This window comes from Synechococcus sp. RC10B2, from assembly GCF_047502635.1.
On sequence record NZ_JANSHO010000053.1, the window covers coordinates 56,131 to 97,429 of the forward strand.

Annotated in this window: 36 protein-coding genes and 1 tRNA gene (1 of these 37 cut by a window edge); 14 read left to right on the top strand and 23 right to left on the bottom strand. The window is 63.8% G+C overall.

Annotation, left to right across the window (positions count from 1 at the left end):
• The 4 genes in view from NW855_RS06710 to sucC are tightly spaced (at most 48 nt apart) and all read right to left on the bottom strand, a layout consistent with a single transcriptional unit that may run on beyond the window.
• Nucleotides 1-1,310 carry the 5' portion of a hypothetical protein gene (locus tag NW855_RS06710; protein WP_414508589.1) on the bottom strand. 694 nt of this gene lie to the left of the window's left edge, so only the first 1,310 of its 2,004 coding nucleotides appear in the window; the start codon lies at nucleotides 1,308-1,310; its stop codon lies beyond the left edge, outside the window.
• Between the two features lie 48 nt (nucleotides 1,311-1,358).
• Nucleotides 1,359-2,165, bottom strand: a complete 807-nt coding sequence (locus NW855_RS06715) for an S-methyl-5'-thioadenosine phosphorylase (RefSeq protein ID WP_414508590.1) — start codon at nucleotides 2,163-2,165, stop codon at nucleotides 1,359-1,361.
• Nucleotides 2,149-2,865: a ribonuclease III gene (gene rnc, locus NW855_RS06720; protein ID WP_414508591.1), complete on the bottom strand. Its 717-nt coding sequence runs from the start codon at nucleotides 2,863-2,865 to the stop codon at nucleotides 2,149-2,151. The genes NW855_RS06715 and rnc overlap by 17 nt, the downstream gene beginning before the upstream one ends.
• A gap of 8 nt (nucleotides 2,866-2,873) precedes the next feature.
• On the bottom strand, nucleotides 2,874-4,028 hold the full coding sequence (gene sucC / locus NW855_RS06725; protein WP_414508592.1) for an ADP-forming succinate--CoA ligase subunit beta: 1,155 nt from the start codon (nucleotides 4,026-4,028) through the stop codon (nucleotides 2,874-2,876).
• Nucleotides 4,029-4,040: 12 nt separating this feature from the next.
• Here sucC and NW855_RS06730 point away from each other — a divergent pair, with 12 nt between their 5' ends.
• The 3 genes from NW855_RS06730 (at nucleotide 4,041) to NW855_RS06740 (ending at nucleotide 7,678) form a co-directional block, all read left to right on the top strand.
• Nucleotides 4,041-5,138, top strand: a complete 1,098-nt coding sequence (locus tag NW855_RS06730; RefSeq protein ID WP_414508593.1) for a hypothetical protein — start codon at nucleotides 4,041-4,043, stop codon at nucleotides 5,136-5,138.
• An 82-nt stretch (nucleotides 5,139-5,220) separates the two neighbouring features.
• On the top strand, nucleotides 5,221-6,585 hold the full coding sequence (locus tag NW855_RS06735; protein ID WP_414508594.1) for a hypothetical protein: 1,365 nt from the start codon (nucleotides 5,221-5,223) through the stop codon (nucleotides 6,583-6,585).
• Nucleotides 6,586-6,694: 109 nt separating this feature from the next.
• The gene (locus tag NW855_RS06740; RefSeq protein ID WP_414508595.1) at nucleotides 6,695-7,678 is read left to right on the top strand and encodes a type II secretion system protein; all 984 of its coding nucleotides are present in this window, start codon (nucleotides 6,695-6,697) and stop codon (nucleotides 7,676-7,678) included.
• A gap of 268 nt (nucleotides 7,679-7,946) precedes the next feature.
• Here NW855_RS06740 and NW855_RS06745 read toward each other — a convergent pair whose 3' ends face one another.
• Nucleotides 7,947-8,936 carry a hypothetical protein gene (locus NW855_RS06745; RefSeq protein ID WP_414508596.1) on the bottom strand — a complete coding sequence of 330 codons (990 nt, stop codon included), beginning with the start codon at nucleotides 8,934-8,936 and terminating at the stop codon, nucleotides 7,947-7,949.
• A 77-nt stretch (nucleotides 8,937-9,013) separates the two neighbouring features.
• On the opposite strand from NW855_RS06745, the gene NW855_RS06750 reads away from it, so the two are divergent.
• Nucleotides 9,014-10,135, top strand: coding sequence for a PmoA family protein (locus tag NW855_RS06750; protein WP_414508597.1), 1,122 nt, complete (start codon nucleotides 9,014-9,016; stop codon nucleotides 10,133-10,135).
• A gap of 2 nt (nucleotides 10,136-10,137) precedes the next feature.
• A complete protein-coding gene (locus NW855_RS06755) occupies nucleotides 10,138-10,605 on the top strand; it encodes a dTDP-4-dehydrorhamnose 3,5-epimerase family protein (protein WP_414508598.1) in 468 nt (155 codons plus the stop codon).
• Nucleotides 10,606-10,608: 3 nt separating this feature from the next.
• On the opposite strand, the gene NW855_RS06760 is transcribed toward NW855_RS06755, so the two are convergent.
• Nucleotides 10,609-11,835: a Gfo/Idh/MocA family protein gene (locus NW855_RS06760; RefSeq protein ID WP_414508599.1), complete on the bottom strand. Its 1,227-nt coding sequence runs from the start codon at nucleotides 11,833-11,835 to the stop codon at nucleotides 10,609-10,611.
• 63 nt (nucleotides 11,836-11,898) lie between these two features.
• Complete coding sequence (locus NW855_RS06765; RefSeq protein WP_414508600.1) at nucleotides 11,899-12,783, bottom strand: alpha/beta hydrolase; 885 nt, start codon at nucleotides 12,781-12,783, stop codon at nucleotides 11,899-11,901.
• A 77-nt stretch (nucleotides 12,784-12,860) separates the two neighbouring features.
• Between NW855_RS06765 and NW855_RS06770 the strand changes: the two genes are divergently transcribed.
• Together NW855_RS06770 and mfd are read left to right on the top strand one after the other, a co-directional pair.
• Nucleotides 12,861-12,937, top strand: a tRNA-Met gene (locus NW855_RS06770).
• 39 nt (nucleotides 12,938-12,976) lie between these two features.
• Nucleotides 12,977-16,441 (top strand): transcription-repair coupling factor, encoded by a 3,465-nt coding sequence (gene mfd, locus NW855_RS06775; RefSeq protein WP_414508601.1) that lies wholly within the window; start codon nucleotides 12,977-12,979, stop codon nucleotides 16,439-16,441.
• Nucleotides 16,442-16,585: 144 nt separating this feature from the next.
• Here mfd and dnaN read toward each other — a convergent pair whose 3' ends face one another.
• Nucleotides 16,586-17,677 (bottom strand): DNA polymerase III subunit beta, encoded by a 1,092-nt coding sequence (gene dnaN, locus NW855_RS06780; RefSeq protein ID WP_414508602.1) that lies wholly within the window; start codon nucleotides 17,675-17,677, stop codon nucleotides 16,586-16,588.
• Nucleotides 17,678-17,761: 84 nt separating this feature from the next.
• On the opposite strand from dnaN, the gene NW855_RS06785 reads away from it, so the two are divergent.
• Nucleotides 17,762-18,604, top strand: coding sequence for a Uma2 family endonuclease (locus NW855_RS06785; RefSeq protein WP_414508603.1), 843 nt, complete (start codon nucleotides 17,762-17,764; stop codon nucleotides 18,602-18,604).
• 3 nt (nucleotides 18,605-18,607) lie between these two features.
• Here NW855_RS06785 and NW855_RS06790 read toward each other — a convergent pair whose 3' ends face one another.
• The 5 genes from NW855_RS06790 to NW855_RS06810 all read right to left on the bottom strand — a co-directional run bounded on the left by NW855_RS06790 (nucleotide 18,608) and on the right by NW855_RS06810 (nucleotide 23,861).
• Entirely contained in the window at nucleotides 18,608-18,868 is a 261-nt protein-coding gene (locus NW855_RS06790) for an RHS repeat domain-containing protein (protein WP_414508604.1), read from the bottom strand.
• A gap of 91 nt (nucleotides 18,869-18,959) precedes the next feature.
• Nucleotides 18,960-19,451: a hypothetical protein gene (locus NW855_RS06795; protein ID WP_414508605.1), complete on the bottom strand. Its 492-nt coding sequence runs from the start codon at nucleotides 19,449-19,451 to the stop codon at nucleotides 18,960-18,962.
• Nucleotides 19,452-20,133: 682 nt separating this feature from the next.
• Complete coding sequence (gene pheT, locus NW855_RS06800) at nucleotides 20,134-22,230, bottom strand: phenylalanine--tRNA ligase subunit beta (RefSeq protein ID WP_414508606.1); 2,097 nt, start codon at nucleotides 22,228-22,230, stop codon at nucleotides 20,134-20,136.
• A 60-nt stretch (nucleotides 22,231-22,290) separates the two neighbouring features.
• Nucleotides 22,291-22,515 (bottom strand): antitoxin family protein, encoded by a 225-nt coding sequence (locus tag NW855_RS06805; RefSeq protein ID WP_414508607.1) that lies wholly within the window; start codon nucleotides 22,513-22,515, stop codon nucleotides 22,291-22,293.
• 107 nt (nucleotides 22,516-22,622) lie between these two features.
• On the bottom strand, nucleotides 22,623-23,861 hold the full coding sequence (locus NW855_RS06810) for a hypothetical protein (RefSeq protein WP_414508608.1): 1,239 nt from the start codon (nucleotides 23,859-23,861) through the stop codon (nucleotides 22,623-22,625).
• A 90-nt stretch (nucleotides 23,862-23,951) separates the two neighbouring features.
• Between NW855_RS06810 and NW855_RS06815 the strand changes: the two genes are divergently transcribed.
• Nucleotides 23,952-25,466 carry a DUF3084 domain-containing protein gene (locus NW855_RS06815; RefSeq protein WP_414508609.1) on the top strand — a complete coding sequence of 505 codons (1,515 nt, stop codon included), beginning with the start codon at nucleotides 23,952-23,954 and terminating at the stop codon, nucleotides 25,464-25,466.
• Nucleotides 25,467-25,488: 22 nt separating this feature from the next.
• Nucleotides 25,489-26,325, top strand: a complete 837-nt coding sequence (locus tag NW855_RS06820; RefSeq protein WP_414508610.1) for a deoxyribonuclease IV — start codon at nucleotides 25,489-25,491, stop codon at nucleotides 26,323-26,325.
• Here the strand turns inward: NW855_RS06820 and rimM are convergent.
• The 4 genes from rimM to NW855_RS06840 are packed head-to-tail and all read right to left on the bottom strand — an operon-like array spanning nucleotide 26,322 to nucleotide 29,279.
• Nucleotides 26,322-26,900 carry a ribosome maturation factor RimM gene (gene rimM, locus NW855_RS06825; protein ID WP_414508611.1) on the bottom strand — a complete coding sequence of 193 codons (579 nt, stop codon included), beginning with the start codon at nucleotides 26,898-26,900 and terminating at the stop codon, nucleotides 26,322-26,324. The genes NW855_RS06820 and rimM overlap by 4 nt on opposite strands.
• 3 nt (nucleotides 26,901-26,903) lie before the next feature.
• Entirely contained in the window at nucleotides 26,904-27,188 is a 285-nt protein-coding gene (locus NW855_RS06830) for a KH domain-containing protein (protein WP_414508612.1), read from the bottom strand.
• Between the two features lie 12 nt (nucleotides 27,189-27,200).
• Nucleotides 27,201-27,485, bottom strand: coding sequence for a 30S ribosomal protein S16 (rpsP, locus tag NW855_RS06835; RefSeq protein ID WP_414508613.1), 285 nt, complete (start codon nucleotides 27,483-27,485; stop codon nucleotides 27,201-27,203).
• 33 nt (nucleotides 27,486-27,518) lie between these two features.
• Nucleotides 27,519-29,279: an AMP-dependent synthetase/ligase gene (locus NW855_RS06840; protein WP_414508614.1), complete on the bottom strand. Its 1,761-nt coding sequence runs from the start codon at nucleotides 29,277-29,279 to the stop codon at nucleotides 27,519-27,521.
• Nucleotides 29,280-29,387: 108 nt separating this feature from the next.
• Between NW855_RS06840 and NW855_RS06845 the strand changes: the two genes are divergently transcribed.
• Complete coding sequence (locus NW855_RS06845) at nucleotides 29,388-30,977, top strand: M28 family peptidase (protein WP_414508615.1); 1,590 nt, start codon at nucleotides 29,388-29,390, stop codon at nucleotides 30,975-30,977.
• A complete protein-coding gene (locus NW855_RS06850; protein ID WP_414508616.1) occupies nucleotides 30,974-31,492 on the top strand; it encodes a cupin domain-containing protein in 519 nt (172 codons plus the stop codon). Before NW855_RS06845 ends, NW855_RS06850 begins: the two co-directional genes overlap by 4 nt.
• On the opposite strand, the gene NW855_RS06855 is transcribed toward NW855_RS06850, so the two are convergent.
• Nucleotides 31,489-31,779, bottom strand: coding sequence for an FtsB family cell division protein (locus NW855_RS06855; protein WP_414508617.1), 291 nt, complete (start codon nucleotides 31,777-31,779; stop codon nucleotides 31,489-31,491). The two genes, NW855_RS06850 and NW855_RS06855, sit on opposite strands and share 4 nt — an antisense overlap.
• A gap of 158 nt (nucleotides 31,780-31,937) precedes the next feature.
• Between NW855_RS06855 and NW855_RS06860 the strand changes: the two genes are divergently transcribed.
• Nucleotides 31,938-32,816, top strand: coding sequence for a hypothetical protein (locus NW855_RS06860; RefSeq protein ID WP_414508618.1), 879 nt, complete (start codon nucleotides 31,938-31,940; stop codon nucleotides 32,814-32,816).
• 7 nt (nucleotides 32,817-32,823) lie between these two features.
• Here NW855_RS06860 and NW855_RS06865 read toward each other — a convergent pair whose 3' ends face one another.
• Genes NW855_RS06865 through NW855_RS06875 form a run of 3 tightly spaced genes read right to left on the bottom strand, consistent with a single transcriptional unit; the run spans nucleotide 32,824 to nucleotide 36,262 of the window.
• Nucleotides 32,824-33,588: a RecB family exonuclease gene (locus NW855_RS06865; RefSeq protein ID WP_414508619.1), complete on the bottom strand. Its 765-nt coding sequence runs from the start codon at nucleotides 33,586-33,588 to the stop codon at nucleotides 32,824-32,826.
• Nucleotides 33,581-34,972 (bottom strand): GAF domain-containing protein, encoded by a 1,392-nt coding sequence (locus tag NW855_RS06870; RefSeq protein ID WP_414508620.1) that lies wholly within the window; start codon nucleotides 34,970-34,972, stop codon nucleotides 33,581-33,583. The genes NW855_RS06865 and NW855_RS06870 overlap by 8 nt, the downstream gene beginning before the upstream one ends.
• Nucleotides 34,973-35,032: 60 nt before the next feature.
• A complete protein-coding gene (locus NW855_RS06875; RefSeq protein WP_414508621.1) occupies nucleotides 35,033-36,262 on the bottom strand; it encodes an ATP-binding protein in 1,230 nt (409 codons plus the stop codon).
• 147 nt (nucleotides 36,263-36,409) lie between these two features.
• Here NW855_RS06875 and NW855_RS06880 point away from each other — a divergent pair, with 147 nt between their 5' ends.
• Nucleotides 36,410-39,187: a UPF0182 family protein gene (locus NW855_RS06880; RefSeq protein WP_414508622.1), complete on the top strand. Its 2,778-nt coding sequence runs from the start codon at nucleotides 36,410-36,412 to the stop codon at nucleotides 39,185-39,187.
• Between the two features lie 152 nt (nucleotides 39,188-39,339).
• Here the strand turns inward: NW855_RS06880 and NW855_RS06885 are convergent, their stop codons facing one another.
• Nucleotides 39,340-39,945 carry a 5'-nucleotidase C-terminal domain-containing protein gene (locus NW855_RS06885; protein WP_414508623.1) on the bottom strand — a complete coding sequence of 202 codons (606 nt, stop codon included), beginning with the start codon at nucleotides 39,943-39,945 and terminating at the stop codon, nucleotides 39,340-39,342.
• A 29-nt stretch (nucleotides 39,946-39,974) separates the two neighbouring features.
• Nucleotides 39,975-41,054, bottom strand: a complete 1,080-nt coding sequence (gene prfB, locus NW855_RS06890) for a peptide chain release factor 2 (RefSeq protein ID WP_414508624.1) — start codon at nucleotides 41,052-41,054, stop codon at nucleotides 39,975-39,977.
• Nucleotides 41,055-41,299 lie beyond the last annotated feature (245 nt).

The window sequence follows — 41,299 nt, forward strand, 5'->3', positions numbered from 1 at the left end:
TTCGGCTCCAGCGTCTCCAGTTGCGCGTCGCCCCCATACGCGCCGTCCAAGTAGACCGTGACGGGACCCTCCATCAGCGTTAGGTCGGTGGTGTTGGTCAGTTTGACGCCGAAGAAGGGGTGGCGCGGGTGGTTGGCGGGGTTATACAGGGAAACTGCCTGCGCCTCCACCGTGCGGTTGACTACAGGCACAAGCGCGGACTGCTGACGCAGGATCGTGACGGGCTGCTGGATGCGGTAATCGAACAGCGCGCCGCGCTCCTGTCCTTGCGCCATCTCGATGACGCTCTCGCGCATGGCGCGTGGGGCAGCCATTGGCGGCGCGCCGCCAAAGCCAGGCGCACGCTCACGCGCCAGCCGTGCGTCAAGCGCCTCCGCCATCGCCTCGCGCTTCGCCAGCTCGTCGGGCGCGAGGTCCATCGCCATCTCCGCCGTGTCGGGCAGCAGCGCTTGGTCGGTCTGCGTGCGCACCGTCGGGCGCTTCGGGTATATCGGCTCGTACAGGTTCTGGATAAAGCTCACGGGTCGCCCCGACACCAGCTCCAAGCGCACATTGCGCCAGTCCTCGTCGGTGGTGTTCTCGACGATTGCCCAGCCTTGCAGCAGGGGCGGTTCGTCCGCGCTGAGCGCGAGGCGATAGGTCATCTTCCACAGGGGCATCTCGGTCAGGTAGCCGACCAGCACGCGCCGCGTGCCCTGCCCTGCAAAGCGCAGCTCGACGGTCTTGCGCGTGTTGTCCAGCCGCGTGCCAATCGCCGCCAGCGCGTTCTGAATCTCCTGTTGCAGCCGTTCGTCGCGCACGCGCAGGTTTGTAATTGTGTCCAGCGGCACGGAGCGCATCGCGGGGTTCGTCATCAGGTTCACATAGGCGCGCTTGACAACCACCTCGCTGGCGGCTTCCTCGCGCGTCTCGATGCTCAGCACCGTGCCCTGCAGCGTCTCCTTGTCGGTCTGAATCTCCACAGGCGCGCCGCGCAGACGGGTCAGCAGCGTGCTCATCGACGGGTTGTCCGACAGTTGCACGGCGAACGCGCTGAGGGTGCGCTCCAGCGGGTCGCGCGGGGTGTATTGCGCGGGCAGAATCTGCCCCCCGTCGAAGTCCACCAGAATCAGCGACTTGAGCAGGTCGTTCATCTGGCTCTCGCGCATCGACATGGTGAGCGTCGCGTCGCCGCTGATGCGTCCGAGCCGTTCGATGTATCCGACGCCGCTACGGTACAGCACCACGCGCGTCACGGGCAGTAGGTCTTGTGCGCCTGCGCCGCACAGCACGCCAAACGCCAGCCATCCCAAAAGCGTTTTGTATCGCATCGTAGCACCTCCGCGTATATTATGACGCTTGAGAGGCGCGATTGGGTATTACACCGTCACCTTCGCGTAGTCCAGCGCGTGGCGGATCGGGCTTTCGAAGTTCGGCGGGATTTTGGCAATCATCCCGAAGATGACCTTGCGGATGCGCTCGGCGTTCTGGTGGAACACATGCATCACCTCTTCTGCCGTGACGGGCTTGACCTCGCCTTCCGCCACCAGCCCGCTATCGTAGTCGGTAATCAGCGAGATGTTCACGACGGGAATCGCCAACTCCAGCGCGAGGTACGCTTCGGGATACTGCGTCATGTTGATGACTTCCCAGCCCATCGAGGTGAACCACTTGCTCTCGGCTTTGGTGGAGAAGCGGGGTCCGTTGATGACGACAATCGTGCCGCGCTCGTGAACGGGGATGCCGTGCGCGCGGATCTCCTCGATAGCGATTTGGCGCAGCACGGGGCAGTACGGGTCAGCGGGCGAGACATGGTGTACGGTGGGACCCTCGTAGAAGGTGTCGGCGCGCCCGTGCGTGCGATCGACATACTGGTCTGCCACGACAAAATCGCCGGGCTTGACATGCCGTTGCAGGCTGCCTGCCGCGCAGGGGCTGATAATCGCCTGCACGCCGAGTTCCTTCATCGCCCACAGGTTCGCGCGATAGTTGATTTTGTGCGGGGGTATAGTGTGCTTGCGTCCGTGTCGGGGCAAAAACGCCACGCGCCGCCCGTTCACCTCGCCAATCGACACGGTGTCGCTGGGCGCGCCGTAGGGGGTGTCGACCTTGACCTCCTCCACTTTGTCCAGAAACGAGTAGAAGCCAGAGCCGCCAAAAACGCCGATTTCAGCCAAAGGTTTCATCTAAGTGCCTCCTGTTGTGTTCAGTGAACTGCATCGCTTGGGCGGCGGCGTTCTGCTCCGCTTGCTTTTTGCTGGAGCCAGTGCCTTGTCCCGCCACGATGTCGCGCAGTTTGACCTGCACGACGAAGGTTTTGTTGTGCGGAGTGCCCGATTCTTCCACGACATGGTAGGTCGGGGTGATGCGCCACCACGCTTGCGTGCGCTCTTGGAGTTGCGACTTGTAGTCTTGGACGGGCATTTCGCCTGCGTGCAGGGCGTCCAGTTCGGGCTTGAGGTGTTTCAGGGCGTAGTCGCGCGCGGCGCGGTAGCCCGAATCGAGGTAGATTGCGCCCAGCACGGCTTCGAAGGCGTCGCTGAGAATGGAGGGTCGCTCGCGTCCGCCCGCCGATTCTTCCGCCGGGCTGAGGCGGAGCATCTTGGGCAGTCCCGCGCGTTTGGCAGCCTCGCATAGCACGCTCGCCCGCACGATGCTCGCCCGCGCTTTGGAGAGTTGCCCCTGATCCCAGTGCGGGAAGTGCTGATACAGGTACTCAGCAACGATCAAGCCCAGCACCGCATCGCCCAGCAGTTCGAGCCGCTCGTTGCTGGCGAGCAGTTCGCCTTCGGTATGTGAGCGATGGGTGAGGGCTTGCGCCGCTAAGTGCTTGTTCCGTATGGGCAGGCGTGTGCCTGCCCTGCGCAGCAGTTGCCAGAAGCGCACGGCGTGTATTATACCCCGCGTGCCAGCTCGACAATCTTACGCGCCGCCTCTTGCATCGTTTCGGCGGGTATGAGCAGTGTGCCCTGCAGCATGGCGCGCCCCTCTTCGGCATGCGTGCCCGCCAAGCGCACCACGACAGGGATGTTCACCTGCAGCGTTTCGAACGCCTCCAGCATGCCGCGCGCCACCTCGTCGCCGCGCGTGATGCCCCCGAAGATGTTGAACAGCAGCCCCTTGACATTCGGGTCCATCAGCACGAGTTCGACGGCTTGTCGCACGCGGTCGGCTTTCGCGCCGCCGCCGATGTCCAAAAAGTTCGCCGCGCGCCCGCCTGCCCGCGCGACCTCGTCGACGGTACACATCACCAGCCCCGCGCCGTTGCCAATCACGCCGATGTCGCCGCCCAAGCGCACATAGGCGATCCCGCGTCGGCTCGCCTCCGCCTCGATGGGGTCGTCGAGGCTTTCGTCGTGCAGTGCAGCGAGCGACTTCTGGCGATAGAGCGCGTTCTCGTCGATGGTGATTTTCGCGTCGGCGGCGATAATCCGCCCGTCGGCAAGCACGGCGCAGGGGTTGATCTCGGCGAGGTTCGCGTCGACAGCGATGTAGGCGCGGTACAGCCCGTGCAGCAGCGCGCTCAGCGGGCGGATTTGCTCCTGAGGGATGCCCGCTGCGTACAGCACTTCGCGTGCAGCGTAGTCGGTCAGCCCCAGCAGCGGGTCGATTGCGACGGTCGCAATCGCGTCGGGGTTTTGCGCGGCGACCTCTTCGATGTCCATCCCGCCCTGCGTGCTGACCATCAGCACATTGCGCTGCAGCGCGCGGTCGATGGTGATCCCGATGTAGTATTCGCGGGCGATTTCGACAGCTTCCTCGATCAGCACCTGCTCGGCGACCAGCCCTTGAGGGTTCTGGGGCGAGACGAGTCGCTTGCCGAGGATGCTTTCGGCGGCGTTGGCGGCTTCGTCGGGGGTGTTGGCGAGTTTGATGCCGCCTGCCTTGCCGCGTCCGCCCATCAGCACCTGCGCCTTGACCACCACAGGCTTGCCCAGTCGCTCGGCGACCGCCTTCGCGTCGGCGGGCGTGCTGACCACCTCTCCTTGCGGCGTCGGAACGCCAAATTCGCGTAGGATCTGCTTCGCTTGATACTCGTGTAGTTTCATCGTCGGCTCCTGATGCGCCGAGAGTATACCCTGTGTGAGGTACACTCTGGGGTGGTGAACGGTTCAGGGTACATCGTGCCGCAGGTGGGCTGCTCGGTGTGTGGGGCGGGGTGCGACCCGATGCAAGACCGCTGCGCACGATGCCAACGCGACCCCTACGCAGCGATTGGCGTGCGCTGGGGTCCGCTGACGGGGCGTCAGTTCTGGCGCAACATCGGCTGGCGGCTGCTGATTGCACTGCCGTTTGTGGGCTGGGCGCTGTGGCGCGAGCCTGAGGGGCTGCTGCGCCTGATGCAGCTTTCGGGGTGGGCGCAGGTGCTGCTGGGCGCGCTGGTTGCCATCGGCGGCTTGGTGGTTGGCTATCATCTGTGGCTGACTTGGCGAGCGGCGCATGTCGCGCTGGTGCTGACCCCTGCGGAGGCGTGGCTGCTGCAACGGCGGGGCGGCAGGGTCTACTTCGAGCGCATGGCGTGGCAGGAGTGCCTGCCGCCCGAACCTGTGCGTGGGCAGCGCGTGTTGGAAGCGCTGGGCGCGTTCGCGCACCTGGTGATGCACGCGGGGCTGCATGCGTTGGCGTTTCTCGTCCCCGACCAGGTCTACGAGATACGCATGTGCAGTCGGCTGGACGCGGGCAAGCGGTGGCGCGTGGCATTGGCGGGCGCGCAGTATCAGCCGCGCTTCGCGCTGAGTGAACTCGCAGCGTTCGCGTTGCCCCACTGGCTGCAGAGCGGGCTGGTCGCCATCGAGCCAGGCTACGAACCGAGCCGCGAGCGACCCTTCCTTGCGCTGGATTTGCAGACGCGTACGCTGCGCGCCTATGCCTTTCGCGAGGTGCGCCTGCCTGAACCAAGCGTCGAGCTGCCCGACCGCCCCGAAGCGCACAGCCCCGACGGCAGCCGCGTGGAGAGCGACCATACGCTTGCGCCCGACGCAGCGCAGGCGGCGCACGCCGAGAAACTGCGCCTACGGCAAGGCTCGCTGCCCGCCTACGCCGTGCCCTACGGCGACTACTGGCTTCGCGCCGAGTGGGGCATTATTCAGCGCATCGAGCGCCACCGCACCGCCAGCGAGACGGCGATTGCGCCCGAAATGCAGCCGAAACCGCTGTAATTTGCCCTGTGAGCGGGGCAGAATCGGCAGGAATCGGCGCAAAGGCATGGTATAATTAAGGCTGTAAAGGAAGGAGGTTCGTATGATGCGATACTACCGATACGCAGTTGGGGCTTTGTTGTGTGTGGCGTTTGCGGCGCGACCCGCGGTCGCGCAGGACCCGTTCGTGTACTTCGCAGGCAACCCTGCGAACTCCTGGTTTACCGTTGGCGGTACCTGTGAGGCGCCAACCCTGACCGCCAACTACCTGTTCTTCATCTCGGGCAATTTTGATGATAATCTCCCTGCGCGTTGGACGGCGCTGCCTTTCCAAATCTGTGCGCCGATGACCTTCGACTCGATTGTCTATATGCCTAGCTTGACAGTGGGCGCCCCGAACCTGTACATCTGGATTACAGGCTCACGGCCAGGCGCGGGTGGGCGTCCTGAACCCGATCTGGGGAATATCCTCTTCTTTGGCGACTTTGGCGCGTATCCTGGCGATCCACCTGTTCCGGGACAGGGTGATGTGCGGATTCCCACCTATTACGGCGGCTCAACGAACTTTACCTGGCTGCGCACGACGCCACTGAATCAGAGCATCACTCTGGGATCGGGGCTCTACTTCGCGATTATTGTCGGTGACGAAGATATCGGAACTGCGGATTCGCTCCCGTCATACATCGCCTTAGCGATGGGCGCGCCGGGCGGGCCGAAACTGTATTACACCCCGCGCGGGCTGGGTCGCAACCCGGTTGGCGGCGTGATTCAACCAGCCTCCTGGCAGCAGTTCCGATACAACCCTGCCACTTTCCCTTGCGAGCGCATTCTCAACCCGCTCCTTGATTGGCGTGCGAATGACCCGTTCGGCGGGCAACACGGTCCCGCGCTGTATCACGGCGTTTTAGGCTTCCGCAACTCGGCGGCGACGCCAGGCAAAGTGACGGGTACGGCGTCTTTCGGCAACCTGAACGGAACTGCGCCTGCAGCGACGGTGGAGGTCATCTTCTACCTGCCGGGCACGAAACAGCGTGTCGCACGGTTCAGCATGCCTGCGCCGGACACGCCAGGCACTTTCACTATCGACACCCCAAATGTTGCCGCGGGCACTTACGATGTGGTGGTACGTCCTATTTACTCGAGTATCACTCTGTCTATCAACTGCCCAACAAACCTTTGTGTGACAGGGTTCACGATTCCTCCCGACCGTCACTGGCTGGGCGTGCGCATCCCGAATGTGAATGTCAGCGGCACGGTGAATCTGGGTAGCATCACCCTGCCCAACGGCGATGCGAACGGCGATTTGGTCGTAGACGACGCCGACCTGCTGGTGGTGCTGTTCGAGTTCGGCGGCGACAACGCTGCTGCTGACCTAAACCAGGATGGCACGGTTGACGACGCCGATCTGCTGATTGTGCTGTTCAACTTCGGCATTCAGGGCGAGGACGGCGACGAAAACTGCAACTAACCCAACCTAAACGGTCAAGGGGGCAAACGCCTGCAAGCCCCCTTGACCCAACCTTAAAACTTGCAGGAATCCGAACGAACAGGGGGTATCATCCTTAATCAGGAGGTGCATGATGCGCACTCGAGGCTTTACGCTGATTGAATTGCTGGTGGTGATTGCGATTATCGCAATCTTAGCGAGTATCTTGTTCCCTGTGTTTGCGCAGGCGCGTGAGTCGGCTCGACAGGTGAACTGCATCACGCGCTTCAACCAGGTTGGGCGTGCGCTGGTGATGTATACCAGCGACTACGACACGGTACAGCCCTTGACGCAGTATTTCGCCTCGTTCGGCGGGCAGGAGAACTGCGACGACCGCATCTTGGCGCAGTTGCTGATGCCCTATGTGAAGAACTGGCAGATGTTTCGCTGCCCATCGGACCCGCAGGCGACGGATTCCATCCTGGATGCGTGTCCGCAGGATAACGAGCCGCCGCCAACCCAGCAGTGCATTCGCGAGTACCGCTGGGCGCTCAAGACCAACATGGGCTACAACTATGTGTACCTCTCGCCGATTATGGAGCGTTGGCGCGGCAGCGGTGGGTTCCGTGATTGGTACAACGCGCCTGCCAGCGACGCGCAGATTGGGCAGCATGCGCGCACCGTTGCCTTCGTCGACAGCCTCTGGTGGCGCGACCCGCTGACCCGCCAGCCGTTGTGTGGCGGCAACTGGATTGTGATGCCGCCGTGCCGCTACTATCGCGATGCCTCTGGACGCATATACGACACTTTCACCATCGTGCGTCAAGAGTGCGACAGCCAGCGTGCGAGGCGATGGTACGACTATCAGGGCAACTCCTGCGCCTGTCTGGCGCGTCCTGCGTGCTGGCGTCTGCAGACCGCCACGGGCTGGTACACCTGGATGGAGTTCGGCGGCGCATGGCCGTTCCATCGGCGCGAGCGGATGACCGTCGTGTTCGCCGATGGGCACGCGAAGAGCTACACGCCCTCCCAGCTGGGTCAGGGCTGTGATGTGCGTCCGCAGTGTGGCGGCTTCATCAACGACCTGGAGCAGTACCTGTGGGACTTGGATGACGGCGGCGTCCTCTGCAACTGAGGCGGTGAGACGCGATGCAGGTCTCTAAACCCGTCGCCGTTGGGATTATCGTCGTGGCGTTGCTGGCGCTGGGACTCTCGCTCTGGTTCACGATGAGAGGCGGGGCGAACCAGCCGCCAGAGACCGCGTACCCGAAATCCGACCCGTCGCAACCAGGGCTGGATACTATCGGCGTGCCTGAATACACAGGCACAGGACCAGCGTCGCCCCCGCCGATCGGGTCGAGCGGGCGACGCTGATCACTGGGGCGGGGGCGAACCTTCCGCCCTCACCCCATTACCACCCCTGGCGCACACGGCGCAATCGGGATGACCTGCCCCGCGAGTTCGCGCACGGCGGGCAGCGTCTGTTCGGGCGTAAGCGTCAGCAGAATCACCGTGCCGCCTGCGCCGCCCGCGCCTGCCAACTTTGCGCCCAGCGCGCCGTGTTCTCGTGCGCACGCGACCAACTGGTCAAGGCTCTCGCCGCTGCCGCCCAAGTCGCGGATAATCGCGTAGTTCTCGTTCATCAGGTGGGCAAGGCGCGTCCAGTCTTGCTCAAGCAAGGCACGCTTGGCTTCCCGCGCCAACCTGCCGATACGCTGCATGCCGTCCACAACGCTGCGCTCGCCTGATTCCCAGCGGGCGCGCAGGTTCGCATGCACTGTGCCCGAAAAGCGCGTCCCGCCCGTCGTCGCCAGCCAGAGGGGGATTGGCGTGCCGCGCGGGTGGTTCATAAGCGGTTCCACGGTCGCCCACGGCTCGTCGGGGTCTGCGCCCAGCCCCTGCTTGTCGCGGAACTCCATCAGGTTCAGCCCGCCCCAGACCGCCATGTAGAAGTCCTGATAGCCGCAGGCGACCTGAAGCAGTTGCGCCTCAATCTGGCGCACGCGCTCTGCCAGTGCGTGGGGTGTGCGCCACGCCTCGCCGCGATAGTGCAGCAGGCACGCAACAATCGCTGTCAGCAGCGCGGACGACCCCGCCAGCCCTGACTGCGGGGGGATGTCGGTCTCGATGCGCACGGCGAACGGCGCGCTCTCGACAGTGAAGCCCAGCCCATGCAACGCGACGCGACACACATCGAAGGCGTCGCCTGCCAACGCCAGTGTGTCGGGCGTAAGCAGTTGCGTCGGGGACTGAAAAGTCAGGCGCGCGGCAGGCTCTAAGGTGCATCGCGCTCGCAGGGGCACAGCGGTGGAGATGACCGTGCCCCCGTACATATCGCTGGGGTTACCTACAATCCCTGCCCGCCCAGGCGCAGACGCGCGTATCGGACGCATGGCGACAGTGTTCGGCGCAAGTCGGCAAGATTCCTGCCAAACTTGAGGTATAATCCCGCTGCATGGAGGCGGAGTCGATGCGGATTTCGGTAGCGGCGCGGCAGGCGGAGTATCGGCAGACGCCGATTTGGGCGGAGTGGCGCGGCGTCCCGCCCCAGTCCCCGATTGCGCTCCAGCGCAGCGCGGAACTCATCCCCGCACAGGTGGTCGAATCGGCGGGCAAGCGGTACTTGGTCTGGGTCGAGCCAGAATTGCCGCGCGGGAAGACGCACCACTACGCGATTCGCCCAAACCCGCGCCCGACCGATGGCTTCACGCACAAACTCGCCGAGAACGCCCTCCAAATCGCCTACAAGGGCAAGCCGTTCACGGCACATGTGCTGCGCGGCGCGCCCAAGCCGTACCTGTACCCCGTGTACGGACCCAACGACAAGCCCATCACGCGCCACTTCCCGATGCAGATGGTGCAGGGCGAACGCACCGACCACCCACACCACCGCTCCATTTGGTTCACACACGGCGAGGTGAACGGCGCGGACTTCTGGACGGAGGGCGCAGGGCGGGGCGTGATTGTGCATCGCGGGCTGGAGCGAGCGGAGTCGGGTCCTGTGCTGGCGCGCTGGGTCGCTCGCAACCAGTGGCAACTGCCCGACGGCAAGCCCATCTTGGACGAGGCGACAGAGGTCATCTGCTACGCCGCGCCCGACTCGCGCTGGATCGACTACACGGTCGCGCTCACTGCGCTGGACGCCGATGTGAAGTTCGGCGACACCAAAGAGGGCACTTTTGGCGTGCGTGTCGCCAGCAGTATGGAGGTCGCGCGCAACGCGGGCGGGCAAATCGTGAACGCCAGCGGGCAACGCGACCGCGAAGCGTGGGGCAAACGCGCTCCCTGGTGCGACTACACGGGTGTCGTGGAGGGCGACACGGTGGGCATCGCCATCTTCGACCACCCCGCCAACCTGCGCCACCCGACCTACTGGCATGTGCGCGACTACGGGCTGTTCGCGGCGAACCCCTTCGGCGTCCACGACTTCGAGGCGGGCAAGCCGAAAGGCACGGGCGACTACACGCTTAAAAAGGGCGAGACGCTCACCTTCCGCTATCGGCTCTGGCTGCACAAGGGGCGCACGGAGGAAGCGGGCGTCGCACGCCAGTATGAAGCGTACCGCACGCCGCCCACCCTCATCTGGAGGTAGCGATGGAAAGGCGACTCATCGAGGGCGTCCAGATCAAGCCACTCATCGCGCACGCCGACGAGCGCGGCTACCTGATGGAGATGCTCCGCTGCGACGACCCCATCTTCCAGAAGTTCGGGCAAGCCTATGTGTCGCTGAACTACCCTGGCGTCATCCGCGCTTGGCATTGGCACGAGAAGCAGACCGACTACTGGGTCGTGGTTAAGGGCATGGTGAAGGCGGTGCTGTATGATCGTCGTCCCGACTCGCCCACACACGGGATGGTGAACGAGTTTTTCTTGGGCGACCACAACCGCGTGCTGTTGGTGATTCCGCCGTTGGTGGCGCACGGCTACAAGACGATTGGCACGGAGCCGTCGCTGCTGATTAACTTCCCGACGGAGCCGTACAACCGCGCCCAGCCCGACGAGTTGCGCCTGCCCTACAACACGCCCGAAATCCCCTACGACTGGGAGATTCGGATGGGTTAGCGTTCATCCAATCGGCTTGATGTACCGCTTGGGGATGCCCCACGGGGCGCGCCAGTTGCGCGAAAGCAGCGCGCTTGCCTCGCGGTCGCCCAGAATCTGCGCCCGTTGCGCGTCCCAGCGGATGCTGCGTCCCACCCGATAGGCAATGTTGCCCAGCAGGGGCACAATCGTCGAGCGCACGCCTGTCAGCACATCGACCGCCAGCGGGACGCCCTCGCGAATCGCCGCGAGGAAGTTCTCGGCGTGCGGTTCACTCTGCGCCGAGCCGCCGCGCTTGTAGGCAGGAATGCGCTCCTTGTCGGGATGCACCTCCAGCCCCTCGCGGCTGACATACAGGCTGCCGTTCGTGCCGAAAAACATCGTGCCGTACCCGCGCCCGTACAGCGGGTAGTCGCTGCCCGCGCGGTGCGTGTAGAGCAGCGTCCAGTCCTTGAACTTCCAGATGCAGTCCACCGTGTCGGGCGTCTCGCGGTTGTCGTTCAGGGCGAACTTGCCCCCGTAGGCGCACACCTCGGTCGGGTTATGCTCGCCCATCGCCCACAGCGCGATGTCGATCAGGTGTACGCCCCAATCCGCCACCTTGCCGCCTGCGTAGTCCCAGAACCAGCGGAAGTTGTAGATACAGCGGTTCGGGTTGTAGGGTCGCTTCGGCGCGGGACCGAGCCAGAAGTCCCAGTCCAAGCCTGGGGGCGGGTCGCCGTCGGGCGGGTTGCCGATGCCGTTGGGCGTCTCGTTGCCCACATTCCAGCAGTGAACCGTCGTGATTTTGCCCAGCCTGCCCGAGCGCACGATGTCGACGGCTTCCTTGAAATGCTCGCCGCTGCGCTGCTGCAGTCCAATCGCGACGACGCGCTTGTGTTCGCGGGCGGCATGCACCATCGCCAGCCCTTCGGCAATATTGTGCATCGCAGGCTTCTCGCACAACACATGCTTGCCCGCCTCGCAGGCGTCAATAGTCATTTTGGCGTGCCAGTGGTCAGGCGTGGCGACGACCACCGCGTCGATGTCCGTGCGCTCCAGAATGCGCCGATAGTCGGTGTACGGCTCGATATCGGGGCGTCCTGTGAGCCTGCGGAACTCGTCTAAGTGTTTTTGGTACACATCGCACGCGGCGACGATTTGGCACTGCCCGCTGAGTCGAGCGAACTGGCGGTAGTGGTGGCGTCCGATACCGCCGCAGCCGATGATTGCGATTCGAATCTGGTCATTCGCGCCGTAGTTGCGTTTCATGGTACTTGCGTCCTCGCCGAGTTGCACTGTTTCGCGGGCAGCGGCGCGATTCCTGCAGGCGGGTTATTTCCCCGCGTCCGCTGCGCCGACGGCTTTCAGCATGAAGTTCACCAGCAGGGGGTAGAACTCGTCGGGGCGTTCGTAGCGCGCCTGCACATGCTCGCAGCCCTGCGCCCACCAGAGTTGCTTGGGTTCGCGCGCGGCGTGGTAGAGTCGCTCGGCATGCGCGGGCGGAATCAGTTGGTCGTGCGTGCCGTGCATCAGCAGCACGGGGCGCGGGGCGATATGGGCAATCACCGCTTCGGGCGCGACCTTGTGGGCGGCTTGGCGCGTGTAGAGCCTACCGATGAGCAGCGTCGGGTGCAGCAGGAACGATGCCTTGCCCACCGCGTTGCGCCACCAGTCTTTGACGGCAAGGTTCAGCCGCGCGTAGGCGGAGTCGGCGACCACAGCGCGGATGCGTGTGTCCTCCGCTGCCGCCAAAATAGCTGCTGCCCCGCCCATCGACGCGCCGTAGACCACCACAGGCAAATCGGGCGCAGTGCGCGTCGCGAAGTCCACCGCCGACAGCACATCCAGCCGCTCCAAATCGCCAATCGTACACAAATCGCCCTCGCTCTTGCCCATCGCGCGGAAGTCGAACACCAAGCAGTGGAAGCCTGCCTGCCACAGTTCACGGGCGACGGGCAACGGCTCGCAGCGGTTCATCAGGTAGCCATGACACAAGATAGCGATTCCGACGGGCTTCGGCGCGGGTAGCCACCAGCCGTGCAGCCGTATCCCATCGCGCGACGGAAACGCCACATTCTGGTACGGTAGCCCCAAGTCGCGCGGCGTGATGAAAAACGGCGTGCGCGGGGGACGCAGCGTCGCGCAAGTCGCCAAATAGTTCACCAGGAGCAGTACCCCCAGCGCCAGCCCGACGCCGACCACAATCGCCAGCCACATCACCCAAAGTATACACCATGCGCCCCCACCCCTTGACAAAACCCCCCAGCGGCATGGTATATTAATGGCGTCAACGACGCGGGGTGGAGCAGTCCGGTAGCTCGTCGGGCTCATAACCCGAAGGTCGTGGGTTCAAATCCCACCCCCGCAACCATTTTTATTTTAACATCCCCAACAGGTACAATTCCCGCACATGCTGCCTGAGTGGCTGCTTCAGGTGGGCGAGTCGACGCCCGCGCCGACGCATGGCACCCCCACCGTCTGGCGCGAGGCGTGCCTTGAGTCGCGCCCCGTGCTGCTGGCTTCGTGGCTTGCCGAGCAATCCCAGCCTGTGGTGGTGCTGACGCCCTCGTTGTCGCGCGCCGAGCAGTGGCTGGCGGTGCTGCTGCGTCTGGGGCTGCCCGAAGAGCGGCTGCTGCGCCTGCCCAGCAGCCTGACCCCGCTTTTGGAGCCGACAGGCGTGGAGCAGGAGACGCTGCACGAACGCCTACGCGCCCTGCACGCGCTGCATCGGGGCGAGGCGGTGTGCATCCTTGCGCCGATTGCCGCCGCGCTGCAACGCACGATGCCGCCCGCGCTGTTCGAGATGGAGCTGGTGCGCCTGTGTCTGCCCGACGCCGAGCCGCCCGACACGCACGAGTGGCTGTGCCAAATCGCGCCCGACGCGCTGCTGCGCCGACTCGCCGAAGACGGCTACGAGTACCAAGAGCCTGTGCGCCTGCCCGGACGCTTCGCGCGGCGCGGCGGAATTGTGGATGTGTTCCCGATGGGCGCGGAGCTGCCCGTGCGCATCGAGTTCTGGGGCGACGAAATCGCCAGCCTGCGCCTGTTCGAGCCTGCCACCCAGCGTTCCGTCAAGCAGGTCAAGTATGCCGTGCTGCCGCCCGCGCGCGAAGTGCCGATGGGCGCGCCCGAAGTCGCCGAGCGCGTCCGCGCCGCGTGGGAGGCGCGCATCGCCCGTCAGCCCGCCGCGCTGCAACCGACCCTGCGCCAGAATCTGGAAGACGACCTGCGCCCGCTGATGCAAGGCGCGCCGTTCGACAGGCTGGAACTCTACCTGCCGTGGCTGCTGCCCGCGCGCGCCTGCCTACTGGACTACCTGCCCGAAGGCAGCTGGCTGGTGCTGGACGAACCGCTGATGCTCAACACCGCCTACGACCGTGCTGTCGAGGAGCTGGCGCAGTCGCTGACCTCACGCGCCGAGCGCGGCGACATCTCGCCCCTGCAGCCCGATGAGTATGTGGAGCCGTTCGAGCGCGTGATGCGCCATCGCGCAAGCTTGTTGCTGGGCGACCCGATTGTGGCGGGGGGCAAGCCGTTCCCCGTCGCGCAGGAGTACGAACTGGGCACGCGCACGCTGCGCACGGCAACGGGCACGGTCGCCGACCTGTGGCAGCGCGTCTACCGCTGGCAGCAGGCGGGCTACCGCATCGTGATCGCCACCGACCGCCCCACCCAAGTGCGCCGCGCCTTGCACGAGGCGTCGCTGGAGGGCAGCGTCGAGCTGTTTCAGGGCAACCTCGGCGGCGGTTTCGTGTGGGACGCCCAGCAGTTCGCGCTCATCACGGATGCCGAGCTGTTCGAAAACCATCGCCTGCGCCTGCCCCCGCGCCGATTCAACGAAGGTGTGCCGATTACCTCCATCATGGACTTGCAGCCGGGCGACTATGTGGTGCATCTCTATCACGGCGTCGGGGTGTTTCGTGGGCTAACGACGCTGGAGCGCGACGGGGTCAAGCGCGAGTACCTGCTGATCGAATACGCGCACCCCGACCGCATCTTCGTGCCTGTAGACCAGTTAGACCGCATCCAGAAGTACCTTGCGCCCGACGACAAGCCGCCCGAAATCAAGCGGCTGAACAGCATGGTGTGGGCGCGCACGGTCGCCCGCGCCCGCCAAAAAGCGAAAGAGGTCGCCGAAGAGCTGGTGCGCATCTACGCCCTGCGCGAGAAAGCCACCCGCCCACCCTACGGCGAGGACACCCCGTGGCAAGCCGAGATGGAGGCGATGTTTCCCTACATCGAGACCGAGGGGCAACTGCGCGCGATTGCAGAAGTCAAAGCGGACATGGAATCGCCCCATCCGATGGATCGGCTGCTGATTGGCGATGTCGGCTTCGGCAAGACGGAGGTCGCCCTGCGCGCCGCCTTCAAAGCGATTATGGCAGGCAGGCAGGTCGCGCTGATGTGCCCCACCACCATTCTGGCGTACCAGCACTACCAGACCTTCAAGGAGCGGTTCGAGCCGTTCGGCGTGCAGGTCGCGCTGCTCAGCCGCCTGATTAGCCCCGCCGAGCAGAAGCGCATCCTGCACGGGCTGAAAACGGGCGCAGTCGATATGGTCATCGGCACGCACCGCCTGCTCTCCAACGATGTCGCCTTCAAAAACTTGGGACTGGTGATTATCGACGAGGAGCAGCGCTTCGGCGTGATGCAGAAAGAGAAGTTCAAGAAACTGCGCGGCACGGTCGATGTGTTGTCGATGAGCGCGACGCCCATCCCGCGCACGCTGTATATGGCGCTGACCGAGATCCGCGACATGAGCATGATTACCGACCCGCCCCCAGGCAGGCTGCCGATACGCACGGTCGTCGCGCCCTACACCGACTGGATGACGCGCGAGGCGATTTTGCGCGAGTTGCAACGCGACGGGCAGGTGTTCTATGTCGTGCCGCGCATTCAGGGCATCACGCATGTCGCCGAGCGGCTACAGGGGCTGGTTCCGCACGCGCGAATCGCCGTCGCGCACGGGCAGATGCCCCCGCAGGAGGTGGAGGCGACCGTGCTGGCGTTCTACAACCGCGAGTACGATGTGCTGGTCAGCACCACCATCATCGAAAACGGGCTGGACATGCCGAATGTGAACACGCTGATTGTGGAGGGCGCGGAGCGGTTCGGGCTGGGGCAGTTGTATCAGTTGCGTGGGCGCGTGGGGCGGTCGGATCGTCAAGCGTATGCCTACTTCCTGTACCGCGCGGGCAAACTCACCGAGAAGGCGGAAGACCGCCTGCAAGCGCTGCGCGAGTTCTCGCACTTAGGCTCAGGCTTCGCGCTGGCGATGCGCGACTTGGAGATTCGCGGCGCGGGCAATTTGCTGGGCGAGGAGCAGCACGGCGCGATGCGCTCCGTCGGGCTGGAGCTGTATCAGGCGATGCTGCGCGACGCCATCCGCCGCCTGCGTCGAGGCGAAACGCAGTGGAGCTTGGACGCGCCCGTTGACGAGGAGCTGCCCGACGCCAGCAAGTTGCCTGTGGACGCCTACATCCCGCACGACTACATTCAGGATGTCGCGCAGCGGCTGGGCTACTACAAGCGCATCGCGGGCAGCCGCACGCGCGAGGAACTCAAGTCGCTGGTGCGCGAGTTGCGCGACCGCTACGGCGAGCTGCCCATCCCGCTGAAACACCTCATCCGCCTGATGGAGCAGCGCATTCTGGCGCACGCGCTGGGCGTGCAGACGATTGGCGTGGAGGGCAAGCGACTGGTGCTGCGCTTCAAGCCCGACCGCAAGCTCAAGGCGCGCTGGCAACTCGCGCTGCAGCAAGCCATTCGCGGCATCCGTACCCAGCCCGACGAAATCAGCGCGCCCATCGGCGACCACCCGCTGGAGACGCTGATGCAGATACTGGGCGAACTCAAGGCGTGTACGGAGGTGTAATTGATATTGTGCCCCCCTCCTGCAGGTTCCCCCCCGCTTTGCGAGGGGAACCACGAGAGGCGCGCCTACTCGGTTCCCCCTGCCCGCAGGGGGAACCTTAAGGAGGGGGTCTTCAGGCTCGCTTGCTTTCGTTAAATGACGGTATTAGAGTGCCATCGGCATAATCACGCACAGGTAGTCGTCCAGTTCGGCGGGCTTGACGACGGCGGGGCGCAGCGCCTCGGTCAGCTCCATGACGACGCCCTCGCTCTTGACCACATCCAGCACATCGAGCAGGTAGCGGGCGTTGAAGGCGATTTCGAGGTCGTCGCCGACGCGCACCAAGTCCACCCGCTCGGTCGCCTCGCCGACATCGCCGCGCGCGCTAATCACCAGCTTCTCGCCGTCGGTGCGCAGGTAGACCTTGTTCGAGTTGCTGCGCGCCACCAGGTAGGCGCGGCGCAGCGCGTTGCGGAAGTCCTGCGTCATCAGCGTCCACTGGCGTGTGAACTCCTGCGGAATCACGCGCTGGTAGTTCGGGTACTGCCCCTCAATCAGCTGCGTGTAGACGGCGGCGTTCTCGCCCAGAAACGCGGCGCGATGCTGCCCCAACTGCAGGGTAATCGTCTCGCCTGCGGGGATTTTCTGCACGAGCTGGATGGCTTTCAGAGGCACAATCGCGGCGGTCGGCTCGCCTGCGCCCGAATCGATACGCGCCGTGCGCACGGCGAGGCGGTGCGTGTCGGTCGCCACCAAGCGCAGCGTGTCGCCCTCGAACTCCATGCGGATGCCTGTCAGCGCTTGGCGCGCCTCCTCTTTGGACACGGCGAACTCCACCGAGCCGACCATCTCCAGGAAGTGCTTGGCGGGCAGCGCGAGTTCGCTGGGCGATTCGATGTCGGGGATGGGCGGGTACTCCTCGGCGGGCAGCCCCATCAGCTGGTAGCGCGAATCGCCGCTGGTCAATATGGCTTGGTAGCGCTCGCCCGATTCGATGTGGATGTCCTCGCCGCCGAGCGAGCCGACCAAGTCGGTCAGCAGGCGCGCAGGCAGCGTCGTCGCGCCGTCCTCGCCGACCATCGCGGGAATACGGCACTCCACCCACTGCTCAAGGTCGCTGCCGACCAGACGCACGGTGTCGCTCTGCGCCTCGATGTAGACATGGCTGAGGATTGGGAGCGAGGCGCGCGCCGCCGCCGCGCCCGCCACTACGCCTAACGCATCGTCAAACTGCTTGCGGTTGAGCTGAACTTTCATCGGAATGTCCTCCTCTCCTCTGGTGAGGAGCGAGATTCTACCCGATTTGCGAACCTCCTGCTGTGGGGGTATACTGTAGGCGCGATGGCGAAAACAGCAGCCGCGCCCACCAAGACGCGCCCCGCAGATCACCCGACGCCAATGATGGCGGAGCGGGAACCCGACTACGCCGAGCAACTGGAGGCGATTGAGCCAATCGCCCGCCTCAACCTGCCCGAGGAGGATGGCATCCCGTTGGAAAGCGAGCTGCACTACACGGTTCCGTGGATTCTGCGCCTCTCGATTCAGGCGCACTGGGAGGGGCGCACGGACTACTACATCGGCTGCAACATGTTCCTCTACTACGCTTACGAGCAGGCGGAAGAGGTGATCCAAGAGGTGCGGCGACGGCGCAGGCGCGCGCGGTTCAAGGGACCCGACCTGTTTCTGGTGCGCGGGGTAGAAGACGCCGACCGCCCGCGCCCCTACTGGGCTGTGTGGCGCGAAGGGGGACGCTATCCCGACCTGATTGTGGAGTTCCTCTCGCCCAGCACTGCCCAGCACGACAAAACGCACAAGAAGGAACTCTACGCGACGGTGTTCCGCACGCCCGAATATTTCTGGTACGACCCCTTCACGCAGGAGTTTGCGGGCTTTCGGCTGGCGATGTTCCCCGACTGGCACTACGAGCCGATTGCGCCCAACGAGCAGGGCTGGCTCTGGAGCGAGGTGCTGGGCGCGTACATCGGGACTTGGCAGGGCAAGCTCTACGGGCGCGAGCAGACTTGGCTGCGCCTATATGACGCGGAGGGCAACTTGGTGCTGCTTAGCGAGGAGCGCGAGGCGATTGCGCGGGCGCAAGCGGAGCAGGCGCGTCAGCGCGCCGAGGCGGCAGAACGGCGCGTCGCCGAACTGGAGGCGGAACTGAAGCGACTGCGGGGTGGTTAGCCCCTACAGACGCACGCCTGCCACATCGATGGGGTCGCGTTGCAGCCACCGTTCAGTACGGGGGTCGTATTCGCGTGCGCCAACATGGTACAGCCCTGTGAAGGGGATGTACTCGTACCCATACGCGCCGTTCCACAGAAACGGCTGGTCAATCCGCTGGGCAGGGGGGCTAATCGGGTTGCCCCAGCTGTCGTAGTGCCACATTTCGGTGATAACTCCACTTGGCGCGACCAACGCTCGCACATGCCCCAGACCGTCGATCACATAGTAGCGGGTGTTGGCGGGGTTCTGTAAATCGATGCAGGCAAGCCTTCTGAAACGCTGTAGATCCCCTTTGCTTCAACTATCGTAAGGCTCAAGGTACAATCTCAAACATCTTCCATTGGCTGTTCCAACGCAACCTGTCCTTGTGCTGGCGATACCATTCACGCCAGAAGCGCGCTGCCTGTAGCCGCTGCTCATAGGTCGTACCGTCCAGAAAGGTCAACCCTACTCCATCATCGACGCCTGTTAGCTCTCCAAGTGCCAAGCGCACCCAGTCGCTGACCGTATCTACTTCATAATGCGCATAAGCTTCAAAAGCGTCTTCGGCACGGGTTTCCCGCCTCAAATAGCCAGGCGCAGGCGCTAAGTTGTCTGCTTCCTCAATCAGGTGGGGCAGGTACCAGTTGCCGTGAGCAATCCAGTGGTCGATATTACCCCAAGCGCCGCGCTCAAGAAGCCATATTTGAACGCGGAACAGGGTGGCAGGTCCCGCCAGTTGCCACCAGAGTAGCAGGAGGCAACTTATAATGGCTGTTCCGGTTGCCCATCTTCTGCGCTGTGCGCGCCTACTTCTCGATGACATGCCAGGCCTTCCATTTTTTCGAATTCGGTAAATGGGAGATCAGCCAGCAATCACGACGCCTCTATAGAATCGCATCGCCTTATTCATCACCTGTTCTTGCTGTGACAGAGCCTAAAGATCACCCAAGCGTACTTAACACGCTTTGCCTACCCAACTTTGCATGTATGCCATATACCTTACTCACGCCCTCAAAAGACGCTCGAGAAGTATGGTCGAGAATATGCTTGATACTAAGTGCCGAGCGAAGAATAATTCGTAATACGACTCTTGAAATGAATGTAGCGAAATTAGGATGCCATTAACGAGGTAGAGACATAATACAACGAGGCTGCTCCATAAAGCAACTACTGCGATCCTCAAATACAAATGACGAGACACCGACAAAAATAGAACCCAGACCACTCCCGCTGGCAAAATCACGATTAGGTCTATATCCCAGAATTGATTGAACACAAAAGACCACATAAAATTAGAATATAGTAAACTTATATGATTCCATATCCCTGCAGGTTGTGAGAAAGAATCGAAAACATAGTAAACATAGCTCACCAAGTTGGCAACGGCATACGCCACCATCCAATAAAGGGCGGTTACAGCCAGCCATTGCACAAAGTGTTTCCTCTGTCTCATCGGTCATACCCACTGCTGTATCCTAATTCTACCAGCCTGCCAATCCAGAGCGTCATCCTCGCCGCTGTGCGCCGTGTTGGGTCTCCAGCGCGGTGAAGATGGCTTCCACCTGCGCGTTGACCTCCTCGTCGGTCAGGGTGCGGTTGGGGTCGCGAAACACCAGCGAGAAGGCGAGGCTGTGGTGTCCTTCGGGCACGGGCGCGCCTGTGTAGCGGTCAAAGAGGCGCAGCGATTCCAGCCACGCGCCGCCCGCTTCGCGAATGGTCTGCTCCAGCGCGGCGTAGGGGACGCTCTGCGCGACCACGATCGCAATATCGCGCAGCACGGGCGGGAAGGTGGGCAGCGGACGGTGGCGCACGGTGTGCGCCGCGGCACGCATCAGCGCGTTCAGCCCGAACTCCGCCAAGTAGACGCGCTGGCGAAACTCGTACTGCCGCTGCAGTTCGGGGTGCAGCTCGCCCAGAATGCCCAGCCGCTGGTCGTCGGCGTCATGCACATAGGCGGCGCGGGTGGGGTGCAGGCGATGGTCGCGCCCGTCGGCAGGCACAAACCGCGCCTGAATGCCCAGCTCACTCATCAGATGCTCCACCACGCCCTTGAGCGCGTAGAAGTCGGCAGGCTGGGGCTTGCTCGCCCAGTGCGGCGCGTGCAGCAGCCCTGTCATCAGGATTCCCAAATGCGTCCACTCGTGGAAGTTGCCCTGCTCGTCTTGGGCGAACACGCGCCCGATTTCGAACAGGTGCAGGTCGCGGCGGTTGCGACGGCGGTTGTGGTCGGCGACGCGGATGAGGCTGGACATCAGCGAGTGGCGCAGGCAGCTGAGGTCTTCGCTCATCGGGTTCTGTAGCGATATGGGCTGGTACATCATCTCGCCGACGCCTTCGCCGCCGCTCTGCAGCGGGGATGGGGCTTCCAGCGTGTGCCCGACGATTTCCTGCAGCCCCGCGCTGAGGAGGATGGTGCGCACGCGCTCGGCGAACGCGCCTTCGGGGCTGTCCTTGCCCTGCGTCGTATAGCCTGCGGGCGGGATGGCAGGGATGCGCTCGTAGCCGAGAATGCGCCCCAGCTCCTCGATGAGGTCTTCCTCGCGCTGCAGGTCGGCGCGGTAGGAGGGAACCTGCACGCGGAAGCCGCCCTCTATCGGCTCTGGGCGCAGATTCAGTCGCTCCAGCACGGCGTGCGCCTCGTCTGCGCGTACCTCGAAGCCCAGCAGCCTCGAGGCGCGCGCCAAGCGCACAGTTAACTCGCGCGCCTCGAACGGGCGCGGGTAGACATCGATGACGCCTGGCACGGCAGCGACGCCCGTCCACCCCTCCAGCAACTCGCACACGCGATGCTGCGCCACAATCACGAGGTTCGGGTCAACGAACCGCTCGAAGCGGTACGACGACTCGGTGCGCAGTCCGAGTTTGCGGGCGGTGGCGCGGATGGAGGTCGGGCTGAAGTGCGCCGATTCCATCAGGATGTGGCGCGTGTCGTCGGTCACTTCGGTCTCCGCGCCGCCCATGATGCCCGCGACGGCGACGGGTCGCTCCGCGTCGCAGATCATCAGCATGCTCGGCTCCAGCGGGTGTTCCTGTCCGTCCAGCGTCGTGATGCGCTCGCCTGGCTCGGCGCGGCGCACGACGATTCGATGCTCCTTGAGGGTGTGTAGGTCAAAAGCGTGCAGGGGCTGTCCGAGTTCGAGCATCACATAGTTGGTGGCGTCCACGATGGCGTTGATAGGGCGCATGCCTGCGGCGAGGAGGCGGTTCTGCACCTGTGCGGGCGCGGGGACGGGCTTGATGTCGCGGATGACGCGCGCGGCGTAGCGCGGGCAAAGGTCGGGGTCGCGAATCTCCACGCGGGCGTACTGTGCGGCGTCCAGCGGCTCGGCATGCGGCGGGTTCAGAATCTGTGCATTCAGGCGGTGGAACAGCTCGGTCGGGCGCGCCGACTCGCCCAGCAGCGCGTAGACCTCCCGCGCGATGCCGAAGATGCTCAGGCAGTCGCCGCGATTGGGCGTGATATACATCGCCAGCACCGCGCCATACGGGGTGTCTTCAACAGCTTCCACTTCCAGCCCCGCCATCGTCAGCCGCTCGGCGAGGTCGTCGGGCGACAACTCTACCTGCACAAAGTCCTTTAGCCACTCGATGGGTACGCGCATCGGGGGAGATTGTACCTGAAATTCTGGGAGCGCCGAGACCTTACCAGGGCGCTGAAACAATTAGCAGACCTCAGTGAGGCGCTGGGAATAGACCTCCTTCTCGAACTGCTCGCAATCCAACAAGTTGCCCCATGCGCCAGCAGTTGCAACAGTGGGGTCAGCGTCTGCTGACTCTGCCGCAGTGTCGGGGATTATAACCGTAAGTTCCGTGTCCTCTTCGAGAACCAACGGCTCAAACGGTTCCAGAACCCCACGACGATAGCGTACCTTCACCAGTTTTGCCATTTCAGTCGGATTGTACCTTATGCGAGGGCGGTCGGTATACTTTGTTGCACACACGGTATTCTCCGTTTAGGGTACGGGCACAGTTCCCGCGCCCGTACCCTGATGCCTTAGCACCCGCTCCCGAAGTTGAACAGCACGGTGAGCAGGTCGGCGTCGTCGACTATGCCGTCGCAGTTGGTGTCTTCGCGTCCTAAGGTGCTGCCACTGTTGCCGAAGTTGAACAGCACGGCGAGCAGGTCGGCGTCATCCACACAGCCGTTGGCGTCCACATCGCCGTTTTCCGACGCGCACCCCTGCGTGTCCAGCAGGAAGGCTTCGTTGCGCCCCGTCGCCGCGTTGTAGCCCCAGCCCACGATGTAGCGCCCGTTCGCCGAGAAGGCATTCGCACTGCGCAGCACCGAGCCGCCCGTGAGCAGCGCGGCGTAGGTCTGGTTCAGGTCTTCCACCTGCGTGGTCGCCGTGCCGAGTCGCCAGCGCACGGCGCGTCGCTCTCCGCTGGGGGTAGTGGAAAAGCCGATGATTATGCCCCCGCGAATGTCCCACGCCTCGCCAGCGTTCCCACCCAAGTTCGCCAGCAGTTCAGGCGCCCAGTTGTTGGCAGCGCGCCACATCGCAGGGTAATAACTTCCGCCCCAGATGTTGCCCGAGTTGCCGACCGCAACGCTGCCATCTTCGGAGATTTCACGCGGGACGCAGCCGTAGTGCCCAGAGATGGGCATCAGGTAAGACCACCAGTCCACCGTGAAGTCGGGCTTAAGTCGGAAGACGACACCACGATAGCCCCAACCTGAACCGTGTCCAAACGCAACAATGGTGCGCCCATCGTCAGAAATGCTGTAGGCTTCACCGTGATACATGCCCACACCAACGGCATAGGTGAGGAGAACAGGCGGGTTCCGCGTCAGATCCCACAGCGCAGGAAGATTGTTGCCAGACGGCGACCGAGCTTTACCCACGGCGTATGCGCCCGACGGGGTGATGTCGGCGCACCAGCCGAATTCGGGGTGCGGGGGCAGCCACTGAAAGCCAGCCTGCCGTGTCCACATAAACGGGGTCTGGTAAGAATAGTAGCCAGGATTGACCAACCCAACCGCAATCGCGCCTGTGGCGTCGCACCCCGACATCGCTGAGGAGCCGTTATACACGGTGATTATCGTATTAGCGGCGCGATCCCACACAACGGCATTGCCGTTCGCTTCGCCGACAACCGTCAAGCCGTCGTTTGAGACGCCTGTAGCATAGCTGTTGCCGCCTGTTGTGCCCAGCCAGTAGAGCCGCTGGGCGCTCAGGGGCGTCAAAAGCGCCCCTGCAACTGCCAAACTCAGCCAGAAATGTACCGTTCGCATGGGTTGACCTCCTACGCAAGGGGTTCCGATTCCATTATAGCACGGTTTTGAGCGATGTTGGGGGGTGTTGTTCAGGTACAATTCTACAGAATGACCCCGACGATGCTTGGGATTTTCGCGCTTCTGGTGGTGTTCGGGGGCGCGTTGGCGTATGCGGGCGACTGGCTGGGCAGGCGGCTGGGCAAGCAGCGGCTGAGCCTGTTCGGTATCCGCCCACGCCATACCGCCACGCTGATCACCACCCTCACGGGCTGCCTCACGGTCGCCCTCACGGTCGTCGGGATGACGCTGGTCAACGAGTCGTTCCGCGCATGGATTACGCGGGGCGACCGAATCTTGGTGGAGCTGCGCGAGAACGAGGCGCGCCTCAAGGAGCTGCAGGCGCGCAACGCCGACCTGCAGTCAACGAACGCGCAACTGCAACGCGAAGGCAAGCGACTGGGCGAGGCACTCGAGGCGTTGGAACGCGAGTATCAGGCGCGGCTGCAGCAGGTACGCCAACTGGAGGCGCAACTGACGCAGGCGCGCGAGCAACTGCGCCAGAACCAGCAACTTTTGCGCCAGGCGGAAGCGCGGTTGGCGCAGGCGCGTCAGGCGCGAGAAGCCCTGCAGCAGCAAATCCAAGCTGTGCGCATGCAAATCGCCGCGCTGGAGCGACAGCAAGCGCAGCTGCGCGCCCAGAACGACGAGTTCGCCGAGCAGGGCGCCGCACTCGCCTCCGAGAACGCCAAACTCGACGCCGAGAACCAACGCCTTCAGTCCCAGAACCAGCAACTTGAGGCGCAGAACCGCCAACTCGCGCAGGCGAACGAGCAACTGGAAACGCAGAACACCTATCTGTTGGAGCGCGCGGCAACTCTGCGCCGCCAACTGGAGGAGCTGGAGCGCGCCACGCGCGAGCTGGCGCAACTCGCGAACATTCGGCTGACCCCCATCGCTGTGCAACTGGGCGAAGAACTGGGGCGCGCGGTGTTCCCCGCAGGCTGGAGCGAGGTGCGCGTGCGGCAGGGGCTGCAGGACTTGTTGAGTCTTGCTGACCGCACGGCGCGTGCGCGGGGCGCTGCGCCCGCCGCAGGGCAGAGCCGCGCGGCGTTCATCCCCGACAAGCGCGTGCGCCTCGTCAGCGGCGAGCAAGCCGAAATCACCGAGAGCGAGAGCCTCGAAGTCGTCCAGCAGAACATCCGCGCGTCGGGCGACTCGGTCGCCGTGGTTGCGGTGGCGATTATGAACGCCGCGCAGGGCGAGCCTGTGCCCATCGAGCTGCGCCTGTACCGCAACCGCAAGGTATTCGACGAGGGCGCGGAGGTCGCCCGTATCACGCTGGACTGCCGCCCGCAGAGCCGCCCGCTGGAGCAGGTGCTGCGCTTTCTGCAGACGGAGGTGCGCGAGCGGGCGATTGAGGCGGGCATCCTGCCCCGACAGGAGCAGGCGGGCGCGCCCCCAACCGTCGGCGAGACCTCGCCCGAAACGCTGATTGAACTCATGGAGCGCGTGCGCCAGTGCCGTGCCGAGCGCGTCGTGCTGATTGCCCGCGCCGCAAAGACCACCTACGCCGCTGACACCCTCACCCTGCGCTTCGAAGCGATGCCTGCAGGAAAAGGCTGACCCGCGCCGAACCTACCGCGCTATGCAGCGACTCATCGGCGCACACACTTCCACCGCAGGCGGTCTGCAGAACGCCGTGTACGAAGGCAAACGACTGGGCTGCACCGCCGTGCAGATTTTCACCGCCAGCCCGCGCCAGTGGAAACCGACCGATGTCTCCGACGAGCAGGCGCAGAAACTGCTGGCAGCGGAGCAGGAGACAGGCATCCACTGCGTGGTGTCGCACGCGGCGTACCTGATTAACCTCGCCTCGCCCGACCCCGACACGCGCCGCAAGTCCTACGAGGCGTACCTGGCGGAACTGCGCCGCTGCGCGAAGCTCGGTATCCGCTACGCCGTCGTCCACATGGGGTCGCATCCCGACTTCGAGACGGGCATGCAGCTGCTGATCGAAAGCCTGCGCAACCTGCTTGCCGAGATGCCCGACGGCGTATGCATCGCGATGGAGACGATGGCGGGTCAAGGCAGTGCGCTATGCTATCGGCTCGAGCATTTCGCGCGTCTCTTGGACGCGCTGCCCGACGAGCGGCTGGTCATCTGCGCCGACACCTGCCACCTGTTCGCGGCGGGGTACGACCTGCGTGCAGAGGAGACCTACCGCGCGGTGTGGGAAGAATTTGACCGCCTGATTGGGCTATCGCGCCTGCAGGTGTGGCACTTGAACGATTCGAAGAAGCCGCTGGGGTCGCGCGTAGACCGCCACGAGCATATCGGCGAGGGCGAGTTAGGCGCGGGCGCGTTCCGCCTGCTGCTGAACGACCCCACTTTCGCCGCGCTGCCGATGCTCATCGAAACGCCCGACGAGAAGCGATTCGCCGAGGATTTGGCGAAGCTGTGGGGTTATATCGCGGACGCTTAGTCCACTTCAGGCAGGCGCACCACCATGCGCTTGTTGGGCACATCGACTTCGAGGATATACTCCTCCACAGCGGGGATGGTGTACGCGCCGATGTCATAGAAGTCATACGCCGCGCCTTGGCGCACATGCTTGAGTTTGCCGATGCGTTCGCCCGATTCGGTGAAGACCTCCATGCCGATGAGATCGTCGATGTAGTATTGCCCTTCTTCGAGGGGCATGCGCTCTTCGGGGGGGATCAGCAGCCATGCGCCGCGCAGGGCTTCGGCTTGGTTGCGTGTGTCGATTCCCTCCAGTTGAATCACGAGATGCTCGCCGTGCCAGCGGGCGCTTTTGACGACGCATGCTTGGGGCGGCTGCGTGCGTGGGGGTCGTTTGCGCGTGGGCGCGGGTTCGGCGTCGTCGGGTTCGGGCTTGGGCGGCAGCCACCAGTGCAGGCGCGCGCCGGGCTGGAACCGCACTTCAGGGAAGTCGGTCTCCGAGCGCACCTTCAGTTCGCCGCGTATCCCGAACGGGCGCACGATGACGCCGACGGTCACCCAGCGTCGGGCGATTTTCGGGACATACGGCTTGGGCATTGTCTATTCGTCGTCGCCTGCGCTGTCGTGGTCGCCTGTGTCGGCGGGCGCGCCGTCGGTAATCACGATGACCTGCACGCGCACGCGATTCTTCGCCCCGACGGCTTGCGCGACGGTGCGCAGCGCGTTCACGATGCGCCCCTGCTTGCCAATCACGCGCCCGCGATCGCCCTCGGCGACCTGAATCGTGTAGCGGAGCATCGAGCCGTTGCGCTCTTCCTGAATCTGCACCGCCTGTTGGTCTTCGACCAGCGCGCGAACCGACGCTTCCAGAAACTCCCGTAGCATAGTCCTATCCCCTTAGTTGGTTGACGCCGCGCTTGGCGACGAATCGGTTGTGAACTTCTCCCAGACGCCCGTGATTTTCAGCAGGTGCTGCACGGTGTCGGTCGGCTGGGCGCCTGTGCGCAGCCAGTGCAGCACGCGCTCCTCGTTGAACCGAACCTCCGCGGGGTCGGTAATCGGGTTGTAGTGCCCGACAATCTCCACGCACTTGCCCGAACGCGGGTTCTGGCTCGGCGTGACCACCACGCGGTACACAGGCTTCTTCTTTTTGCCAACGCGCATTAACCGAATCCTCAGCATCGATACGCCTCCTGTATGCTCATCGAGGGGATATTATACCCGCTCCTCTTCATAAAGCGCGTCCAGTTGTTCACGGTAGCGCTCGATGATACGGGCGCGGCGCATCTTGAGCGTGACGGTCACATCGCCCGCCTCGAAGGTGAACGCCTGCGGCAGCAGAATGAACCGTTTGACGCGCTCGTAGTTCGCGAACGGGCGCATCGCGTCCTCCACCTGTTGCTCGATGAAGGCGTACACCTGGGGGTTCTGCACCAGCGCCTCGCGGGAATCGTATTGAATACCCTGCTGCTGCGCCCACTCTTCCAGTTGCACGAAGTCGGGCACGATTAGCGCGGCGACGAACTTCTTTCTGTCGCCGTAGATGACCGCCTGCTCGATGTAGGGGTTGCGGATCAGCGCGTTTTCCAGCGCGACGGGCGCGATGTTTTTGCCGCCCGCCAGCACGAAGATGTCCTTTTTGCGGTCGGTGATGCGTAGGTACTTGTCGTCCACAATCTCGCCGACATCGCCCGTGTGGAACCAGCCGTCGGGATCAATCGCCTGCGCGGTCGCTTCGGGCTTGCGCCAGTAGCCTTTCATGATGTTGGGTCCGCGCGCGAGGATTTCGCCGTCCTCGGCGATTTTGATTTCCACGCCGGGGAAGGGCACGCCGACGGTACCGATTTTGTTGTGCTTGGGGTTGTTGCCCGTCAGCACGGGCGAGGTCTCGGTCAGCCCGTAGCCCTGAAAAAGTTGGATGCCGTTCTCCCAGTAGAATTCGGCGACTTGGGGGTCTAAGGCTGCGCCGCCGCTGATTGCCCAAATCAGCCTGCCGCCGAACGCGCGACGCATCCCCTTTTTGCGGGCGTAACCGCCCAGCAGGCGCAGAAACGGCTTGCTGCCAATCACCTGCATCACGCGCTCGCGCACTTTTTCGTAAAAGCGCGGCACGCCGTTAATCGCATGTGGGCGCACCTCCTGCAGATTCTGCGCCAGCGTGTCGAAACTCTCCGCGAACGCCATCTGCACGCCCAGCGCAATCGCCACGAGATGGTCGCAAGTGTGCGCGTAGATATGACTGAGCGGCAAAAAGTTGAACATCACATAGTCGCGTCCGGGCGGCGGGAACACCTGCATGCAGGCGTACATGTTAGCGAGCAGGTTCCCGTGCGAGAGCATCACGCCCTTGCTGTCGCCTGTGGTGCCCGAAGTGTAGATGAGCGTGGCGAGGCTATCCCAGTGGTTCAGTTCCGCCGTCTCGCGCACCAGCGTCGGCTTGTCGCGCAGCAGTTGCTCGCCCTCCTGCTGGAGTTGCGCGATAGGCGTCCAGCCGCTAACCGCGTCGAAACTGAAGGAGTGCTTTAGGGCAGGCAGGCGGTCGCGGATCGATTCCACCTTCTGCGCCTGCTGCGCGGTGGAGACGAAAATCGCGCAGGATTCGGAGTCGCGCAGTTGCTCCTCGACCTGTTCGGGGGTGAGCGGGAAGTGCAGGGTGACGGACGCTGCGCCCGCGTGCAAAATCGCAAGGTCGGCGACGACCCACTCGTAGCGGTTCTCGGACAGAATCGCGACGCGGTCGCCAGGCTGGACGCCCCGCGCGATCAGGGCGGCGGCGAGCGTCTCCACATCGCGCCTAACGGTCTGCCATGAAATGGGCTGGTACGCCCCCTCCCGCTTGACCAAGTAAAGCGTCGAGTCGCCCAGCGTCTCCGCTTGCGATTGGAACAGCGACGGAATCGTGCGCGCCTGATGCTCGCACCAACTGCTGCGCCAGCGCAACTCTAACGGCTCGCCCTTGAGATAGCTCACTGCCATGCTCCACCTCTACCGACTGTTCAGTGAGGGAATTGTACCCGATATATTTGTAGGCGTGTAGTCGCTGCGCCCTTCCGAGTGCTTTGCCACAAGTGGTACAATACGGTCATGAGACGCTTTCTGTCGCTGAGCCTCGCGCTGTGGCTGATGTGGGCGTGGGCGGACGCGCCTGCGTGGATCAGCCGCGCCGAGACCATCACCCCGACCGACCTGCGCGCCCACTTGGAGTTCATCGCCTCGGACGAGCTGGAAGGGCGCGACACCCCCTCGCGCGGGCTGGACTTGGCGGGGATGTATATCGTGTCGCACCTGCAACGCTGGGGGGTGAAACCCGCAGGCGAGAACGGAACCTACTATCAGACGCTGCGATTTCGCACGGACGCCATCAACGCCGCCGAGTCGCGCATTCGGATTGGGGGGCAGAGCTTCGAGTACGGAGTCGGCTTTGTAGCACGCCCTGTGGCAATCGACGCAACTGCGCCGCTGGTCTATGTCGGCAACGGCTGGTCGAACCCCGAAAAGGGCATCGACCCCTACGCGGGGCTGGAGGTGCAGGGCAAGGTGCTGGTGGTGCAGGCGAGCTACCCGAAGGAGGTCTTCGAACAGGGGCTGGAGGCGGCGGAAGCGGCAGGCTGGCGCTCGCCTGAACAGAACGCCGAAGAGAAGGGCGCACTGGCAATCCTGCGCATTGACCCCTCGGATATGGAGCGCATCGAACGCATTGCCCGCGCGTGGAGCCAGCGGCGCGGGGTGGAGGGCTTGCAGCCGATGAGCAGGGTTCCCGTGATTGTTGCCTCTGCGCCGATGCTGAACGCGCTGTTTGCGGGCGAGCAGGTCTCCGCCGCCGAGCTAATCCGACGGGCAATTGATAACGACCCTGCGCCGTCGTTCGCGCTCAGCCCCAACAAGCAGATTGCCATCACGCTCCGCGTGCAGACGCGCATCGACACTGCGCGGAATGTGATTGGCGTCATCGAAGGCGCTGACCCTGTGTTGAAGCGCGAGTATGTCTCTATTGGCGCGCACTTAGACCATGTGGGCGTCTCTACGCGGGGCGAGGGCACAAACCGCATCTTCAACGGCGCGGACGACAACGGCTCTGGCTCCGTCGCGCTGCTGGAGATTGCCGAAGCGTTCGCCACAGGACCCCGCCCGAAGCGTTCCATCCTTCTGCTCTGGTACGCTGGCGAGGAGCGGGGACTGCTCGGCTCGCGCCTGTTCGTGGAGCGACCGACCGTGCCGCTGGAGAACATCGTCGTGAACCTCAACATGGACATGGTGGGGCGCAGCAAGCAACCTGGCGACACGAACCCGCGCAACCGCGACCTGTCGGGACCGAACGAGGTCTATGTGATTGGACCCAACATCGCCAGCCCCGACATCGGCGCGGTACTCAAGCGCGTGAACGACCAGTACCTGCGGATGGAGCTGAACCCCATGTACGACTCGCTGAGCCACCCCGAGCAGCTCTTTTTCCGCAGCGACCACTATAGCTTCGTGAGCAAGGGCATCCCTGCGGTCTTCTTCTTCACGGGCTTGCATGCGGACTACCATCAGGTGACAGATACGGTGGAGAAGATTGACTTTGAGAAGATGGCGCGGGTGGCGCGCACGGTGTTTGGGCTGGCGTGGGAGCTGGCTGACGCGCCTGAGCGACCTGCGCGGGTGAACCTTGAGGGCTTGCTACGAAGGCAATGAAACCGAGCGCAGAGACGATGGCGCAGGCTGCCGAGGCGTTGCAGGACGCGCTTCGGCGGCTACATATCCCCTTCGACGCGGCGCAGTTCCAGTGGCAGGGGATTGTGCCCGTGCAGTATAAGGAGCATGCAGGCGACGCGCGCGGGCTGGGCTGGCGCGGGGTGACGCGCTACAGCCTCGGACGCCCCCCGTATATTGAGGCGAGTTTCGCGCTGCGCTACTTTGAGATTGCGCCTGACGGCTACTCCAGCTTGGAAAAGCACGCGCATGTGCATCTGGTGGTGGTCGTTCGGGGGCGCGGGCGCGCGCTGGTGGGCGAGCGCGTGTTCGAACTCCAGCCGCTGGACATCGTGTATGTGCCGCCGCTTATGCCGCACCGCTGGGTGAACCCCTACGACGAGCCGTTCGGGTTCCTTTGCACCGTAGACGCCGAGCGCGACAAACCGCAGCCCGTCTCCGATGCGGAGTGGGATGCGCTGCGGGCGAACCCTGAGACTGCGCCGTATGTGTTTTAGGGGCGATTGATGCGCAGTGGCTCCTCGCCTTTGCGCAGCCAGCCGCGCTGTCGGGCGAGCGCCTCGCGCCCCAAGTCGGTCTGCACGCGCTTCAGCTCCGCTTCTAAGGCGCGCTCTTCTGCGTGCAGTCGCGCCAGCTGCTGCTCCAGCTGGGCGTTCTCGGTACGCAGCGTGCGCCAGTGGGCGAAATACTCGGCTGTGCGCGGCGTCGTGCCAATCAGCAGCCCCGCCGCCAGCAGCCAGAGCGCAACGCTCCAAAGTCCATAAACCCTCCCTGTTTTTGCCATCGTCCGCTCCGTTGCGCAAACTATACCACAGGCTGTATCCGATTCCTGCTGATTTTACAAGCGATTGGGGGCAAATTGTAGATAATTCAGCCCTCCGTTGCCCAACTGTGAAATTGGGTATAATAACAGCGCAGCAATTCGATACAGGAGGAAAGGCGATGCGACGGATACTGTTACCGATTGCCGCGCTCTACGCGGCGGCGTGCGTGACTGCGAACGCGCAGGTGCTGTATTCAACGGGCTTCGAGGAGTTCACTCTCGGACCGATTGTGAACCAGTTCGGATGGGAGCAGCAGCTCTCCAACACGGGTGGGCGAGGCGATGGCAGCATCGTGGACAACTTCGCCCGCTCTGGGGACAAGTCGTTGAAGATCACGCCTATCAGTGGCACTGGAATAGGCTCCAACTGGTGGTGGCGATATAGCCCGCACGACACATCTGCAAGCCCCAATAAGATTATCCGTATCAAATGGGACATGTACCTGACCAGCTCTTCAGTGCAGGGAGCTTACGGTATCGATGTCTACAACGGTGCGGGCGTGCTAACAAGGGTCTGTTCGGCGCGCGTGTTGGAAAACAATCAAGTGCAACTTATCTATTTTGAGAACGGCACAGCGACGATGATTTCGAATCTCAACTTGTTTGCTCAGCGTAACCGATGGAACCGCTTCCGAATGGACATCGATTACACAACGCGCACTTTCAAGGTCTACTTGAATGGCGTCGATGTCGATCCGAACGGAAACTATCCGATTCAGTATAGCGCGGGTCCTGTCTTCGGCGATGCGGATGTTTGGTTTGTGAATCCGAACGGCAACGCCAACGACTCGGCATACTACGACAACTACTATGTGGCGGCGATTCGCGCGGTGGTCGACGGGGATGTCAACGGCGACGGCTGCGTGGACGACGCGGACTTGCTGGCGGTGCTGTTCAACTTCGGCTCGGACGACATCGTGAGTGATGTGAACGACGACGGCACAGTCGACGACGCGGACTTACTGACGGTGCTGTTCAACTTCGGCAGCGGCTGCTAATCGGCGTCTACTCTGCGTGCGTAAGCCCTAACTTGCGCACGCAGAGTTCCAGGAACTCACATCCCGCGCAGTGGGGGATCCAGCGCGGCGCAAGCAAATCCCAGTCCTCGTCCAGTATCTGCGCAACCAGCGCGTCGAGCAGGTCGCGAAACTCGACGAGCGCGTCGGCGTCCAGTGACACGGCGACCTTTTTGTTGGGGCGCAGGGCGTAGATGGCAATCCACAGCGGGCGGTCGGGGTAAATCTCTTGCAGCAGCAGCGCGTAGCAGTGCAACGCGAAGTCGTTGCGCACCTGCTCTTCGTCGATCTCGGCGCGCCCGCTTTTGTAGTCGATAATCTCCAGCGCGCCGTCGGGGTGTTCATCGACGCGGTCGATGCGCCCGGTGAGGATGTAGCGTCCCATATCGCGCCGCAGCGTCCGCTCCGTGAACAGCACGACCGCTTCGGTAGACTGCACCGCCTGCGCTTCGTAGTATTGGCTCGCCAGCGCGTGCCCATGCTGCTTGAACGCTTCGCTCTGCTGCGCCGATTCGAAGCCTGCATCGCTCCAGAGGCGCTCCAGCGCGTGGCGGAACTCGTCGGGCGAGAGTCTCTCCGCGCCGCCTGCGGTGTGAAAAAACTCCAGCGCGCGGTGCAGGTTCGCGCCGAAAGCAAACGCAGGGTTCGGACGGCGCATCCATCGCCCGTAGGGGGTCATGTACGCCCAGTGGTACTTGATGCGGCAGGTGAGGTAGGTGGTGAGCTTGGTGGGGCTGAAGGTCGGCTTACGCATGCGTGCGCTCCAGCGTGTGCAGGCGCAGCGCGCCTGTGTTCGCGAGGGTGAACAGCAGCTCCACCTCCGACAGGGTGAACTCGCGCGGGGTGGTCGTGAGCAGCAGAATCGCGCCCAGTGTGCGCTCGGCGACCTGCAACGGCGCAGCCAACGCGGAGGCGAACCCGCCAGGCAGTGGCTCCTTGAGGTTCTGCGGGTGCTGCTCCAAATCGGGCGCGGCGATCGGCGCGTTGAAGGCGTAGACCCAGCCCGGCAGGCTATATTGCGCGTCGGGGCTGTGTGTTAGCAGCGTCTCGCTGAGCGGCTCGACATACACGGGCGCAAGTCGGTCAGGCTCGCGGCGGCTGGGCAGGTACACGACGGTGTAATCGTGCGGGATGAGTTCGTGCGCGGTGCGGCACAGCAGGCGCAGCACCGCGCGCAGGCTCTGCGTCTCGCCCAGCTGGAGCGACAGGTCGTACAGCTTCGCCATGTGCTGGGCGCGCTGGGCGGTCTGCTCGTACAGCAGCGCGTTGGAGAGCGTGAGCGCGATGTGCCCCAGCAGGGGGGGCAGCCACTCCAGCGCGTCGGGCGCGTCGGCAGGCAGGGCGAGCGCGAGCAGTCCCAGCGGCTGCTCGGCGAGCGCGAGCGCGTAGGCGCGGTAGCGTCGCCTGCCCCAGATGGTCTCCACAGGGGCGTCCGTCCAGCTTGTAGGCAACTCGTCGGGCGCAATCTGTTCGGGCAGGGCGTCCCCGCCGTACTGCGTCGCCAGCAGCAGCGCGCGGCGGTTCTCGTCGTAGAGCCACACGCCGCCCCCTTCGGGCGCGACCTTGCGCATCAGCGATTCGACGGTCTCCAGCGCGTGCGGCAGGCTCAAGTCCGCGCCGAGTCGCTTCGGCAGGCGGCTGAGCCACCCCAGCGCGCGCTCGCGCTGCTCCAGCTGGGTCTGCGCGTGCTGCAAGCGCAGCAGCAGCTCGATGGGCGCGGCAATCTGCCCCAGCAGGTCAAGGTGCGCGTCGTCGAACGGCGCGGGGCGGTTTAGCAGGGCAAGCGCGCTTTTCGGCAGGCTCGGCAGCGGGATGGCGATGCCTGTGGCGACTGCGCCAATCGGCTCTTGGTAGGTCTCGGCGGAATAGCGCCACACTTCGCGGTTCAGCAGGGTGGGGGCGACGAGCGCGTCGGTCGGGCGCAGGCGGAAGCCGCGCAGCTCATCGGCGCGCTCGCCCGCAACATAGGCGAACTCCACCCCCTCGCCGCTGGGGTCGGGCAGGAACAGCACCGCAACCTGCGCGGCGGTCGCTTCGAGCAGCCAGCGCAGCGCGTTTTCAATCGCCTCGCCTGGGGGCGCGCCCTGCTCCAACCCCGACAGCCACACGCCCCATGCAGGCTGACCCGCGTCGCCCAACGGTTATCTGCCTCCTACAAAATTAAGTGTACCCAAAAACTGTCGGAATAGCGACAGACACTAATCGCGCCACAGGGTTTGCAGCGGCGACGCCCACAGCCCTTCGCCGAACGGAACTTGCGTCACGCCCAGATAGAACACGACGCCCCCTGCCCAACGCTCGCCTGCCCACGCGCGAAACGCGCGCAGGTGGCGAAAGTCGTTCGTTTGCATTGTCGCCGACGCCTTCACCTCGACGCCAAACAGCCTGCCCGCTGGGTCTTCCAGCACGAAATCCACCTCCTGACCTTTCGCCGTGCGCAGATGGTACAGCTGGTAGGTTTCAGGGGCGCAGGCAATCTGTTTCAACAGCTCCATGCCGACGAAGTTTTCCAGCATTCGCCCGCGCAGCAGGTCGTCTTCGGCGAGGCGCGTCTCCGTGTAGTTCAGCAACGCCAGTGCAAGCCCCGTGTCGTTGAGCATCACCTTGGGCGACTTGAGCAACCGCTGACTGATATTGGCGTACCAGGGGGGGACGCGCACGACTACCATCAGCGTCTCCAGCAGCGCGAAGTACCGTTGCAGCGTGGAGTGCGGGATTCCCGACTCGCGCGAGAGGCTGGCTAAGTTGAGGCTCTGGCAGGTCTGCGCCGCCAGCAGGCGTAGCAGGCGCGCCAGATCTGCGGTGCGCTCTATGTCGGCGAGTATCTGCACATCGCGCGTCAGGAGCGTGTCGGCGTAATCGCGAAGTCGGAGCTGACGCCGACGCGGGTCTGCGATGGCGACGGCTTCTGGGTAGCCGCCCTGCACAACCCGCGCCCAGATGTCGCTCAGCGGCTCGTAGGTCGCCATCTGGAACGCGCCCGTGAAGGCTCGCGTCAGCCAGTGCGGTTGCGTGCCCTCCAGTTCGCCTTGCGAGAAGGGGTGTAGCGTTAGGGTCGCTATGCGCCCCACCAGCGCATCCGCCACGCGCGGCAGCGTGAGCGGGTTCGCGGAGCCTGTCAGCAGGAACATCCCTGCTTGACGCTCGGCATCGATGCGTCGCTTGAGCGGCAGCAGCAGTTCGGGCGCACGCGGCACCTCATCCACCACCGCGCCCAGCGGCAGGTTGTCCACGAAGCCCTGCGGGTCGGCTTGCGCCGCTTGGAGAGTCTCAAGGGTGTCCAGCGTGTAGTAGGCGCGCAGCGCGCCAGTGTTGATTAGTTGCTGCGCCAAAGTTGTCTTGCCCACCTGCCGCGCCCCGTTCAGGAACACGACGGGCGCAATCGCAAGCCGTTCCAGAACCCGTTCCGTGAGATGACGGGGTATCATTGTGGGTGAATTTTACCCACGCGATGGGTAATTTTCACCCACTCAGCCTTAGTCGCTTGAGAACCTCCCACAACGGCGGGCGCGTCCACAGCCACTCCACCTGCAGCCAGAAGCCCTCCAGCACGCGGCTGGGGTACAATACCCCGTATGGAAACCCGTCAGAGAGTCGCGACAGGCGTCATCGCCGCCGTCTTGCTCGTGATGCTGTTTGGGGGCACATTCGTCAACCTGTACACCGATTACTTGTGGTTTGTGCATGATGTGAAGTACCCCCAGATTTTCGGGCGCATTCTCGCGCTGCGGTGGGTGCTGTTTTTGGCGGCGGCGATTGGCTTTTTCCTGTTCGCGCTGGTGAACCTGCTGATTGCCAATCGGGTGGCAGGGGCAGCGGACGCGCCCGACTTAGCTGTGCGCGGCGGGCGAATCGTGCGCATCACGCGCGCCGTACGCCGAGGCACCTACTACCTGCTGATTCTGGGCGCGGGGGCATTCGCGCTGTTTGTTGGCTTAAGCGCAAGCGCGTACTGGAACGACCTGATGCTGTTCCAAAACGCGCAGGCGTTCGGCGTCAAAGACCCGCTGTTCGGGCAGGATGTCGGCTTCTATGTGTTTCGGCTGCCGTTTCTGTCGTTTGTGTCGGGGCTGGTGGTCTTCACGACGCTGATTGCGCTGGTGGGGGTCGGTGCGTTCTACTACTTCAATCGCGCGTTGGGCTGGCTGGGCGGGATGCCGACCTTTCTGCCGTCGGTCAAGCCGCACATGCTGATTCTGGCGACGCTGTTTCTGCTGGCGTTCGCGTGGTACTTGTGGCTGGCGCGGTACGACTTGGTGTTCTCGGAGCATGACCAGTTTTTCGGGGCGGGCTACACGGATGTGCATGCGCGGCTGCCGATTCTGAACATCACGGTGTTCGGGCTGCTGGGCGCGGCGGTGTTGTGCTTGATTAGCCTACGGCGCGGGGCGGGGCTGCTGCTGCCGATTGGCGGATTCGCCGTTGTGCTGCTGTTTTGGATTGCGGCGACGCTGATTTATCCGCCGTTGGTGCAGCGGTTCGTGGTCGTGCCGAACCAGTTGGAGCGCGAGACCGAGTATATCGAGCGGCATCTGACCTTCACGCGCCGCGCCTACAAGTTGGACACGATTCGCGTGCAGCCGATGGATGTGCGTGAGGACTTGGTTCCCGCCGATTTGCGCGGGGCGGAGGGCACGCTGGAGAACCTGCGCTTGTGGGACTTCCGCCCGCTGCGGCAGGTCTACAACGGGCTACAGGCGCTGAAACCCTACTATGCGTTCGTGGACATCGATGTGGACAGGTATCGAGTGAACGGCGCGTTGCGGCAGGTGCTGTTGTCGGTGCGCGAGTTGAACTTGGAAGGGCTGCCGCCCGCCGCGCAACGCTGGCAGAACCTGCACCTGCTGTATACGCACGGCTACGGTGTAGTGATGAACCCCGTGAACGAGGCGACCAGCGATGGGCAGCCCGTGTTCTGGATGCGCGATCTGCCCCCGCGCACGCCTGAGTACCTGCCGCTGAAGAACCCCGCCGTCTACTTCGGCGAGAACATCGACCGCTACTCCATCGTGCGCACGCGGTTGCAGGAGTTCGACTACCCGCGACTCACAGGCGCGGAGGGCGAGGAGAATGTCTACACGACCTACAGCGGCGACGGGGGCGTGCCGATTGGCGGCTGGCTGACGCGAATGCTGTTTGCGATACGGCTGTCGGATCAGAACATCCTGCTTTCGGGCGACCTGGCTGCCGAGTCGCGCCTGCTGTTTCGGCGCAACATCCGCGAGCGCGTGCAGGCGATGCTGCCGTTTATTCGCTGGGACGAAGACGCCTACCCCGTGATTCACGACGGCGAGATTGTGTGGATTTACGACGGCTACACCTTCACGCGCAACTACCCGTACAGTCGCCCGTTCCTCTCGCGCGATCGGGTCGTGCGCCAGTTCAACTATTTGCGCAACTCGGTCAAGGCGACGATTCACGCCTACACGGGCGAGGTGAACTTCTACATCGCCGACGAGACCGACCCGATTATCCGCGCCTACGCGCGGGCGTATCCGGGCGTGTTCAAGCCGCTTGCTGAGATGCCCGCAGGCTTGCGCGAGCATGTGCGCTACCCGATTGACCTGTTCGAGGTGCAGGCGCAACTGCTGGAACTCTACAACACCACGGACGCCCGCGTGTTTTTCAACAAGGCGGATGCGTGGGCAATCGCCCGCGAGATTCTGGAGAACAACGAGACCGTGCCGATGACGCCGTACTATGTGATTATGCAGCCGCCGGGCGAGTCGCAGCCGCGCTTTATGCTGACCTTGCCGTTTACTCCGCAGCAGCGCAAGAACTTGGTGGCGTGGCTGGTGGCGCACTGCGACCCCGACCGCTACGGCGAACTGGTGCTGTACCGTTTCCCCAACCAGCGGCTGGTGTACGGTCCCGAACAGATTGACGCGCGTATCAACCAGAACCCCGACATCGCGCAGCAGTTGAACCTGTGGAACCAGCAGGGGTCGCAGGTGTTTCGGGGCAACCTGTTGGTCATCCCGCTGGGTCGGGCGATGCTGTATTTCAAGCCGATATACCTACGGGCGCGTTCGGAGGGCGCGATTCCCGAACTGAAGAAGGTGGTGCTTGCCAGCGGCGACCGCGTGGTGATGACCGACACGGTGGAGGAGGGGCTGCAGTTGTTGCTTGCCGAGCGCGCGGGTCGCACGCCGCCGCGTGTGGCGCGGGACGGCGAGACGGCTGCCCCGCCGACGGCGCCGACCGCGCCCGCCGACCTGCGCAGCCTGGCGCGACAGGCGAACCGCATCTACCGCGAAGCGCAGGACGCCCTCAAAAACGGCGACTGGGCAGCTTACGGCGAGCGCATGCGCCGCCTGGAGGCAATCCTGAAGCAGATGGAGGCGGGGCAGTGATTATACCAATCGCGCAGCCAAAGTTCACAAAAACGAGTATGCCCGATAACCCCCTCCTTAAGGTTCCCCCTGCTCGCAGGGGGAACCGAGTGACGCGCAGCGCGGTTCCCCCCGATTCGCGAGGGGAACCTTAACGAGGGGGCTACATCAAACTATGCGTCGGACGCCTTCCACGCAGGCTGACTGAGCAGCGAGCGCTGCCACTTGCAGTAGTCGCGCACGACATCGGCGACTGTGCGCCCTGTGCTTTGCGCAATCTGGTCGCGGCTCCAGACGCGGAAGTAGCCCAGTGCGCCGCGCGCCATCGGCGCGGTGGTCGCCACCCTGTAGACGCGCTCAGGCTCCAACTTCGCGCCTGCAATCACTACGCTCACCACGCGCTTGCCGGGCTCTGCCTTCGGGTCGAAGCGCACCTCTGCGCCCGCCAGTTGCAGAAAAGCGTTGTTTTTCTGCGGGTAGAGTTCGAGCGCGCGCTCCAACGCTTGCAGAATCTGCGCCCCGCGTAGGCTCAGCACCACCACCTCGTCGTCGGGGTGCGCGAGCGACTTGATGAGGTCGTCCGCCGTGAAGCCCGTCGTCGGCGCGGACGCCGACTCGTTAAAAAACGCCGCGCCGAGCAGCGCCATCTCCGCGCCCGTCGCCGAACGCATCGCCTCCACGATGGTTTGCGCCACAGGATTCGAGCGCTCGCCGACATTCGCCAGCGGCTCCCCCTGCGACAGACCGACCTGGCTCCAGCCCACAGCCAGAGTCAGCACCACCCATCCCAACACCAACCAAGCCAATCTCATCGTTGTCCCTCCGTACTCGCTTCGACGGCGGAACGCCTCGAAGCATTCCACCTTAAATACGCTTCGATGAAGCCATCAATCTCACCCTCCAGCACCGCCTGCACATTGCCCGTCTCGTAGTCCGTGCGGTGGTCTTTGACCAGCGTGTAGGGCTGCAAGACATAACTTCGGATTTGGTGTCCCCATTCTGCAGGAGCGACCTCGCCCTTGAGTTGGCGCATCTTTTGTTCCTCTTGGCGGCGGTAGTATTCGGCGACGCGCGCCGCCAGCACCTTGAGCGCGACCTCTTTGTTCTGGTGTTGCGAGCGTTCGTTCTGACACGAGGCGGTGATGCCCGTCGGGATATGGGTTGCCCGCACCGCCGACTCGGTCTTGTTCACATGCTGTCCGCCGTGTCCGCCCGCGCGGAAGGTCTCGATTTTCACCTCTTCGGGCTTGAGTTGGTACTCGCTCTGTTCGACCTGTGGCATCACTTCCACCAGCACGAAGGAGGTGTGGCGTCGCTTGTTGGCGTCGAAGGGCGAGATGCGCACGAGTCGATGCACGCCGTGTTCCGACTTGAGCAGCCCGTAGGCGTACTCGCCCTCAATCAGCACGCCGACGCTGGAGTAGCCCGTGACAGTGCCAGGCGATTCGTCGACGATTTCGGCACGGAAGCCGCGGCGTTGCGCCCAGCGCAGGTACATCCGCAGCAGCATCGCTGCCCAGTCGCACGCTTCCGTGCCGCCCGCGCCCGAGTTGATTTCCAGAATCGCGTTGTGGGCATCGTACTCGCCGCTGAGCAGCGTCACCAAGTCGAGTTGCTCCACCTCGTGCTGCAGCAGGGCGACCTGTGCGCTCACATCCGCCGCCGTGCGCTCGTCGTACTCCATCTCCAGCAGGCTGAGCCACTCGTTCAGTTCGTCCGCCTGCGCCATCAGCCGTTCCACAGGCTCGATACGGTTGCGCAGGCGGGCGAGTTGTTGCATCGTCCCCTGCGCTTCGGCGGGGCTTGCCCAGAACTCTGGCGACTCGCTGGCGCGTTGCAGGCGTTCGATTTCCGACTTCAGGCGGGCGAGGTCAAAGATGCTCGCCAATCGCCTTCAGGCGACGGCGAGCCTCCTGAATCGTCTCACTCAGCGTGCGCAGATCCGTCATCGAGAACAGTATACCCGCTTGCGTTCGTCAGGCGCGAAATCCCCCCACTCCCAGCCCTCTCCCCCCTTGTCACGGCTGATAAGGGTACATCGGTTCGGCACAGAATCGCTGCGGCAAGGGCTATTTTTCCCAGCGCAAGCGTGAACGGGTGGGCGCGCCTTTTTGCCCTCACCCCCTTTGTCCC

Bases quoted from the DNA above. Each gene is read 5' to 3' on its own strand.
- NW855_RS06740 (WP_414508595.1), top strand. From the start codon at position 6,695: ATGATGCGCACTCGAGGCTTTACGCTGATTGAATTGCTGGTGGTGATT.
- NW855_RS06795 (WP_414508605.1), bottom strand. From the start codon at position 19,451: ATGTCATCGAGAAGTAGGCGCGCACAGCGCAGAAGATGGGCAACCGGA.
- NW855_RS06745 (WP_414508596.1), bottom strand. From the start codon at position 8,936: ATGCGTCCGATACGCGCGTCTGCGCCTGGGCGGGCAGGGATTGTAGGT.
- NW855_RS06715 (WP_414508590.1), bottom strand. From the start codon at position 2,165: ATGAAACCTTTGGCTGAAATCGGCGTTTTTGGCGGCTCTGGCTTCTAC.
- NW855_RS06865 (WP_414508619.1), bottom strand. From the start codon at position 33,588: ATGCGTAAGCCGACCTTCAGCCCCACCAAGCTCACCACCTACCTCACC.
- rpsP (WP_414508613.1), bottom strand. From the start codon at position 27,485: ATGCTGAGGATTCGGTTAATGCGCGTTGGCAAAAAGAAGAAGCCTGTG.
- NW855_RS06810 (WP_414508608.1), bottom strand. From the start codon at position 23,861: ATGCGAACGGTACATTTCTGGCTGAGTTTGGCAGTTGCAGGGGCGCTT.
- NW855_RS06875 (WP_414508621.1), bottom strand. From the start codon at position 36,262: ATGATACCCCGTCATCTCACGGAACGGGTTCTGGAACGGCTTGCGATT.
- NW855_RS06760 (WP_414508599.1), bottom strand. From the start codon at position 11,835: ATGAAACGCAACTACGGCGCGAATGACCAGATTCGAATCGCAATCATC.
- NW855_RS06840 (WP_414508614.1), bottom strand. From the start codon at position 29,279: ATGGCAGTGAGCTATCTCAAGGGCGAGCCGTTAGAGTTGCGCTGGCGC.
- dnaN (WP_414508602.1), bottom strand. From the start codon at position 17,677: ATGAAAGTTCAGCTCAACCGCAAGCAGTTTGACGATGCGTTAGGCGTA.
- mfd (WP_414508601.1), top strand. From the start codon at position 12,977: ATGCTGCCTGAGTGGCTGCTTCAGGTGGGCGAGTCGACGCCCGCGCCG.
- NW855_RS06785 (WP_414508603.1), top strand. From the start codon at position 17,762: ATGGCGAAAACAGCAGCCGCGCCCACCAAGACGCGCCCCGCAGATCAC.
- NW855_RS06830 (WP_414508612.1), bottom strand. From the start codon at position 27,188: ATGCTACGGGAGTTTCTGGAAGCGTCGGTTCGCGCGCTGGTCGAAGAC.
- NW855_RS06755 (WP_414508598.1), top strand. From the start codon at position 10,138: ATGGAAAGGCGACTCATCGAGGGCGTCCAGATCAAGCCACTCATCGCG.
- NW855_RS06860 (WP_414508618.1), top strand. From the start codon at position 31,938: ATGCGACGGATACTGTTACCGATTGCCGCGCTCTACGCGGCGGCGTGC.
- rimM (WP_414508611.1), bottom strand. From the start codon at position 26,900: ATGCCCAAGCCGTATGTCCCGAAAATCGCCCGACGCTGGGTGACCGTC.
- NW855_RS06855 (WP_414508617.1), bottom strand. From the start codon at position 31,779: ATGGCAAAAACAGGGAGGGTTTATGGACTTTGGAGCGTTGCGCTCTGG.
- NW855_RS06730 (WP_414508593.1), top strand. From the start codon at position 4,041: ATGCGCCGAGAGTATACCCTGTGTGAGGTACACTCTGGGGTGGTGAAC.
- NW855_RS06820 (WP_414508610.1), top strand. From the start codon at position 25,489: ATGCAGCGACTCATCGGCGCACACACTTCCACCGCAGGCGGTCTGCAG.
- NW855_RS06765 (WP_414508600.1), bottom strand. From the start codon at position 12,783: ATGTGGCTGGCGATTGTGGTCGGCGTCGGGCTGGCGCTGGGGGTACTG.
- NW855_RS06805 (WP_414508607.1), bottom strand. From the start codon at position 22,515: ATGGCAAAACTGGTGAAGGTACGCTATCGTCGTGGGGTTCTGGAACCG.
- NW855_RS06880 (WP_414508622.1), top strand. From the start codon at position 36,410: ATGGAAACCCGTCAGAGAGTCGCGACAGGCGTCATCGCCGCCGTCTTG.
- NW855_RS06845 (WP_414508615.1), top strand. From the start codon at position 29,388: ATGAGACGCTTTCTGTCGCTGAGCCTCGCGCTGTGGCTGATGTGGGCG.
- NW855_RS06815 (WP_414508609.1), top strand. From the start codon at position 23,952: ATGACCCCGACGATGCTTGGGATTTTCGCGCTTCTGGTGGTGTTCGGG.
- NW855_RS06750 (WP_414508597.1), top strand. From the start codon at position 9,014: ATGCGGATTTCGGTAGCGGCGCGGCAGGCGGAGTATCGGCAGACGCCG.
- NW855_RS06735 (WP_414508594.1), top strand. From the start codon at position 5,221: ATGATGCGATACTACCGATACGCAGTTGGGGCTTTGTTGTGTGTGGCG.
- sucC (WP_414508592.1), bottom strand. From the start codon at position 4,028: ATGAAACTACACGAGTATCAAGCGAAGCAGATCCTACGCGAATTTGGC.
- NW855_RS06850 (WP_414508616.1), top strand. From the start codon at position 30,974: ATGAAACCGAGCGCAGAGACGATGGCGCAGGCTGCCGAGGCGTTGCAG.
- pheT (WP_414508606.1), bottom strand. From the start codon at position 22,230: ATGCGCGTACCCATCGAGTGGCTAAAGGACTTTGTGCAGGTAGAGTTG.